Here is a 56603-nt window from a genome sequence, read left to right on the forward strand (position 1 = left end):
GCCAAGGCCGAGTTGGAAGAGGACGTAGGCGGCCCCGTCATGACCATGTCCGGCGTCGCGCATCTGGGCGTTACGGATGTCCTGCGGGCCCTGCGAGCGCAGATCGATGACAATCGTGTCCGCCACAAACCCGCTGAGGAGGCAGAGCCTTGGCAACCCTGACGTCTGCAAAGCGTCTTGTTGTTAAAATCGGGTCTGCCTTGCTGGTGGATCGGAACACAGGGTTGTTGCGGTCAGATTGGCTGCATTCGCTGGCGCAGGACGTTGCGTGGCTCAAGGGGCAGGGGACGGATGTAATTCTGGTGTCCTCCGGGTCGATTGCGCTGGGACGTGGGGTGCTGGGCCTTCCGATGCAGACCTTGCCGCTGGAACAATCACAAGCCGCTGCAGCTGTGGGTCAAATCCGGCTGGCCCGCGCTTATGAAGAGGTTTTGGCCCCCCACAATATCACCACCGCTCAGGTGCTGGTCACGCTGGAAGACAGCGCGGATCGACGGCGCTACCTGAATTCGCGCGCCACGCTTGAGACGTTGCTGAGCTTAGGTGTCGTTCCGATTGTCAACGAAAATGACACAGTAGCCACGGATGAGATCCGTTACGGCGACAATGACAGACTGGCTGCCCAAATCGCGGTGACCGTGGGGGCGGATCAGCTGATCCTGCTGTCAGATGTCGATGGGTTCTACACGGGCAACCCGTCCGAGGATGCCTCGGCCACGCGCTATGATGTGATCGAAGACATCACGCCCGAGATTGAGGCCATGGCCGGTGATGCGGGCTCGGGTCTGTCCAAGGGTGGGATGAAAACCAAACTGCTGGCCGCCAAGATGGCGACGGCTGCGGGCTGTGATATGGCGATTACCGAAGGATCGCCCATCAACCCGCTGAAAACGCTGGAAAACGGTGCGAACTGCACGTGGTTCACGGCAACGGTTGATCCGCATGCTGCCCGCAAACGCTGGATCTCGGCCATGAAGCCACGCGGTGAGATCGTGGTGGACGCTGGCGCCGCCACAGCGCTTGGCAATGGTAAGAGCCTGCTGCCTGCAGGTATTGTCGAAGTGACCGGCGATTTTCAGCGCGGCGATCCTGTGGCCATCATCGACCCGCAGGCGCGGCGTTTGGCGCAGGGTCTCAGCCGATATACCGCGCAAGAGGCGGACGCGATAAAAGGGCGTAAATCATCCGAGATCGAGGCAACGCTGGGCTATCCTGGTCGCGCCGTGTTGATCCACCGGGACGATCTGGCGCTATAAGACAACAGGAAAGGCACCCAAGATGAAGGATTTCGACAGCATTCCCGCCCTGATGGCCGATTTGGGCGCGCGCGCCAAGGCTGCTGCTGCTGAGTTGGCCTTTGCCAGTGCAGAACGCAAACACGCTGCTCTGATCGCTGCGGCCGAAGCCGTCTGGGCCCGCCGCGCTGAGATTATCGAAGCCAACAAGAAAGACATGGAATTTGGGCGCGACAAGGGCCTGAGTCCGGCGATGATGGACCGTCTGATGCTGGACGAATCCCGAATTCAGGGGATGGTCGATGGGCTGCGCACGGTGGCCGATCAGACCGACCCGGTGGGCGAGGTTCTGACCGAGTGGGACATGCCCTCGGGGCTGCATATCCAGCGCGTGCGCACGCCTCTGGGTGTGATCGGAGTTATCTATGAAAGCCGCCCAAATGTGACAGCGGATGCAGGTGCGCTGTGCCTGAAATCGGGCAATGCGGTGATCCTGCGAGGGGGCTCGGAAAGCTTCCATTCGTCTGGCGCGATCCATGCTTGTTTGGTCGAGGGTCTAAAGGCCGCTAACCTGCCTGAAGACTCAATCCAACTGGTGCCGACGCGCGACCGAGCAGCCGTTCAGGAATTGCTCACCATGACCGACTTTGTAGACGTGATCGTGCCTCGTGGTGGCAAGGGGCTGGTCGGATTGGTTCAGCGCGAAGCCCGCGTTCCTGTCTTTGCTCATCTCGAAGGCATTGTTCATATCTATATCGACAAGGCGGCAGACCCCGCGAAAACCCTTGAGGTCGTGCTGAACGCCAAGACCCGGCGGACGGGGATATGCGGTGCCGCCGAGTGCCTGCTGATCCATCAGGACATTGCTGAAACGCTGGGGCGGGATGTCATCACCGCGCTGCTGGCCGCCGGAGTTGAGGTTCACGCCGAGGGCTCCTTGGCTCTCGACGGTGCGTTGAAAGCGACGGATGAGGATTGGGGTAAAGAATTCCTCGACAGTATCATCGCCGCTAAGCCCATAGCAGATATCGATGAGGCCATCGCGCATATCCGTCAATTCGGCTCGAACCACACCGACTGTATCATGACCGAGGACCCGCAAGCTGCGGCCCGGTTCTTTGAACGGCTGGACAGCGCGATCCTGATGCACAACGCCTCAACCCAGTTCGCCGATGGCGGCGAGTTCGGAATGGGGGCCGAGATCGGGATTGCCACAGGCAAAATGCATGCCCGTGGGCCGGTTGGGGCCGCCCAACTGACCAGTTTTCAATACCTTGTGCGGGGCAACGGGACGGTCCGCGCCTAAAACCTGATCTCGACGCGGGTTGCGGTGGTTTCTGCCGTAATCCGCCGCCGCATCGCATGCGCCGTTTCCGGCAGAAGGGCGAATTGCACCTTGGCGGGGGTGACCTTATCGGCAAACCGGCCTTTGGGCAGGTTATTCCACAGATCGTTTTCTATGTTCAGCTTGTCTGCCACACCCGTCACAGTCCATTGATCGACATCGTTGCGGATCGTCACCGCACCCCCAAAGGGCATCGCGCTTTCGCAGCACATCAGCGCCAGAAACGCCAGTTTGACCTGATTGCGCGGCACCGCCTCGGTCAGGTTCCATCTCACGCGCACACGGCCTGCGGCTTCGACATCTTTCAGCAAGGCACTGACTTCGGCGCGGCCCAGGGGTTGATCGCTGGCCGATCCAAACGCCACCCGGAAAAAGCGGATACGCGCGCCTGCGCTGCCGACGCTACCCGAAATCAGCTCCATCTCGGGGCCATGGGTGCCGCCAACCATTTCCAGCAGCTCCAGCCCGTTGGTGATCGCGCCGATCGGGCTGATCAGATCATGACAGATCCGCGAGCCGATCAGCTCGGCCAGGTTGACGTCTGTTGCGCTCATGCGTACCTCCTGCTGTATCTGCCGCCGGACCCGGAGCCCAGTCATGTCAGACCTCAATGCCATTCTTGCACCGGGCATGTTTGTCCGCCACCCCGATTTCCCCGATTGGGGCATTGGACAGGTGCAGTCCAATATCGGCGGCAAAATCACCGTGAACTTCCGCGAGCAGGGAAAGGTGGTGATTGACGGATCGCGCATCGCCCTGATGCCCGTCTTTGATCCGTGAAACTGGTTTAGGAATAGTTAACATCCAACCGGTTCAGGCGATGTTGCCATTCCCCCGACACCTGCGGTATCAGCCCTGAAACCACAGGGACTTTCTGATGTCGGGTACAGGCCCATCCTTCACCGTCAAACTCGCCGAGACCGAGGCCGAACTGCGTGCCGCGCAGCGGCTGCGCTATGACGTCTTCGTGCGCGAACTGGGCGGTGGCGGAGAGATGGTGGACCACGACGCAGGGCTAGAGCAGGACCGGTTCGACCCGTATTTCGACCATATGCTGGCCATCGACGACCAGACCGGCGAAACTGTGGGCGTTTACAGGCTGTTACCGGGCGAACGTGCAGCAGATCTGGGTCAGTTTTATTCCGAAGACGAATATGATGTCAGCGTCCTGAAAGACAGCGGTCGCAAGCTGTTGGAATTGGGGCGATCCTGCCTGCACCCGGATTATCGCGGCGGCACGGCAATGTATCATCTGTGGAACGGTCTGGCCGCCTATGTGAATGCGCGCCAGATTGAAGTTCTGTTCGGCGTCGCCAGCTTTCATGGCACCGATGTTCAGGCGCTGGGGCAGCCTCTGTCGATGTTGCATCACAACCACCTCGCGCCGCCAGACCTGAGGGTCCGGGCGCAACCCGATGTGTTTCAGTCGATGGATTTGGTGGGCGTGGATGCGCTGGACCGCCGCGCTGCCATGGTTCAGGTTCCGGCGCTGATCAAGGCCTATCTTCGGCTGGGCGGGTTTGTGGGCGAGGGCGCTTTCATCGACCATGCCTTCAACACAACGGACGTGTGCCTGATCCTGGACACAGCGCGCATGAACGAGCGCCAACGGCGCATCTATAGCGGAGCGTAACCCTTGAGCGACGCATCTTGGCACAGCGAAGACGCGCCTGATCCCATTGAACTGGGCCTGGTCGGCTGGATTCTGGTCGTTTTGCGAGGTCTGCCTCTGGCGGTTTTAGTCTTCGGCGGGCTGATCGTCCTGCTGACCCTCCGCTTGATCGAGAGACCGATTTACGGCGTCCGCCGCCCAATCACGCCCTTCATCACACAGTTTGTCTGTCGCAACGCTTTTCGCATTCTAGGAATGGGATTCCGCAGTTCCGGAGAGTTGATGACCCAACGTGGAGCAGTGGTGGCCAATCACTCCTCGTGGTTGGATATTTTCGCGCTAAACGCCCGCAAAAGGGTCTATTTCGTCTCAAAAGCCGAAGTGGCGAAATGGCCCGGTATCGGCTGGCTTGCCCGGGCCACGGGTACGGTCTTCATCGAACGCAACCGAAAAAAGGCGCGCGAGCAAACCTTGTTGTTTCAGGAACGCTTGTCTGCAGGTCATAAGTTGGTGTTCTTCCCGGAAGGCACCTCGACCGATGGAATCAGGGTTTTGCCCTTTAAAACAACACTCTTTGCTGCATTCTTTACCGATGAACTGCGCGAATTCATGTATGTGCAGCCGGTTTCCGTTATTTACCATGCACCTGCCGGACAACCCAACAGGTTCTATGGGTGGTGGGGAGATATGGATTTCGGTCCGCATTTGCTGAAAACGCTGGGCGCCCGTCGGCAAGGCTGGGTCGAGTTGATCTACCACACACCCGCCAAGGTCAGCGATTTTGAAAACCGCAAAGCGTTGGCTGCTCATTGCGAGGAAGCCGTCCGTCATGCCCATAGCTTGGCGCGGCTTGAAAAATAGGGGCGAAAGCCTCTTGCGTTGCACCAAAACCTGCCGTATACGCGCGCCATTCAAACCCGCAGGCGGGGTTTGGGTCTTTTGCAGGGAGACATCCTCATCAGGCCCGCCGGTTGGAGCACCCGCTTCTTTCACCCCCGCCAAGGCGTAAACCGGAAAAGGAAAATAGCATGGCTCTTCCCGAGTTCACCATGCGTCAGCTGCTGGAAGCTGGCGTTCACTTTGGTCACCAGACACAGCGTTGGAATCCCCGCATGGGCCCGTTCATCTACGGCTCGCGCAATGGCATCCATATCATGGACCTGACCCAGACAGTTCCGATGCTGGATCAAGCTCTGCAGGCCGTTCGTGACACCGTTGCAAAAGGTGGCCGCGTTCTGTTCGTTGGTACCAAGCGTCAGGCCGCTGGCCCGATCGCCGAAGCAGCTGAAAAGTCAGCTCAGTACTACATGAACCACCGCTGGCTGGGCGGTACGCTGACCAACTGGAAAACCGTTTCTCAGTCGATCAACCGTCTGAACCAGATCGACGAAGCAATGGAAGCCGGCGCAGAAGGCCTGACCAAGAAAGAGCGTCTGGGCATGGAGCGTGACCAGCAGAAGCTGCAGGCTTCGCTGGGCGGTATCCGCGAGATGGGCGGCGTTCCTGATCTGCTGTTCGTCATCGACGTCAAAAAAGAAGCACTGGCCATCGCCGAAGCCAACAAGTTGGGTATCCCGGTTGTGGCTGTTGTCGACACCAACTGCTCACCCGACGGTGTTGACTACATCATCCCCGGCAACGACGACGCAGCCCGCGCCATCGGTCTGTATTGTGACCTAGCCGCTCGCGCCGCTCTGGACGGCATGACCGCTCAGATGGGTGCTGCTGGCGTAGACCTGGGTGCATTCGAAGAAGCACCGGTTGAAGAAGTCGTTGCAGAAGAAGCCGCTGAAGCTCCGGCTGAAGCGTAAGCTGCCCGTCACGTAATTGACACATGGGGCAGGGTATGACCTGCCCCAATTCCGTTTGAATTGAGGAGAGCCAAAAGATGGCAATCACAGCAGCAATGGTTAAAGAACTGCGCGACAGCACAGGCGCAGGCATGATGGACGCGAAAAAAGCCCTGACCGAAACCGGCGGCAACATGGACGAGGCCGTTGACTGGCTGCGCACCAAAGGCCTGGCGAAAGCGGCCAAGAAATCGGGCCGTACCGCAGCAGAAGGTCTGGTTGCTGTACACGTCAACGGTGGCAACGGTGTTGCTGTCGAAGTGAACTCGGAAACCGACTTCGTTGCGAAGAACGCTGAGTTCCAGGAAATGGTCGGCAAGATTGCGTTTGCAGCCGAAGGTGTTGCAGACGTTGACGCTCTGCTGGCGGCTGACTTGGGTGGCAAATCCGTTGCCGACACTCTGACCGACAAGATCGCCACCATTGGTGAGAACATGTCGGTACGCCGTATGGCGAAACTGTCGGGCGACACAGTTGTGTCTTATGTCCACAACGCAGCCACCAACGGCATGGGCAAAATCGGCGTTCTGGTTGCTCTGACCGGTGGTGACGAAGCGATCGGCAAGCAGGTTGCGATGCACATCGCAGCTGTGAACCCGGCAGCTCTGTCCGAGGCCGACATGGACCCGGCGGTCGTCGAGAAGGAAAAGCAGGTTCAGATGGACATCGCCCGCGAATCCGGCAAACCGGAGCAGGTGATCGAGAAGATGATCGAAGGCCGTATGAAGAAATTCGTGGCTGAATCGACTCTGCTGAACCAGTCGTTCGTTGTGAACCCTGACCTGACGGTTGAAGCAGCCGCCAAAGAAGCAGGCGCAACCATCACCGGCTTTATCCGTCTGGAAGTTGGCGAAGGCATCGTGGTGGAAAAAGAAGACTTCGCCGCCGAAGTTGCAAAAGCAGCCCAGGGTTAAGCGATTTTCCGGACCTCTTGGGGTCCGGGACACTTTAAGAACCGGTCGCGCAAGGCGTGGCCGGTTTTTTCTTGCGCGCACAAAAAAAGACGCCGAAGCGCCTGGCATTGAAGGATAGGGTTGGGGGGCCCCGCATGATGGGGATGGTCGAGGCCCCCCGGATTTCCGACATAGGTACGTGGACGAATAGACGCCCCTGTGTCAGAGCGGCCGGAGAGCCCTGAAATCACAAAGATCCGACCAAATGTTCCCAGGCTAAAGCCACCACTCACGGAACGCTCTCATTTTGCAACTACGGGTCAGAATCGAAAAGTAATGTTTTCCTTACCCTAGGTAAATTGACGCAAGTGAGCGTCAAAAAATTGGGGTTTAGGCCTCCATCACGAACATCTGATTTTGAAAAGATGCCTTCAGAACCGCCTGGGCTGTGGTTTCGACCGCCAGCGACTCACGCGCCAGACGCAAATGTTTCTCAACAGTGGCTGCTGTCAGTCCCATCAGCAACGCGATATCCTGCGTGGTTTTTCCATCTCCGACCCACTCCAGCGCCTCTCTTTGGCGCTTTGTCAGAGCTCTGTTTGGAGCGTTGTAAGGCAGGGTCAGGATCTTGAGATGCGCCATATTGTTCATCAGCAAAATATCTTCGCCGTGCTCTGCCCAGATTGCATCCACATCTTCCTGAGACCGTGCGCCACAGGCAGATAGAGAAATCGCACCTTTCGACCGCGCCGACACTGACGTAAAGCTAACCGTATACCCGGCAACAACACCCTTCGAGCGGTTGAACTCAAGCACTTCCAACTCCTGCGCAGTCAAAGCGCCGGACATCATCATATCCTGCGTCATCTGCCAACTGGCCGCACCTTCATTTTCCAGCGCCCATTTCAGCATCGGCGCATGAAAATACAGCCCACTGCGCAGGAACCCATCCAGATAGGGTTTGGTATGGTTGGTGAGAATGACAAAATCTTCCGGGTCGCCCAACGAGGTCGGGGTCTTGTAGCGCGTATACCCGTACAACAGCCGGTCGAAGCCGTATTCAGCCATTTGGCGGCAGTGGGCATCCCACAATTCCTCAAGCGTTTTGGTGTAGCTCAGGAAATAAAGATACTCACTCAGCCTCATTAAGCGCCCTCACGGTCAAGGAACCCAGCCAGCGCGTCCAACGCCAGGATGTAGCTTTGCGCACCAAAGCCACAAATCTGGCCGACGACGACTTTCGAGATATACGAGGTATGGCGAAAGCTCTCGCGTGCATGGATGTTTGACAGATGCACCTCGATGGTGGGAAGCTCGACCGAGGCGATAGCGTCCATCAGCGCAATAGACGTATGGGTATAGGCACCGGCGTTCAGGATGATGCCGTCCTGCGTCCCTTTGGCTGCGTGGATCGCGTCAAGCAAGGCACCTTCATGGTTCGACTGCATGTGCGCGACTTCGAAACCGATTGTTTCTCCGTGCGTTACGCACATTTCCTCAACCATTTTCAGGGTTGTTTTACCATATACCTCTGGCTGACGCGTGCCCAGCAGATTCAGGTTCGGGCCGTTTAAAATCAGAGCTTTACGCATTTTTTTCACTGTTCCCGTTTTTTTGGTTCTTAAACGCCAATGGGTCCCCTTGTCCACCGCCAGCGCTGCGTCACTTTCCTGGTTGCCCGAACGCAGTGCTGCAACGCAACACCGGCCCGCTCTTATTGTAGGGTTGTCAGAGCATCGTCACGACAATTTTGCCCAAGGCACCGCGCCCGGATAGTAAGGACAAAGCCTCAGCGGCTTTTTCCAGTGGAAACGTCGCGCTGATTTGCGGCTTGATCCTGGCAGCGTCGTAGAACTGGAACAGTTCCTGCACATTCTCCGCGTGTCCTGCAGGGTCTCTAAAGACCGAAGCGCCCCAAAACACTCCGACAATCTGACAGCCTTTCAACAGTGGCAGGTTCAGCGGAATTTTGGGAATCCCAGCCGGGAATCCCACCACCAGAAAACGACCACCCCACGCCATCGCACGCAATGCGGGTTCCGCATAGTCTCCGCCGACCGCGTCATAGACAACATCGACACCAACTGGCCCAGCCAACGCCTTGATATCGGATGAAAAAGCCTTTTGAGCGTCCCGATCCATTTCGGTCGCGTAAACGATTGTATCATCCGCCCCAACTTGTCGACAGAACGCGGCTTTTTCTTCCGATGACACGGCGGCGATGACACGCGCGCCCATTGCCTTGCCCAATTCGATGGCAGCGGTTCCTACTCCACCCGCAGCCCCCAGAATCAACAGGGTTTCGCCAGCCTTCAGCGCCGCGCGATCCTTCAGAGCGTGATAAGAGGTGCCGTAAGTAAAGATGAAACACGCGGCATCCTCAAAGGGCATGGAATCCGGGAACTTCACCGCAGTCGAAGCTTGAATCGTCAGATGTGTTGCGAAGCCGCCATGGCCGGTCAGCGCCAACACACGGTCGCCGACTTCGAACCCAGCGGCACCTTCACCTACCGCCAGCACCTGACCCGCAATCTCGCCACCCGGAGCATAAGGGCGCGGCGGTTTGATCTGGTAGAGGTCCCGGATCATCAGCGTATCAGGAAAATTCACCCCGGCGGCTTTGACGCCCACCAACAACTCGCCCTTGCCCGGCTGCGGATCGGGCAGGGTGGTCAGTTCCAAAGTTTCTGGTCCACCCGGAGCGACGCTGAGTAAAGCTTGCATGTTGACCCCGTTATCCCTGTTATTCCTACAGGAGGAAGTTTGGCGCAGCCCGATACGTTGTCAAGGATATGACGTTGCAGCGGTACGCGTATGCAGACACCATACCAGCGCCAAATGAACAAACACGAGGAGCACCCGATGACACCCGAATCCCTATTCTCGGTAGAGGGAAAGACAGCCCTGGTAACTGGCGGTGCCACGGGAATTGGCCGCATGGCCGCCGAAGCCCTGGTGCGAGCCGGTGCAAGGGTTCTCATCGCCTCGCGCAAGCAGGACGCGTGCGAGACCGTAGCAGCCGAACTCAATGCGCTGGACGCGCCCGGCAGCGCAGAGGGGTTTGCCGGTGACGTTGGTAGCAAAGAGGGTGTGGATGCGCTGGTGGACGAGGTTCACAACCGCACGGACAAGCTTGATATCCTTATGAATAACGCAGGCGTGTCTTGGGGTGCGCCAATGGGACAGTTCCCTTATGAGGCCTGGGATAAGGTCATGTCGGTGAATGTAACAGGTATATTCGAATTGACCCAGAAACTGTTGCCAACGCTTATGAAATCAGGTTCGGCCGATGATCCGGCCCGTGTTGTCAATGTGGGATCGGTCATGGGTGAGGTACCGATGGGCGACGGCGCCTACAGCTATTCAGCCTCTAAAGCAGCGGTTTTGCACCTGACCAAGATCATGGCCAAGGAATTCTCGCCCTACCACATCACAGTCAACGCCTTGGCACCGGGGCCGTTTGTGTCGCGTATGACCGCCTTTGCCACTGCCGATGAAACCACCCGCGACAAAGTCGGAAAGTCAGTTCCGCTGGGTCGGGTCGGCGCGGATGAGGATATTGCGGGCTGCATGCTGTTTCTGTGCGGTCGCGGCGGCAGCTATGTCACGGGAGCCGTCATCCCGGTTTCGGGTGGGATTAATGTGGTGACCGCGGGAAATATCTTCGCAGAGGCCCTGTGAGCGGTAAGGAGACTGATATGTCCACGGACACGCAATTGGACCTGAAGGCCGTTGATGCCTATCTCAGCGCGCATCTCGACGGCTATCGAGGCCCGTTGGAGGCCACTAAATTCGCCGTCGGTCAGTCCAACCCAACATATGAATTGAAGACACCGACGCAAGTCTATGTTTTGCGGCGTAAACCTCCTGGCATACTCCTAAAATCCGCTCATGCCGTGGACCGGGAATTTCGGGTTCAAAAAGCCCTGTCGAACAGTCGAGTGCCGGTGCCCGAAATGTTCCTTTTGTGCGAGGACGACACCGTCATTGGATCGGCCTTTTACGTAATGGAGCGCCTGGACGGTCGTAACTTCCTTGAGCCGACTATGACAGGCGAAACCAAGGAAACGCGCGCCGGTGTTTTTGAAGAGATGAACCGCGTATTGGCCGAGCTCCACATGGTCGATATCCAGGACGTGGGCCTCTCCGACTTTGGACCGCCGGGAAATTATTTCGAACGGCAGATCTCACGCTGGACCAAGCAATACCGCGCGTCCGAGACCAAAACCATTGCTCACATGGACCAACTGATTTCTTTACTCGACGCGTCAATGCCTGCTGATGACGGCCAGAGAACGCTGGTTCATGGGGACTATCGCATCGACAACATGCTATTCGAAAAGAACGGCACCCGATGTATTGGCGTTCTGGACTGGGAACTTTCTACGATCGGCCACCCCTATGCCGATCTGGCGGCGGTGATCATGCAGTGGCAAATGCCACCGGGAAAAGAGGGGCGGGGGCTGGCAGGCATCGACCGATCCAGCCTCGGCCTACCGTCGGACAACGAGTTCATTGCAGCCTATTGCAAGCGCCGTGGACTGCCGGGCATCGACAACTTCGGATTCTACCTTGCTTTCAATTTTTTCCGCATGGCTGGTATCCTGCAAGGTGTCTACAAACGCGCCTTGGACGGTAATGCCTCGGACCCGGAAAGGGCTAGAAAATTAGGTGGTTATGTTCCGATGTTTGCCCAGTATGGCTTGCAAGCGCTTGAGGGCGCAAACTCACACACTACGTGACAATTCTAGTTCCAGATTGGGCAAGCTGTTTTTGCCAAAAAACATCTCGGAGCTTGCAAAAAATGTAGGAACACCAAAAACACCGCGCTTGGCCGCATTTTTGGACTGATCCTTTAGTTGCTGCTTAATGTCCGGCTCCGTCATCGCTTCGCGCAGTTTTCGGACAGGCAGTTCGTTGTCTTGCAGAATATCCATCAGCACCGTAATCTCATCTGCTTTTTGACCATGCACCCAGATAGCATCAAAGATCGCGTCTATGTATTTGGCTTCCCATTGTTTTCCAGAGGCAAAGACCGCTCCGCGCATGGCGAATTTGGTGTTGATCGGAAAATGGGGGCTCATATGAAAACTTACGCCGCGCCGACGGGCATAGCGATGGAGATCATGGGTCAGATAAGCAGTTTTCTGACGGTTTTCCGAGAATGCCTGAAACGGGCTTTGGTTGTTGGTCGCTTTGAAAATTGTCGACAGAAGAACTGGCACATAGTTGATCTGCACGCCATGATCCGCCACCAGCTTTGGCATCACCTTATGAGCCAGAAATGCGTTCGGGCTGCAAAAATCATATATAAAATCCAGAGTTTGTGACATGATTTTGATCCTTCCATCCCGACTCGTCGATTCTTTAACCCGTTGAGTGTAACAGCCATATGGAAATAGCTGCATCCCCATTGCGTTAGGTGACCACGCCCGGCAAAATCCGGGGAATTGATAGGCTATGTCAGGACGTCCACATGTGCAGTCAGACCACGCTCGACCCTTCCCGCCTCGGGCGCATTCCGATGTGGATGCAACGCTATGTGGATGAGCGGAAGTATGCAGGAAGTTCCGTCCTGATCCACCATCAGGGTCAAGAGGCGTTCTTCCACGCCTGCGGGCTTCGGAATATGGAGCAGAGCTTGCCTTTCCAACGCGACTCAATTGCCCGAATTTATTCAATGACCAAGCCAGTGACGTCTGTGGCATTGATGATGCTTGCCGAACGCGGAAACTTTCACCTCGACGCGCAGGTATCTGACTTTATTCCAGTGTTTTCGAATATGCATGCCCTTGTGCCGGGCGCAAGCCGGATGGACCAAACCGAACCCTCGACAACCCCGACCTTGCATCAATTGCTTACCCATACAAGTGGTTTGAGCTATCCGTTTAACCCCGGGCTGCTGCCGAGTGCGATGGAAGATCAATCCATCGTCTTTGGCCCGCGTGAGGGTCTTTTGGCGAACCGGGTGACTGCGCTCGCTGACCTGCCGCTGGCATTCCACCCCGGCAGTCGTTGGGAATATTCGGTGGGCATCGACGTGATCGGCCGGGTCGTGGAAATCGTGTCTGGCAAAACGCTGGATCAGTTCTTTCAGGAAGAGATTTTTGACCCGCTGGGTATGTACGAGACCGGATTTACTGTTCCCAAAGATGCCGGGGACCGTTTTGCATCGCTCTACACGCCCTTAGCTGGCAATGCGATGGATCTGAATTCGGCTGAGACCGGTGGTGACAGCCTACGTTTGACAGATAGCTACGAAGATTCTGCCTTTCTCGACACCACCATGTGCTCTGGGGGGGGCGGTCTGGTCGGCACAATCGACGATTACGCCAAATTCGTCCAGATGCTGCGCAACAAAGGGCAGGGGAATGGCCAACGCTTGCTCAGCAGCAGGACCGTAGATTTCATGATGCGCAATCACTTAGAGGGCGACATTGCCTCGATGGGTCCAAGTAGTTTTGCGGAACAACCGATGGAAGGTACCGGCTTTGGCCTTGGCGGTTCGGTGGTGATTGATCCGGGCCGAACAGCCACACCGGGCTCTTTGGGAGATTTCAGTTGGGGCGGCATGGCCTCGACCTTTTTCTGGATCGACCGCAGCAATGACGTGACTGTCGTCTTCTTTACGCAGCTTTCGCCGTCTAGTTCCCATCCGTCACGGTCGGAACTCAAGGGGCTTGTCCTTGGGGCAATGATTGAATGACCTTCAGCAGCCTGTTACGCCATGTCATAGACAGATCGGAGAGCCCCACATGACCGAAGCCGAACATATTCTTCTGGATCTGTTGTCTTTGGAACGGCTTGAGGTTGATCTGTTTCGTGGCACAGGGTCGGGCGGTGAAACGCCGACGCGGATATTTGGTGGACAAGTCGTCGCCCAGGCCCTGTCTGCTGCATACCGTACCGTGGAAGACCGTCTGTGCCATTCTTTGCACGCCTATTTCATTCGCCCCGGCGATCCGTCAATTCCCGTTATTTATCAAGTGGATCGGGCCCGAGATGGAGGTTCTTTCACCACCCGCCGAGTCATTGCGATCCAACACGGGAAACAAATCCTTAACATGTCGGCCTCCTTCCATATTGCAGATGACGGCTGGGACCACCAGCATACAATGCCCGACATCTCCGGCCCCGAGGGATTGCCCGCGCGGTCCGAGGTCAGACGACAATATCTGGATCGCGTTCCCGAACGTCTGCGATCCGAGCTGATGCGCGACCGTCCGATCGATGTACGCGAAGTCCACCATCTGGACCTGTTCGCGCCTGACAAGTCCGACGATCGAAACGCCATTTGGTTTCGAATGAACGCCGCACAGGGCAGGGACCAAATCACCCAGCAATTGCTGTTGACCTATGCTTCGGACATGTACCTGCTCAGCTCGGGACTAAGACCCCACGGCCTGAGTTGGTTTACCGGTGAGGTCAACGGAGCCAGCCTGGATCACGCCCTGTGGTTCCACGCGCCAGTGCATTTCGACAAGTGGCATCTGTATTCAATGGATTCGCCTTGGGGCGGCCGCGGCCGCAGTTTCAATCGTGGCTCAATCTATACTCAGGACGGCACATTGGTGGCATCTGTCGCACAGGAAGGGTTGATGCGACGGGCGCGGTAGACTGATCAACTATCCTCGATAAACATTTGATTTAACTTCTGCATTCCGCCCAGCCACCGGTCATAGTCCGTCGCTTTATGGCGCATATAGTCCAGAACCTGCGGATGCGGCAGGATCAGAAACTGCTCTGCTTCAATGGCTTGAACACAGGCTTCCGCGACCTCGGACGGCTCCAACATACCGTCGATCGACGCGACAGACACTTCATGTCCCTTGGTCATGTCTGAACGCACCGCCTGTGGGCACAGAACCGAAACTTTCAAACCCTTGCGCCCATATGTCAGCGCCAGCCACTCGGCAAAACCAACGGCTGCGTGTTTTGTGACGCCATACGGCGCAGCACCGGGTTGATTCAACAGCCCGGCAGCCGATGCGGTCATCAAAAAATAACCGCCGCCGCGTGCCAGCATCTTTGGAACCAGATGTCGCGCGGCCCAGACATGGGACATGACATTGATCTTCCACGTCCGATCCCAATCCGCATCGGGTGTATCAAAACCGCCAAGCGTCAAAATCCCGGCATTCGCGCAAAACAGATCAATTGGCGCGATCTGATCTTCAACGGTATCGATCAAAGCCTTCACATGATCTTCGCTGGACACATCGCAGTGCAGAGAGTGACCACCGATAGAACGCGCAACGCGTTCCGCTGCGTCCAGGTCAACATCCGAGCAGACGACCGTTGCACCAAGCTGCGCAAACCGTTCGGCGAGACCTTTACCAATACCACCAGCGGCGCCGGTTATGACGATGGTTTTTCCGTTCAATTGCATTTTGCGCTCCTGAAGTGGTTATCAGGAGAGCATCGTAAGGCTTTGAGGAACTGTGCAAAGTTCAAATCACGCGCAGGCATTATTTTACCATAATACCAATTACACGAAACTCAATAGAAGGCTTGCAGGCCCGTTTGCGCACGCCCCAGGATCAACGCATGCACGTCATGCGTCCCCTCGTAGGTGTTCACGGTTTCCAGATTGACCATATGGCGGATCACCTGGAATTCCAGCGAGATACCGTTGCCCCCATGCATGTCCCGTGCCATCCGCGCGATGTCCAACGCTTTTCCGCAATTGTTGCGTTTTACGATCGAGATCATCTCGGGCGCAGCAGCAGCGTCATCCATCAAACGACCAACACGCAGGCTGGCTTGCAAACCAAGCGCGATTTCGGTCTGCATGTCCGCCAGTTTGCGTTGGAACAATTGTGTCTGCGCCAAGGGTTTGTCGAATTGCTTGCGATCCAGCCCGTATTGACGCGCCGCGTGCCAGCAGCATTCCGCGGCCCCCATGGCACCCCAACTGATACCATACCGGGCGCGATTGAGGCAGCCAAACGGTCCTTTCAACCCCTGTACGTGGGGCAGCAAAGCGCCCTCGTCAACCTCAACTCCGTCCAGCACGATTTCGCCGGTAATCGAGGCGCGCAGGCTCATCTTGTTCTGGATCTTCGGCGCGCTCAGGCCGTTCAGGCCTTTTTCAAGCACAAAGCCCCGGATCTTCCCGTCATGTGCGTCGGACTTGGCCCAAACGACAAAAACATCAGCGATCGGAGAGTTTGAAATCCACATCTTGCTACCGGTCAAACGGTAGCCGCCGTCGATCTTTTCCGCTCGGGTTTTCATACCCGCTGGGTCAGAGCCCGCATCGGGCTCTGTCAGGCCAAAGCAACCGATCCATTCACCACTGGCCAGTTTCGGCAGGTATTTGCGGCGCTGTTCTTCACTGCCATAGGCATAGATCGGGTACATCACCAATGAACTTTGCACCGACATCATCGAGCGATAGCCGGAATCCACACGCTCAACCTCGCGCGCGACAAGACCGTAGGCGACATACCCTGCCCCGATACCCCCATATTCTTCGGGAATCGTGGTGCCCAGCAGGCCCATTTCGCCCATCTCGCGGAAAATCCCGGGATCGGTTTCCTCGTTCTGAAACGCTTCCAGAACCCGCGTTTGCAGTTTCTCCTGCGCATAGGCCCGCGCGCTGTCGGCGATCATCCGTTCGTCTTCAGTCAACTGATCAGACAGGCGAAATGGGTCCTCCCACGCAAATCGCCCAAGGTCCGGCGCATCTTTGGCACGCAAGGTCGGTTTGGTATCTGGGGCGTTCATGGGGCTTCTCCGCTCTGTCAGCTTCGGCGCAACCTAACCCGGTGATGCGCCAAAGGACAGAAAGAGTTTTGCATTTCCTCATGAGTAAAACTCATAGGGTAGCGCGCACCCTACCCCAACGCGTATCCCGCGCCGCGAACGGTTCGAACAGGGTCGTCGCCGCCATGTTGCGTCAAAGCTTTACGCAAGCGACCGATATGGACGTCCACCGTTCGGGTGTCGACATAGATATCGCGACCCCAAACCCGATCGAGCAATTGCTCACGGCTCCAGACGCGGCCCGGTTTCTCCATAAACGTGCTCAGCAGCCGAAATTCAGTCGGGCCCAGTTTCAAAGGCTTGCTGCCGCGGCTGACCTTGTGAGTTTCAGAGTCCAGAATGATATCGTCGAATTCCAATCGGATACCAACCGTCGCCGGGCGCACGCGGCGCAGTTGCGTCCGCACCCGTGCCATTAGTTCAACCACCGAATAGGGTTTGACTACATAGTCATCAGCACCGGTTTCCAGACCGCGCACCTTATCGACCTCTTCAGTGCGGGCCGATAGCATGATGATCGGAATCGAGCGTGTGTCAGGGCGTGATTTGAGGCGGCGGCAGACTTCGATCCCGCTCAGGTTGGGCATCATCCAATCCAAGACAATGATGTCCGGGCTGTCTTCGTCCACCAGTAACATGGCTTCGTCGCCATTAGCCGCCTTGGATACGCGGAACCCTTCCGCTTCAAGATTGTAAGCCAGCACTTCACGCTGGGCCAGTTCATCCTCGACCACCAGCACTGTGGGTTGATCGGCAGACATCTCAGAAATCTCCTCAGACGGATTGCGAGGTTACATCGGCCTTTGGCCGCGCTTCGGCGGGGCGTTCGCCGGTCACCAGATACACGACCTGCTCGGCGATTGCGGTGACGTGATCGCCCATACGCTCGATATTCTTGGCGATGAAATGCAGATGCATACAGGACGAGATGTTGCGCGGATCTTCTGCCATGAAGGTCAGAAATTCGCGGAACAGACCATTATACATCTGGTCCACTTCTTCATCGCGGTTGATCACGTCGGTCGCCAATTCTGCGTCACGCTGGATGTACGCGTCCAGCGCGTCGCGCAGCATATGCTCGACTTCACGCGCCATGCGACGCAAGGCTGCGGCGCTACCGTTGATCTCACCCGCATTAACCAGAACCGTGGTACGTTTGGCGATGTTCTTGGAATAATCGCCAATGCGTTCAAGGTTGCCAGAGACTTTAAGAACCGACAGAACCAGACGCAGATCGCTGGCTGTTGGCGCACGCAGCGCGATCAGGCGGGCGGTTTCCTCGTCGATCAGTTCCTCAAGCGCGTCGATGGCCTTGTCGCCTGCGCGGACCTGTTGCGCCAGTTCCTCGTCGCGCGTTTCCAGCGACCGGGCCGCACCCATGATGGCGGCTTCGACCAGCCCGCCCATCTTCATGATGTGGGCCTGAATGGCTTCTAGATCGCGGTCGAAGGCGGATGCAATATGTTGTTCGGTCATGATCAGATACCTGTCCTCAGCCGATCCGGCCGGTGATATAGCTTTCGGTGCGGGGATCTTCGGGGTTGGTGAAGATCTGACCCGTCTCGCCGAACTCGACGAGGTTGCCCAGATGGAAGAATGCGGTTTTCTGGCTGACTCGCGCGGCCTGCTGCATCGAGTGGGTCACAATCACCACCGAATAACGCGAGCGCAACTCGTCAATCAGTTCTTCGACCTGCGCAGTTGCAATCGGGTCCAGGGCCGAGCAAGGCTCGTCCATCAGCAGAACCTCGGGCTCGGTCGCGACGGCGCGGGCGATGCACAGGCGCTGCTGCTGACCACCCGACAGGCCGGTGCCGGGGGCGTCAAGACGATCCTTGACCTCATCCCAGATCGCACCGCGACGCAGGGATTTCTCAACGATCTCATCCAGTTCCGCCTTGTTCTTGGCAAGGCCGTGGATGCGCGGGCCGTAGGCTACGTTGTCATAGATCGACTTAGGGAAAGGGTTCGGCTTCTGGAACACCATGCCCACTTTGGCGCGCAGCTGTACCGGATCGACGCGCTTGTCATAGATATCCTCGCCATCCAGCAGGATATCGCCCTGAACCCGGCAGATGTCGATCGTGTCATTCATCCGGTTCAAGCAGCGCAGGAAGGTAGACTTGCCGCAGCCCGACGGGCCGATAAAGGCGGTCACGGTCTTGTCTTCAATCTCGACGTTGACGTCTTTGATAGCGTGCGTCTCACCGTAGTAGACCTGCACATTATTCGCGGCGATCTTGATGGCTTTGGAGTCCACGGCTCTCTCCACTCGTGTCATGTCGTTCATAATAAGCCCCTTACCAGCGGCGTTCAAAGCGGCGGCGCAGGATGACCGCGATGGTGTTCATTGTCACAAGGAAGATCAACAGGATGATGATCCCTCCCCATGCGCGTTCGTAAAAGGCCGGGTCAGCGCGTTTGGACCATTCGTAGATCTGCGCCGGCATGGCCGAGTTCGGTGACAGGAAGCCCGCCACCAGCCCGTCGGGCGGGTTCGAGGCGATAAAGCCCACCATCCCGATCAGCAGCAGCGGCGCGGTTTCCCCCAGCGCCTGCGCCAGACCGATGATGGTGCCGGTCAGAATACCGGGCGCGGCCAGCGGCAAGACATGGTGGAACACCGCCTGCATTTTCGAGGCCCCTACCCCAAGTGCGGCATCGCGGATCGACGGCGGAACCGCCTTCAACGACGCACGCGTCGAGATGATGATCGTCGGCAGAGTCATCAGCGTCAGAACCAGACCACCCACCAGCGGTGCCGAGGTCGGCAGATGCATGTAGTTGATGAACACGGCCAAACCCAGAATACCGAACACGATCGACGGCACGGCGGCCAGGTTCGAGATATTCACCTCGATGATATCGGTCAGCCGGTTCTGCGGCGCAAACTCCTCAAGATAGATCGAGGCGGCCACCCCAATCGGCAGCGCCAAAGCCAGCACCACGAACATCATGAACAGCGAGCCCAGCATCGAAACACCGATCCCCGCAGCCTCGGGCCGTTGGTCGGACGCGTCCGAGCCGAAGATGAAATCGGGGTTGAACGCCTTATACAGCACGCCCGCATCCCGCAGTTGATCTACGAAATCCAGCTGGGCAACCGTGATGCTTTTGTCATTGGCGATGGATTCGCGGGTCACGCGACCCTTCATATAGCCATCGACACGGCTGTTGACCAAAAAGCGGAAGCTGACCGTCTTGCCGATCTCATCGGGGTTGGCGATCACATAGTTCCTCAGCTCGGCCTGTGCGGCTTTGGACAGGATTTTGCCCATCTCCTTGGGCGAAAGATCGGTCTGGATACCCAGCTCTTGCACTTCCGTCTCAATCGCCGAGGCGATCAGCGGCGCGTAGCCAAAGGTCGAGACCTTCTTGATATCCTCGATATTGCGGTTGCCCTTCTTGTCCAGTTTGTCTTCTTTCAGCTCAACATTCAGTTCAAGAAACGTCTGCTGGAACGCGCCGGTGCCTGCGGTCACAATGTTTGTGACCAGCACGATCAGCATCAGCAGGCCGATACCGATGGCAGCAATCCCATACATCTTAAACCGGGATTCGGCTGCATTGCGCTTTTTGGTCCGTGCGTCTTGCTCGAACAAGGACCCCTTTTTGGGTTTCGCAGCCGGAGCAGCAGCGGGCGTTTGGGAAATATCGGTCATTCGTACTGCTCCCGGTATTTGCGTACGATGTAGAGGGCAAAGATGTTCAGCCCCAACGTAATGATGAACAGGGTCAGACCCAGCGCGAACGCAACCAACGTTTCAGGGCTGGCAAAGTCGGTATCGCCGGTCAACTGGCTGACGATCCGAGTGGTGATCGTGGTCATTGCCTCGAACGGGTTGCCCGAGAATTTGGCGATTGCACCGGCAGCCATCACCACGATCATCGTCTCACCGATGGCGCGGCTGGCGGCCAGCAAGATCGCTCCGACGATCCCCGGCAGCGCGGCCGGCAGCACCACCTGACGGACAGTCTCGGAATGCGTCGCGCCCAGCCCCAGAGAGCCATCGCGCATAGACTGCGGCACCGCATTGATGATGTCATCGGACAGCGACGACACGAACGGGATCAGCATGATGCCCATAACCAAACCCGCAGTTAGCACCGCGTTCGAGCTGGCCATCCAGCCCACTCCCAGCGCCCCGCCTTCGCCGAACATCGACACCAGCGCAGGACCAACCGTCAGCAAGGCAAAAAGACCATAAACGATGGTCGGGATACCGGCGAGGATCTCTAGCAATGGCTTGGCAATGGAGCGGGTCGCGCCTGAGGCATATTCCGACAGGTAAATCGCGGCGAACAGGCCAATCGGCACCGCCACCAACAACGCGATCACCGAGATATAGAGCGTGCCCCACAGAAGCGGCAGGATCGACAGTTCCGAGCCGCCACGGAAGTTCGGGGCCCATGTGCTACCGAAGAAGAAGTCTTTCCACGAGTGCAGTTGGAAGAAGTTCAGCGTCTCGAAGAACATGGACAAAACGATGCCCACCGTTGTCAGGATCGCAATCGAAGCCGCCAGCAGCAACAGCGCCAGAACGCCTTGTTCCACTACGTTGCGGGCGCGGAATTCCTTGTGCGTTCGGATATAGGCAAAGGCTGCACCAAACAGCGCGACGATCACAACGATCACCTGCATGGCTATCGTTCCGGTCGACGTCATGCTGCGGTATTTCTGGGCCGCGACCAGAATAGGTTTGGTAATCTCCTGTGTCAGGACCTGACCTGAGTCTTTCAACGTCTGGGTCAGCTCCGCAATATCGGCATCGGCATTCCCAGCCTGCGCTTCGCTCAGCGCGCCGGTCGCAACGGCCCCGGCCAACCCGTTCGAAACGCGCCGAACCTCGCTCATGATCAGGCCGCGGTCAGCGCCTTCAGGGATCGCGTGGTCGGGGATCATGCCGGTGACTGTGCTGTTTACGATCATCGGCTGCGCCAGCAACCAGACGACCAAAATGCCAAGCGCCGGCACCAGCGCCGTCAGCGCAACATTATAGCCATAGTACGACGGCAGAGAGTGCAGATCGCGCGCGTCTCCTCCTGCGCTTGCAAGGGCGCGGGACCGCCCTGCGAAATATCCGATCACTGCGAATGCAAGCAGGATGAGCAACAGCCAGGATAGTGCCATGGGAACTCCGTCGGAATGGCTGGAGAAGAGTCAAAAAGAACCGGGGCGCGCATAAACCGCCCCGGTTCCATAAGCAAGGGTGATTAGGAGCCGCCGCCCAGAACGGTTTCGTTCGCAACAGCTTCCTGAACTTTGACCAGCTCGGGATCCGAAACCAGGCCGTATTCAGCCAACGGACCATCGGGGCCTGCGATCTCGTCGGCGACGAAGAACTCAGCATATTCTTTCAGGCCGGGGATCACGCCAATATGCGCTTTCTTCACGTAGAAGAACAGCGGACGCGAGACCGGGTATTCGCCGGTTGCGATCGACTCGGTGGTCGGAACAATGCCGGACATGGTTGCAACTTGCAGCTTGTCGGTGTTGTTTTCGTAGAAGGCCAGACCAAAGACGCCGATGCCGTCTTTGTTGCTGTCGATACGCGCCAGAGTTTCGGTATAGTCGCCGTCGATGTCGACCGAAACGCCGTCCGTACGCAGGGCGATACAGGCTTTCTCGGCGGCTTTCTTGTCGTCGCCGTTGGCTGCTTTGTAAACGTCAAAGTCGCCCAGGTGCTCACAACCGGCCAGGATCACCTTGTCTTCAAACACTTCACGGGTGCCGTGCTTGGTGCCCGGGATGAAAGCTGCGATCGGCTGCGCCGGGAAAGCAGGGTTTACGTCGGCCCAGGTTTTGTTCGGGTTGTCGACCAGCTGACCGTCAACAACGATCTGTGCGGACAGGGCTTTGTACCAGTCTTCCGGCGTGAACTCGAACGAGTTGCCATTGATGTCTGAGGCGAAAACGATGCCGTCATAACCGATCTGAACTTCGATGATGTCGGTCACGCCGTTTTCGGCACAGGCTTTTACTTCTTTTTCACGGATGGCGCGCGAAGCATTGGCAACGTCGATGGTGTTTTCGCCAACACCTTCGCAGAAACGCTTCAGGCCAGCCGAGGAACCGCCCGATTCAACAACAGGGGTCGGGAAGTCGAAGTTTTCACCGAAGGCTTCGGCAACGATCGAAGCGTAAGGCAGAACGGTCGAGGAACCGGCAACCTGAACCTGATCACGTGCAGCAGCGGTAGTGGCCGAAACGGCAGCAATCGCCAGAGCAGAAGCCGACAGTTTTACAAAGGACATCTCAGTCTCCTTGAGAATGGTTGTTTTTGATCACCCCCATGATGATCTTGCCGGCACCCCTAAGAGCCGTGCGTAAGCCTTTTGTGACAGGTTTGTAACGGTTTCATGACAAACTGGCAGATTCAGCTATGACTTTGTGACAATTCCGGTATGCCGGGCGTTAAGCCTGAGCTTCTTCCGGCTTTTGCTGCGGCAAAATCACTGTAAAAACAGAGCCTTTGCCCAACTCGCTTTCCACTCGCAAGCGCCCGCGATGCCGATTGACGATATGTTTTACGATCGCCAGCCCCAAACCGGTTCCACCCAATTGCCGGGACCTGTGATTGTCCGCCCGGTAGAATCGCTCGGTCAAACGCGGCAGGTGAGTCGGGTCGATACCCGGCCCCTTATCCGAAATCTGAACCCGCGCAGCCGGGCCGCGCATGGCAGTGTCCCGTTCGAAAGACTGAATTCGTACTTCAACCAAGCCGCCGCTACCGCCGTATTTGATTCCGTTCTCGATCAGGTTGGTAAAAACCTGCCGCAACTGATCGCTGTCACCGATCAAGGACACCGGTCCCTGGGGATCATCGGTAAGGCGAAGTTCTACTTCCGCATCCTCGGCCAGTGGCCGCAGGGAATTTATCGTGGATTGGAGCAAGCCCGACAGGTCCAGCTCCTCTCGTGGCCGCACCCGTTCTTCGCTTTCGACCCGGTTCAGCGACAGCAAATCCCCTACCAGCCGGTTCATGCGGTTGGCCTCATCCGTCATGATCTGAAGAAAGCGCGCGCGCGCGGCAGCATCTTCGCGGGCGGGGCCGCGCAGGGTTTCTATAAAGCCCATCAACGCGGTCAGCGGCGTGCGCAGTTCGTGACTGACATTGGCGACAAAATCGCGCCGCATCTGACTGGCCTGTTCAAGATGGGTCACATCCTGAAAAACAGCCAGAACAGCCCCGCCTGAGACAGCGCCAACACCGTTCATATAGCGGCACTCTACCTCGAACGTGGTGTCCTGAGCGCCGTCATTTGCAAGGTGGCGCGTCTTCGCCCGCCCCTTGTCACGCAGGCTTTGCTCCATCGCCTCAATCACCTGCGGCTGACGCAGGATGGTGGCAAAATGACGGGTGACGATGTTTTGCCCAAGCAACGTCCGTGCATCTGTATTGGCCGCTATGATCCGCTCGGTCTGGTCGACCATCAGGGCAGGTAGGGGAATGGCCGACACAATTTCGGCAAGCAGATCGTCTGACATCGTTGGTACTCGGTGATATTCGAGAGCGTTCTAGGACACGGGTGTCAAAGTTTCACGAAACTTGCGCATGTTTTCCTGATAATGCAGCGCGCTGAACGTGATCTTTCGCGCCGCAGCCGCATCCAATTCTCGCACCACCTTGCCCGGCGATCCCATCACCAGCGAATTATCCGGGATTTCTTTTCCTTCTGTGATCAAGGCCCCTGCCCCGATCAGGCAATTCTTGCCGATCTTCGCACCGTTCAGGACAATTGCGCCCATCCCGATCAGAGTATTTTCCCCGATCGTGCATCCATGCAGCATGACCTTATGCCCAATGGTGCAGTTCTTGCCGATCGTCAGCGGATAGCCCGCATCAATATGCATCACGCAGTTTTCCTGCACGTTGCTGCCTTCGCCCACCCGGATCTCTTCATGATCGGCGCGTATGGTGCAGCCAAACCAGACCGAGGCCCCCTGCTCCAGCACCACCTTCCCAATCAGGTTCGCATCGGGCGCGACCCATGTGTCCGCGTGGATTTGCGGCGTGTGCGGGCCGAGGGCGTAGACGGTCATGACAATTCCTCAAATTCGTTTTGCAGCGTGCGAACGTGGTTTTGCAGCACCGGTTGCTGAATACGCCGCATCCGTTCGGCGCTGACGATGGTTTTCAGCTTTTCCTCGGTCGCGTCCAGATCGTCATTCACCAGAACATAGTCGTAATAGCCCCAGTGGCTGATTTCATCCCAACTTTTCAGCATCCGCTTGGCGATCACGTCGGCGGCGTCCTGGCCTCGGCTTTCCAGCCGACGACGCAGTTCGGGGATCGAGGGCGGCAGTATGAAAATCGACAAAGCGTGCTTGCCAAGGTCCGAGTTGCGAATCTGCACCTCGCCCTGCCAGTCAACATCAAACAACACGTCTTTGCCGCTGTTGATCGACTCGCGCACCGGCCCCGCGGGTGAGCCATAGAAATTCCCGAATACATGCGCGTGCTCCAGCATCTGACCATCGGCGACCTGCTGTTTGAACGCATCCTCGCTGAGGAAGTAGTATTCACGGCCATGTTCCTCACCCGGACGTGGGGCGCGCGTTGTGGCCGAGACCGAGAATTCAAGGTCGCTGTCCCACTGCATCAGCCGCCGGGCCAAGGTGGATTTGCCCGCCCCCGAAGGAGAAGACAAAATGATAAGTAGGCCGCGTCGATCCGCCATAAGGGTGTTCCTGTCGTTATTCCACGTTCTGCACTTGCTCGCGCATCTGATCAATTACGGCTTTCAACTCAAGCCCTACCGAAGTCAGTTCGGCGCTTTGCGCCTTGGAGCATAAGGTATTTGTCTCGCGATTGAATTCCTGCATCAGAAAATCCAGCTTGCGCCCCACGGCCACATCCTGTGCCAGCAAGTCACGCGCGGCCGTGACATGGGTTCTGAGGCGGTCGATTTCCTCGGTCACATCCGCTTTGACCGCGATCAGCGCCAGTTCTTGCGCGACCCGGTCCGGATCTGCGCCTTGTGCGTTTTCCAACACGCGGGCCAGATTTTCGCGTAAGGCATCGGCCATCTTGTCCTTGCGCTGTTCGGCCAGCGCGGCGGCCTGATCGGTGAAAGCTGCAACCTGATCCAGTTGGCTGTCCAGAACCTTGGCCAGCGCCTGCCCCTCAGTCTCGCGCATGGCGATGAACTCGGCCAGAACGGTCGCAAATTCGGTGCTGAGCTGCTTTACCAGAGCGGTCGGATCATCCACATCGGCCCCTGCATCTAGCATGCCTTTCAGCGCCACCAAATCGGCAGCGCTTGGCGTTGCAAGTGCTACGCCAGCTTCCTCCGCCATCTGCTGGGTGCGCTTCACCGCCGCCAGGGCTGCGGCCATGGCCGTTTCGTTCAACACGATCTCAGGCGCGGATTCGTCCCGGTTCAAGCGCAGCGACAAGGTGACATTCCCCCGGCTCAGCGCCTTGGACATCTGCGCCCGCAGCGCCGCCTCCAGCCCGGTCAGCCAATCTGGAACGCGAATGCGCATGTCCAGCCCCTTGCCGTTGACGCTGCGCAGCTCCCACGTCCAGCTATGCGGCCCCAAAGCGCCTTTGCCCGAGGCGAAGCCCGTCATGGATCTGATCATAGCCGACCTTTCGTTATAGCCCATGGCCCTATTCCGGCAGCACCTAAAGCCAACCACCAGCGCAGGGCAAGAGTTTGCTGAGTTTGTCGCATCCAGTACGCAGTTAACCATTCATTAAAGAATTCCTCCAAAATTGTATTAACCCGTGTCAATCTGGTCGCTGTCGGGGGTGGTCAGTCGGTGATGTCCCCGATATGTGGCATTTTATGAAAATGACGGTCGATTGACGCTAGGGTGATGAAAATGAAGACGTTTTTCGGGAACGGTTCCGGGTCAAACTTTGGAAAGATCGTCGCAATGGATCGTTTTGACAGTGGGCGCAGCCTGTCCCCCATCCGGCAGGCTGAGGCATATTGGACAGCGTTGCTGACGGGCGACGGTGTGCCCATGCGGTCGCAGATTGATCCGCGCGGACTCGAGAATATTCTGGAATACACCTTCATCCTGGAACGCATCGCACCCGGTCTGGCAAGGTTTCGCCTTGCGGGCAGCCATCTGAACAACCTGGCAGGTATGGAGGTACGCGGAATGCCTCTGACAGCGTTTTTCGAACCCGGTGCGCGGACTCAAATCACCGACGTATTGGAAGAAGTCTTTGCCAAGCCCGCGATTGCCGAGCTTGGGTTGATCTCGCCCGGCGCACTGGGTCGCACCCGAATGCAGGCACGGATGATCCTTCTGCCCTTGAAAAGCGATCTGGGTGATGTCAGCCGCGTGTTGGGCGTGATGGTCAGCGACGGCGTGATCGGTGCAACCCCACGGCGCTTTGACGTCTCGGATCAGAAACTGCGCCCCGTCTCAGATGTTCAGGCCCCTCAAAAACCGGCACGGCCGTCTGTGGTTGGTTTTGCCGAAGATCAGACAGAATTCAAACGTCCGGGTTCGCACCTGCGGCTGGTCGTGTCGCGCGACGACTGAGTTCGGAACCCGATGTTATTTTAGAACCGGCAACCAGATCGTCTTGCCGGTTTTTTTGTCTCGCCCAACCTCGCCCTCGAACCGGCCATCGGCGCGCATACGGGTTCTTGGATTCTGGATCGGGTCGAGATTCTGCAAGTAAGGCGTCAGGCAGTAGAAACTCTGTGACGCCTTACGAGAATGCCGACGGCGCAAACGTGCCCAAAGGAAGCTCAGCCCAAACAACTTGGCCCCCTTTGGGTTCGCGTAAAGAAGCGCGCCGCCTTAGCCAACCGCACGTTTAGTGCGGTTACGGCGCAGGTTCGTCAGTTCTTCGGCCACAAGGAACGCCAGTTCCAGCGATTGCGACGCGTTCAAACGCGGGTCGCAAGCGGTGTGGTAGCGGTCCGAGAGGTCCTCTTCCGTCACTGCGCGCACGCCGCCAGTGCATTCGGTGACGTCCAGACCGGTCATCTCGAAATGCACGCCGCCGGGGACGGTGCCCTCGGCCTGATGGACGCCAAAGAAGTCGCGGACTTCGCGCAGGACCGAATCGAATGGGCGGGTCTTGTAACCCGTGGCCGACTTGATCGTGTTGCCGTGCATCGGGTCGCAGACCCAGGTCACATTGGCACCCTCTTCCTTCACGGCCTTGACCAAGCGCGGCAGATGCTCACCCGCTTTGCCTGCACCAAACCGCGCAATTAGGGTCAGGCGACCCTCTTCGTTTTCGGGGTTCAGCTTGGACATCAGAACCTTGAGGTCTTCGGCGGTCGTGGTCGGACCGCATTTCAGACCGATCGGGTTCTGTACGCCCCGGCAGAATTCCACATGCGCACCGTCGGGCTGACGGGTACGGTCGCCGATCCAGATCATGTGACCCGAGCCAGCCAGCCAGTTGCCAGAGGTCGAATCCAGACGAGTCAGCGCCTCTTCATATTCCAGCAATAGCCCTTCATGGCTGGTGTAGAACTCGACGGTCGAGAACTCATGCGTGGTATCGGCGTTGATCCCGGCGGCATCCATGAAGTCGATGGAGTCTTGAATGCGGTCGGCGATCTCCGAATATTTCTGCACGTCTTGATCGTCGGTGAAGCCCAACGTCCAGGAATGCACGCGGGTCATATCCGCAAAACCACCGGTCGAGAACGCACGCAGCAGGTTCAGCGTGGCCGCCGCCTGCGTGTAGGCTTGCAGCATCTTGGACGGATTCGGAATGCGGGCCTCGGGAGTGAAGGCCAACTCGTTGATGATATCACCACGGTAGCTGGGCAGTTCCACACCATCCACCACTTCGGTCGGGGCACTGCGCGGTTTGGCGAACTGACCAGCCATACGGCCAACTTTGACCACCGGCACCTTGGCACCATAAGTCAGAACCATCGCCATCTGCAGCATTACCTTGAACGTGTCACGGATCGCATCCGCGCTGAATTGTTCAAAGCTTTCAGCACAGTCGCCGCCTTGAAGCAGGAACGCCTCACCCCGTCCAGCCGCAGCCAGGTGCTGTTTCAACCGCCGTGCCTCGCCCGCAAAAACCAGCGGGGGATACTGGGCAAGCTGGGCCTCGACCTTGGCCAGCGCGGCCGCGTCGGTATAATCTGGCATCTGAACTCGGGGCTTGTTGCGCCAGTTCGTTTTTTGCCACTCGGTCATAGCTTTGATCTCCGCTGAAGTATTCAGGTCGTCTCTATACAAAATGCGTGACAGAGTGACCATATCCCAATTGCGCCCCCTTGACGTCGTAAACAAGCTTTGATCATGGTGGTTTTAATACGTGCCGCCGGACCTATCGTCCCCTGGCGGCGAATCAAGGACACCTCGCCATGCAAGAGCAACGCCAAGTTGTCACGGTGCAAGACACTGCGGCCAACCCTAAGAATTTCGTGTTTGTCCTTTTGGACAAGTTCTCTTTGCTGTCTTTTGCGTCGGCACTGGACAGCCTGCGCATCGCCAATCGTATGGCCGATAAAGAGCTGTACACCTGGACCTTTGCCGGTGAAGGCGGTGACACCGTTACATGTTCGGCTGGGGCCAACTTCAAACTTGATTCCGATCTCGTTGAACTTCAGCGCGATGCCGTGATCCTGATTTGCGGCGGCGTAGATGTTCAGAACGCCACCACCAAGAAGGTGCTGAATTGGGTACGACGCGAGGCGCGGCGGGGATTGAAAATTGGCGGGTTGTGTACAGCAGCCTTCACTCTGGCCAAGGCTGGTTTGATGGATGGCAAACGCGCGACAATCCACTGGGAGAATTCGGACAGCTTCATCGAGGAATTCGATGAGGTCGAACTGACGAAATCCGTGTTTCAGATCGACGGTAACCGGATGACGACGGCGGGCGGGACTTCGTCCATCGACCTTATGTTGAAGATCATCGCGGATGATTATGGTGAAGATCTGGCGAATGCAGTAGCGGATCAGATGATCTATTCGTCGATCCGCACGGATCAGGACACGCAGCGCCTGTCGACCCCCACCCGGATCGGGGTTCGGCATCCAAAGCTCAGCCAGGTCATCCTGATGATGGAAAAAAACATCGAAGAGCCGATCTCGCCCTCGATTCTGGCCAAAGACGTCGGAATGTCCACGCGTCAGCTGGAACGGCTGTTCCGGCGCTACCTGAGCCGCTCACCCAAGCGGTATTACATGGAGCTACGGCTGCACAAGGCGCGAAACCTGCTGATGCAGACCGATATGAGCGTGATCAACGTGGCGCTGGCCTGTGGCTTTGCCAGCCCGTCGCATTTCTCGAAATGCTACCGCGCCCATTACAACACCACGCCATATCGCGAGCGAGGCGCTCAAGGCGGGAAACTGTCTGTTTAACCCGGTGTCATCCGGTAAACCGCGCCCTGCCCGACAGAGATAAACCAGATCGCCCCGTCCGGCGCTTCCACAATATCGCGGACTCGTTCGGTCGCTGAACCCTCGATCTTTTCGACCTCGGTCAGGGGCGATCCTGCGAGACGGGCAATAAAGTCAAACTTCAGGGAGCCAACGAGTATATCGCCGGCCCATTGCGGCCATAGCTTGCCGGAATAAACCAACAGACCCGAGGGTGCGATGGACGGGTCCCAATAGAATTTCGGTTGTTCAAGCCCATCTTTGAAAGTGCCCTCGCCAATCTTCTTACCCGAATAGTGACGACCGTACGAAATGATCGGCCAGCCGTAATTCCGTCCGGGTTGGATCAGGTTCACCTCATCCCCGCCGCGCGCGCCGTGTTCTGCGGTCCACAAGCGGCCCTGGGCGTCTAAACCGGCCCCCTGTGGGTTGCGATGGCCATAGGACCAGATTTCGGGCCGAACATCCGGCTTCCCTACAAACGGGTTATTCGCAGGAACTGTTCCGTCACGGTTCACGCGGATCACTGAACCTATAGGGTTGGACGTTTCCTGCGCTTGGGGACGGTCGCCGCGATCCCCAATAGTGACAAATAAAGTGCCGTCGTTGGCCTCGACCACACGCGAACCGAAATGTCGACCACCGGACCCTCCGGGAACGGCTTCGAAGAGGACCCGCAGATTGGTCAGCCGATCCCCGCTTTCAGACAGCCGCGCCACGGCTAGGGCGGTACCGGCCCCACCCCGTTGAGGCTTTGAGAATGTCAGAAAAATCTCCCGGCTTTGCGTGAAATCACGGGCGATTGTCACATCCAGCAACCCACCCTGTCCGTTTGCCGCAACCTTTGGGGCACCGCGCACCTTCTTTGCCTTGCCATCCGAGACATACAGCAACTCTCCATCCCGTTCTGTCACCAGAAACGATCCGTCAGGCATAATTCCGACGGCCCACGGCGTATCCAGCCCCTGAACCATCGGCTCAACCTGCACTGAGCCCGAAGGGGTGCTTAAGACCTCAGCACGCAGCGGGACGCTTAGCAGCGTCAAAAGAAGAAGCGCAAATGCTCGGACCATCATTTTTCCCTTCAAAATCACTGCGTCAGCCCTATGAGACCAAATAGCTTTCCTTTGCGCAAAAACACGTTTGCGTTAGGACTTTTCTTTTCCGAGCAGCTTGCCTAGGGTCGTGACCAGAACGAATACGTTCACAATAGGGAGTAACCATATGAAAAAGCTGCTTACTGCAACTGCGGCATCCGCTCTGCTGGCTGGTCCGGCTCTGGCCGAAGATATCACGCTGGGCGTCCTGTTCGGCTTCACCGGCCCGATTGAATCTCTGGCCCCGGCGATGGGTTCAGGTGCGGAACTGGCAATGGCCGAAGTCACCGAATCCGGCAAGCTGCTGGACGGCACCAAGGTCAGCGCGTCCCGCGCGGATACTGGTTGTATTGACAATGGCCTGGCGACCTCGAACGGAGAGCGTATGATCGCAGATGGCGTTGCTGGCATCATTGGCGGCGACTGCTCGGGTGTGACCGGCGCGATCCTGCAGAACGTCGCTATTCCAAACGGCATGGTGATGATTTCGCCATCGGCGACTTCGCCCGGCCTGTCGACCATGGAAGACAACGGCCTGTTCTTCCGCACCGCGCCCTCGGATGCGCGTGAAGGTCAGGTGATGGCGGACATCCTGAATGACCGTGGCATCAGCTCGATTGCACTGACCTACACCAACAACGATTACGGCAAGGGTTTGGCAGACGCGATCCAGTCCTCGTTTGAGGCGTCAGGTGGCGAAGTGACCATCGTTGCCGCACACGAAGACGGCAAGGCCGACTACTCGGCCGAAGTGGGCGCGCTGGCCTCGGCCGGTGGCGACATTCTGGTTGTCGCGGGTTATCTCGACCAAGGTGGTTTGGGTATCATCCAGTCGGCACTGGACAGCGGTGCGTTTGACACGTTCGGTCTGCCCGGCGGCATGATCGGTGACTCGCTTCCCAACAATGTTGGCCCCGACCTGAACGGCTCGTTCGGTCAGATCGCCGGTTCGGGTGGCGAGGGCGCCGAGAAGTACTTTGCAATGGCTGAAGCCGCCGGTTTCGACGGTTCGTCGCCTTATTCGCCGGAAGCCTATGACGCAGCTGCGCTGTTCATGCTGGCCATGCAGGCCGCAGGCTCGACCAGCCCCGCCGATTACGGCAGCAAGATCATGGACGTCGCCAACGCACCGGGTGAAAAGATCTACCCAGGTGAGCTGGCCAAGGGTCTGGAACTGCTGGCCGCAGGTCAGGACATCGACTATGTCGGCGCGTCCGGCGTTGAGCTGATCGGCCCCGGCGAAAGCGCGGGTTCGTACCGCGAGATCGAAGTGACCGACGGCGAGAACAAAACCGTCAACTTCCGTTGATCCAAGGTTAACAGTCATAAAAACAAGCAGCCCGGGCCTTGTGTCCGGGCTGTTTCAATGACAAAAGCCCGCACCATTCGTACAGGGATGTGGCAACAACGCCGGAAAACGGCGGCTAGGGGAAAAGATGATCGTCGTCGAAGACGTGCACAAGCATTTCGGCGGGTTTCATGCGGTGGACGGGGCATCGCTGGAAATCCAAAAGGGCTCGATCACCGGTCTGATCGGGCCGAACGGGGCCGGAAAAACCACTCTGTTCAATGTGATCGCGGGCGTTCTGCCGCCGACCAGCGGGAAGGTCCATATGGATGGTGAGGATATCACCGGCCTGCCCCCGCATGAGCTGTTTCACAAGGGCCTGCTGCGCACCTTCCAGATTGCGCATGAATTTTCTTCGATGTCCTGCCGCGAGAATCTGATGATGGTGCCGGGTGCGCAATCAGGTGAATCGCTTTGGAACACGTGGTTCGGGCGCAAACGCATTGCCGATGAAGAACGCGCATTGAAGGCCAAGGCCGATGAGGTACTGGAGTTCCTGACCATCGAACATCTGGCCGATCACAAGGCCGGTCAGGTCTCGGGCGGGCAGAAAAAACTGCTGGAACTGGGTCGCACCATGATGGTCGACGCCAAGATCGTGTTTCTGGACGAAGTTGGTGCAGGGGTGAACCGTACCCTACTGATGACCATCGCCGACACAATCCTGCGCCTAAACAAGGAACGCGGCTATACCTTTGTGGTCATCGAACATGACATGGATTTCATCGGCAAAATCTGCGACCCGGTCATCTGTATGGCCGAAGGCAAGGTGCTGGCCGAAGGTACTCTGGACGAGATCAAGGCCAATGAGCACGTGATCGAGGCCTATCTGGGCACGGGCCTGAAAAACAAAGACAAGCTGGAGGCCCAAACATGACCGCTGGCGTGAGCGACAATCCTTATCACGACGACAAGGGCAACAAGGACGCCTCAATCACCAACACACATGGCGTCGGCACCATGACCCCCGCCCATCGCAAAAGCGGTGAGACGCATAAGGTCGAGGGCGGCCCCTTCCTGATCGGCGACACTATGACCGGCGGTTACGGCAAAGGGCCCGACATTCTGCATGACTGCACCATCGCGGTCGATAAAGGCGAAATCGCCGTGATCGTCGGCCCCAACGGCGCAGGAAAATCGACCGCGATGAAGGCGGTCTTCGGAATGCTGGACGTCCGCGCCGGAGCTGTTCGACTGGACGGCGAAGACATCACCAAACTGTCGCCGCAAGATCGGGTGATTAAGGGCATGGGGTTTGTGCCACAGACGTCGAACATCTTCACCTCGATGACGGTGGAAGAGAACCTTGAGATGGGTGCCTTCATCCGCCGCGACGATATTTCGGGAACGATGGAGCAGGTCTATGACCTCTTCCCGATCCTGCGCGACAAACGCAATCAGGCGGCCGGAGAGCTATCGGGCGGTCAACGCCAACAGGTCGCCGTGGGCCGCGCGCTGATGACCCAACCTAAGGTGCTGATGCTGGACGAACCCACCGCTGGCGTCTCGCCCATCGTGATGGATGAATTGTTCGATCGGATCATCGAGGTGTCGCGCACCGGGCTGCCGATCCTGATGGTCGAACAGAACGCCCGCCAGGCGCTGGAAATCGCGGACAAGGGATATGTGCTGGTTCAGGGACGCAACGCCTATACCGGCACGGGCAAGGAACTGCTGGCCGATCCCGAAGTGCGCAAGAGTTTCTTGGGAGGGTGAGCGTGAAGATAACTGCAGCATTCATCATCGCCTCACTAACCAGCGCTGCTGACGCCGAAGCGTGCCTTCTAAATGAAGTCTGTGAACACGAAGAAGAGTGCGTCGGTTCAACATTCGATGTCGAGTTCGTTGGCAATCCGCGCAATCAAGTTCGAAGTAATTTCGGGGAATTCAGAATTGATGGCACGTCCGCGACCGATGAAACGACTTCCACGTTACGCCTTTCGACTGGAACAGAGTATGTGGTCACATCTCAAAACTCATTGATGATTGCTTCTCAAAAGAAAGAAAATAGCAACGCGGTCGTGTACTTTGTACGAACACCACCATCAACGTTGACGGCTACGCTCGATATCGTTGCGCAGAAATATGTCGATTACTCAAATACCTTTAATGCGCGTCGCGTATTTGAAGGCGATTGCGAGCAGGAGTTTTAATGGACTTCCTCAACGCCCTTGTGGCGCTCTCCAACTTCGTTCTTGTTCCCGCAATCGCCTATGGCAGCCAGTTGGCGCTGGGTGCATTGGGAGTGACGCTGATCTATGGCATCCTGCGGTTCTCGAACTTTGCCCATGGCGATACGATGGCCTTTGGCGCAATGATCGCGGTTCTGGTCACGTGGGGCCTGCAAGCCGCTGGGGTCAGTTTCGGGCCGCTTCCGACCGCTCTGCTCGCCCTGCCCTTTGCCATTCTGGGCTGTATCGTTCTGGTGCTGATCACCGACCGGCTGGTTTACAGGTTCTACCGCGAACAAAAGGCCAAGCCGGTTATTCTGGTGATCGTGTCGATGGGCGTGATGTTCATCATGAACGGGATCGTGCGGTTCATCATCGGCCCGGATGACCAGCGCTTTTCGGACGGAGAGCGTTTCATCGTCTCGGCGCGTGACTTCAAAGCGATGACCGGCCTGCGTGAGGGGCTGGCGATCAAGACCTCTCAGGGCATCACCGTAGTTGTGGCCGTTGTCGCCGTTGCGCTGCTGTTCTGGTTTCTAAACAAAACACGCACCGGCAAATCGATGCGGGCTTATTCGGATAATGAGGATCTGGCCCTACTCTCCGGCATCAACCCGGAACGCGTGGTGATGATCACATGGATCATCGTTGCCGCGCTGGCGACCACTGCAGGTGTGCTCTATGGCCTCGACAAAAGCTTTAAGCCCTTCGTCTATTTCCAGCTTCTGCTGCCGATCTTTGCCTCGGCCATCGTGGGTGGCTTGGGCAATCCATTGGGCGCCATCGCGGGTGGCTTCATCATCGCGTTTTCCGAGGTGACCATCACCTATGCGTGGAAAAAGGTACTGACCTATCTGGCCCCTGAAAGCCTTGAGCCCTCGGGCCTGGTCCAGTTTCTGTCCACCGACTACAAATTCGCCGTCAGCTTCGTGATCCTGCTGATTGTGCTGCTGTTTAAGCCCACGGGCCTGTTCAAGGGGAAAGCGGTATGACCGAGACTGTCAAGAATACGCTGCTTTTCGTCGTGGTGGGCAGCCTGATCCTGCTGACCGGGTTCACGCAAAGCTGGAACTCGGCCATCCTGATCCTGAACATGGGGCTGATTTCGGCCATCATGTCCATCGGGGTGAACCTGCAATGGGGCTTTGCGGGTCTGTTCAATGTCGGCGTCATGGGCTTTGTCGCGCTGGGCGGGCTAGCGGTTGTGCTGGTTTCCACCCCACCGACGCCGGGCGCATGGACCGGCGGGGGCTTTGGCGTCATCCTCGCGCTGCTGCTGGGGGCCGCGACGGTTGTGGCCGCTGTGATCACCGCGCAGAAGATGCCCAAAGGGCGGGTGCAAACCTTGGCGATCATCGGCATCCTGATCGTCGGCTTCTTTGTCTACCGCGCCATTTTCGACCCCAACGTCGCCTCAATTGAGGCCATCGACCCCGCCGTCGCGGGTAATATCGGAGGTCTGAACCTGCCCGTTCTGCTTGCTTGGCCCGCCGGAGGTCTGCTGGCTGCAGGTGCCGCCTGGTTGATCGGGAAAACCGCGTTGGGTCTGCGCTCGGATTATCTGGCGATTGCGACGCTGGGTATTGCCGAGATCATTATCGCCATCATGAAGAACGAGGACTGGCTGGCCCGCGGCGTCAAGAATGTCTACGGCATCCCGCGCCCTGCGCCTGTGGTCGGCTATGAGGTCGAGTTGCAAGCAGATCCCGGATTCATCGCCCGCGCCGAATGGCTGGGTCTTGATCCAGTCACGGCCTCGACGCTTTCGGTCAAGCTGGGCTATTCGCTGCTGTTCACCATAGTGCTGCTGGTCCTGCTTTGGATGGCACAGATGGCATTGAAAAGCCCATGGGGACGGATGATGCGCGCCATTCGCGACAATGAAGTTGCAGCCGAGGCGATGGGCAAGGACGTCACCCGCCGCCATTTGCAGATCTTCGTTTTGGGCTCCGCGATCTGCGGTATTGCGGGCGCGATGATGACCACACTGGACGGGCAGCTGACGCCGGGCACCTACAATCCGCTGCGCTTTACCTTCCTCGTCTGGGTGATGGTGATCGTCGGCGGCTCGGGCAACAATTTCGGCGCTGTTCTGGGCGCGTTCCTGATCTGGTTCCTGTGGGTCCAGGTCGAGCCGATGGGCCTTTGGCTGATGAACCTGATTACTTCAACCATGCCCGAAGGCAGCGCATTGAAGGCGCATCTGATCGACAGCGCTGCCCATATGCGCCTGTTCACCATGGGTTTGATACTGTTGATCGTCCTCAGGTTCAGCCCACGCGGATTGATACCAGAAAAGTAACAGTTATCTCAAAAGCGACGAAACCGTGCCTCTTTTCAGGCGCGGTTTCTTGATCTAAGCGCACTGTCCGTCTAGACGGGGTACAACCAGTTTGGCATTGGCCGAAATCCCACGCGTTTACGGGAATTTAGAAAATCCGTAGAATGATGCGACCACCCTGTTGAGTATAAAAGAGTTCACATGACTTCGACGCTGACCAAATCACTGCTGCTGCTTCCTCTGATCGCCGGATTGGCAGCTTGCGTTCCAAGCCCGGAAGATTTTGAAACCACACCGGTCAAAGTCCAAACTCCGAAGGGTGAAGTTACGTGCCAACTGTACCGCCCTGATCGCGTCATTTGGGACCGCGCGATTGATTTCCCGGCCACCAAAATGACGGTCCCCGAGGCGGACGCCTATTGCAAGCAAGAAGGCCAGCGCCGCCTTAAGGGATAAGCCCGTCGCCGGAGCGGTCCGCGACTGTCCCCGGCCCTACCTGCTTTTGAACAACCCGCCCAGAATGCCGCGCACGATGCGGCGGCCTGTTGTTCCTTTGAGTTCTTTGATGACCGCCTCGCTCATGGCGGAGGCAAAGCTGTCCTTCTTGCGCATCACGCGTGAGGATGACCGCCCAACCCGGCTGCCGGAGTATCTGCGTGCCGTTGCGAATTCCCGCTCGGCCACGGATTGGGTTTCGATTTCTTCCTCGGCCTTTTCTGCCGCCTGAGCGGCCGCATCTGCGCGGGTCTGAAGGATTTCAAAGGCCGATTTTCTGTCCTTCAGCTCTCGGTACTTCGCCTCCATCGACGAAGCGGCAACAATGGCTTGACGCTCAGCCTTCGTGATTGGCCCCAACTGAGACCCCGGCGGACGAATCAAAGTCCGCTCGACCACGCCAGGTACGCCCTTTTTCTCCAGCATCGAAGTGACCGCCTCGCCTACGCCGACCTCGCGGATCGCGGCTTCGGTATCGAAAGCGGGGTTCTCTCGGTAGGTCTCCGCCGCCAGACGCAAGTTCTTGCGGTCGCGCGCGGTGAAGGCCCGCAGCGCATGTTGAACCCGGTTGCCCAATTGGCCCAGAATATCTTCGGGTATGTCGGCGGGGTTCTGGGAAATGAAATACACCCCCACGCCCTTGGACCGGATCAGGCGTGCGACTTGTTCCACCTTGTCCACCAAAACCTTGGGTGCATCTTCGAACAGAAGATGCGCTTCGTCGAAAAAGAATACCAGTTTAGGCTTGTCGGGGTCGCCCACCTCGGGCAGTTCTTCGAACAATTCGCTGAGCAGCCACAGCAGGAACGTCGCATAAAGCCGGGGCGACCCCATCAGCTTGTCCGAGGCGAGGATGTTCACGACTCCCTGCCCTTGCGCGTCGGTGTGCATAAGATCAGCCAGTTCCAGTGCGGGTTCACCAAACAGGTTCGCGCCGCCCTGATTTTCTAGCACCAGCAGCCGCCGTTGGATCGCACCAATCGAAGATGTCGAGACATTGCCAAACCGTAATGAAAGCTGGCCTCGGTTCTCTCCCACCCAAACCAGCAGCGATTGCAGGTCCTTGAGGTCAAGCAGTGGCATCCCTTCGTCATCAGCCACACGGAAGGCAATGTTCAGGATACCTTCCTGCGCCTCGCTGAGGTCCATCAAGCGCGATAACAGCAGCGGACCCATCTCGGTTACAGTGGTGCGGACGGGATGACCCTGCTCTCCGAACAAATCCCAGAACGTGACCGGACAAGCGCCATAGCTATAGTCCGAAAACCCGATTGTCTGGGCGCGATCCTGAAACGCCTGATGAAGTTTGTGCGCTGCGCTGCCCGCCTTGGCCAACCCCGAAAGATCGCCCTTAACATCCGACAAAAATACGGGCACCCCGGCCTGCGAGAAACCCTCTGCCAGAATTTGCAGAGTCACTGTTTTTCCGGTCCCGGTCGCACCTGCGATCAGCCCGTGGCGGTTGGCGTATTTCAGCGTCAGGTTTTCCGGTTCGCTGTAGCCATCCCCGGCTCCGCCCAAAAAGATATTGTTTTGCATATGAAATTTGCCCCAATTTCCACCGGTCTGAGGGCAGCATACAAATTTAACAAATAACTGCGATAGTCTATTCGCCGCCTGTAACCAAACCGGAAGCAGGCGGCAGACTTCCTCCCTGTCGACTGGCCGCGCCTTTGGGCGCGGCTTTTTTCACGAAAACCGCCGAAGTGATCAATTTTTCAGGTTAGCAGTTGACCGCCGCGATTCCCTTTCGTAACGTCTGCGCATAACTAAGTCGGCCAGTCCGACGGGGAGAAAATTATAGAAAAGGGAGCCGCTCCACCGGCTCCCTTTTTTTGTTGCTCCAACGATAGTTTTCATCTGTGGACAGGCAAAAATCCGATCACATCAACGCATTTTCTTGGCATAGTGCCTGACACCCTGCCGGAACAATGTTAGACCGTGCAAAAAGCGTATCCACAGAACCGAGGCGTTCATGATCAAGAAACTTCTCACTCTCAATGTTGTTGCCGCCATGCTTTGGGCCGGGGCGGTCGCGGCGCAGGAAAATCAAGCCGACACTACAACTGCTCCCCAGACTCAGGCTGGTGCGGATTTGGATCTTGGCGAGGAAGGACCACGCGTAGGTAGCCGCTACATCAAAGAAGAGCACGGTGATTGGATGATCTCGTGTGTGAAGACTGAAGCAGGTGAAGATCCCTGTTTCCTCCGCCAAATTCTGGCCGGTGACCAGGGGCAACCCATTGCTGACATCACTATTCAGAATCTGCCCGAGGGCTCTCCCGCTGCCGCCCGAGCAACGGTCGTAGTTCCGCTTGAAATCCTGTTGCAGGCACAGCTTGCTCTGTCCATCGACGGCGCACCTGGCAAGCGGTACAACTATCACCATTGCAACCCGGTCGGATGCCTCGCACAGCTTGGGTTCACTCAAGGTGACATTGACGCAATGAAAGCAGGAACAACGGCAACGCTGTCGTTGGTGTCTTTGTTGGCACCGACTCAGTTGTTGGAAATGGAAGTGTCGCTGGCCGGATTCACCGCTGGTTTTGATACGCTTGAGCCAGCGCAAAACTAACCGAACCGCCGGAGCGCGCTGTCAGAAGACAGCGCGTTCCTTTTAGACTTGCCTTAGAGCAAGAACAGCATTCAGGCCACCAAAGGCGAACGCATTGCTCAGCGCAACTTCTACCTTGGCTTTGCGGGCTTCGTTCGGAACCACATCCAAAGCGCATTCCGGGTCAGGTTCCTCATAGCCGATCGTAGGCGCAATCACGCCGTCACGCAGTGCCATAATGCAGGCCAACAGTTCTACCGCGCCGGTACCGCCGATCAGGTGTCCATGCATGGATTTGGTGGACGATATCATCAGATCATCCGCATGCGGACCAAAGACATCCGCCACTGCCGCGCATTCGGTCTTGTCATTGGCCGCCGTGCCGGTTCCGTGCGCGTTGATATAGCCCACCTGATCGGCATTGATCCCACCATCCGCCAAAGCGCCCGAAATTGCGCGAGCCGCGCCTTGTTTGCTGGGCATCACGATATCTGCGGCGTCCGAAGTCATGGCAAACCCCACCACTTCACACAGGATCTCGGCCCCACGCGCGCGGGCGTGTTCGTACTCCTCAAAAACAAAGACACCTGCGCCTTCGCCCTGAACCATACCGTTGCGGTTTGCGCTGAACGGACGGCAGGCGTCTTTGGACATGACCCGCAGCCCTTCCCACGCCTTGACGCCGCCAAAGCACAGCATGGATTCCGCTCCACCCGTCAGCATCGCCGGGGCCGCGCCGCTGCGCACCATCTGGAACGCCAGAGCCATCGCGTGATTTGACGAGGCACAGGCGGTCGAGACCGTAAAGCTGGGCCCTTTGAGGTTATGTTCCATAGATACGTGGCTGGCCGCCGCGTTGTTCATCAGCTTGGGCACGACAAAGGGGTGAACCCGGTTCTTACCGTCCTCATAGACTGAGCGGTAATTGTCATCCCAGGTCGACACGCCGCCACCGGCTGTTCCCAAAACAACGCCTGAGCGCGCCGCTAGATCGCCATGAAATTCGATCCCAGACTGTTCGATTGCTTCTTTTGCCGCCGTCAGGGTGAACTGCGTAAACCGATCATACAGGGTCATCTGTTGGCGGTTGAACCGGCCCTCGGCCTCGAACCCGCGCACCTGACCGCCAATCTTGATGGCAAGGCGCTCGACATCGCGGAACTCAAGTTCGGAAATTCCGCAGCGCCCTTCGCGCATCGCCTCAAGCGTCGCCGGAACGGAGTGGCCCAACGAGTTGATCGTGCCCGCACCGGTAATAACAACGCGTTTCATGATCCTGCGTCAGACCTTTTCCGACACGAGCTTTTCGATACCGGCGATGATCGCAGCGACATTCGAGATGTCAAAATCGCTGGCTGTCGGCTCGTTGGCATTGAACGGGACTGAGATGTCGAACTCTTCCTCAATGGCGAAGATGCTTTCGACCAGCCCAAGGCTGTCGATCCCCAGATCTTCGAGCGTACTTTCGGGCGTCACATCCGAAGGGTCCAGCACGGCCTGTTCGGCGATGATGGCGATGACGCGATCGGTGATGCTCATGTCGATCCTCTGATTATCCCGTTGAGGGTGATTTAATCACTCGGCGACTGTTTGAAAACAGCCTTTTTCAACGCCTCTACGTCACGGGCCATGCGCGGCAGGCGGCGTTGCGCTTTGTAAATGTCCGTATGAGATTCCATTTTTATTCCCGGATAACCCATGATGACACGGCCCGCTGGTACGTTGGACAGGATCTTTGTGCCACCGCCTGAGATCACGCCATCGCCAATAAAAATATTGTCGACCACACCGGTCTGACCGCCCAAAACGACGTTGTTTCCAATCTCGACCGAGCCTGACACACCGGTTTGCCCGCACAGCAAGCAATCGCGCCCCACGCGGGTATTGTGGCCCACATGGACCAGGTTATCCAGTTTCGAGCCGTCGCCGATCCGGGTATTGCGGATCGTACCATTGTCGACAGTGCAGTTGGCGCCAACTTCGACATCATCACCGATCTCGACCGCGCCAAGTGAGTGAATGCGCAACCAGCTTTGGGCCCGTGCGTCGCCCTTGTCGCCCATGGTCTTGCGCACGTTTTCAACGTCCGACACCTCGGGCGTGACAAAGCTGAACCCGTCGCCGCCGATACGCGCGCCGGGTTGCGCGGTAAAGCGGTCTCCGATCTGTGCGCGGGCACCGATGCTGACCATTTCGCGCAGCATGGCATTCTGACCCAGAACTGCATCCATCCCGACCACACAATGCGCCCCGATAACCGACCTCGCGCCGATTTTCGCCCGAGCGCCGATCACCGCCAATGGGCCAATCGAGACGTCTTCGCCGATCTCTGCCGTTGGGTCGACAACGGCAGACGGGTGAATGCCGGGCGCAATCCCCTGCCCCCGGTCCAGCATCGCGGTGATCCCCGCCATTGCCATCCGTGGACGCGGAACAAAGATGGCGGCCTGCAACCCCATGGCCTGCCAATCCGCACCTTCCCACAACACGGCCGCGCGGGCCGCGCCGTTGCCCAAAGCCTCGGCATATTTGGGGGACATTGCCATCGCCAGATCATCAGGACCTGCATCCGCCGGTTCCGCTGCGCGCGCGATGATCAGGCTGACATCGCCCTGACATTCCGCTCCAAGGGCATCGGCAATCTGCTGAATGGTATAGTGCATGTCGGGTTCCCCGGATTAAGGCCTAATCCGGTGATTACCCCTGAACGTCCGGCAGGGCCACCCCCGCTTTCTGCAAAGCGTCCCAGATTTTCTGATCTCGGCTGTAGACGTCACGGCGATACTGAACCTCGCCTTTGGGGCCGATATAGGCCGTGCGATAGATCAAATGCACCGGGACGTGCTGTTTCAGAGGCACCGTGGTTTCCTTGCCGGTTGCCAGAACCCGCTGGAAAAACGCCCTTGGGTTTTCCTCCTGCTTGGCCAGCAACGCGTAGGCAAACTCAAAGGGTTGCGCCAGCCGGATACAGCCATGCGAAAACGCCCGCGACTCGCGCGCGAACAGAGATTTCTGGGGCGTATCATGCAGATAGATATTGTACTGGTTGGGGAACATGAACTTCACCAACCCCAACGCATTGCTTTTGCTGGGCGGCTGACGCATCGCAAACGGGAAGTTGCGCGCGGTGAATTGGGTAAAGTCCACTGCGCCCCGGTCAATCTGCCGCCCACTGCGATCAGTGATATGTATATGGTTCACCGCATTCGGGTTCGATTGCAGCTGCGGCAGGTATTCTTTTGTGATGATCGAGCGTGGTACATACCAACTTGGGTTGATGACCATATGCTCCATCTCATCCGAGAATTCCGGGCTGCGGCGATCGTGAACGTTCTTTCCAATGACCGCACGCGTTTCAAACGTCACCAAGCCATCATCAACGATCTTGGCCGAGAAATCCGCCTGATTGACCAGAATATGCCGCTCGCCCCGCTCGCGCGGCAACCAGCGTTCCCGCTCCAGCGCCACGTAGACCGCCCGCAGCCTGTCTGAGGCTGAGCGGTTCAGTTCAGTAATCGTCCCCTGCCCCGCGACCCCGTCCGAGGCTAATCCGTGCGCAGTTTGGAAGTCCTTCACAGCGGCAAGCATCGCGTCATCAAAGCGCGGGCTGGCGGTGGGTTTCAGATAACCCATGGCAACCAACCGGTTGCGCAGCTTGATCACATTGGGACCGGTATCACCAAGTTCCAGCTTGTCCTGAGGCACAGTCGCACCCCATCCGCCCTGATCGATCAAAGCTTTCAAGGCCACTTTCTGCTTCATCAATGCCCGATACTGGGCGGTCTGCGGCGCAAGTTGATCAAAATAGGCCGCGTTCTCGGACACGACCCCTTGCAAATGATCCACGGTCGAGCGGCGCTGTACCTTGCGCACCAACCCCTCATCGATATCCGCAGGCCGGAGCGCTCCGGAATAAAGGTCATTTGCATATGCGATAAAGGCCCGGCTCAGCGCCATTTCGACACCGCCCAGATCCCGGACCGAACGGGCCTCTTGCATCTTGGTCAACAGCGCCTCGACGTTATAGGCATCGGGCAGGCCGTGCATATGGGCAGTGGCCAACGCCTGAATCAGGCTCGCACGACGCGTCGCATGTTCTGGCGTCTCACCCACCCAAATCGGTGTAAACCCGTTCGCGCGGTAAAAATCAGCAATCTCCGACCCGGACGGAGCAGATTCGGCCACGGCCATCTGAAAGGCAGTGGCCGGTTTGTCGGGAGTGTTGGCCACGCCGGTCGTGGCCGCCAAGCAAGCAGCAAGAGCGAGAACACTGGATGCACGAAAAAATGCTCGCATGGGATAACCTTTATTCTTCAACACTCTACGCGCGCCTGTATCCACGCCGAACAAATATGCTGGCCGGTCGACGGGCTTGTCCATTCACAAATACATCACATCGATGCTTCTTTACCCGCCTGATGCGCGTTTGCATCGACCACAGTCCCGCTCACCCTTGGCGCCTGAAAATTATACGCATTTGTGTCATCTGCGCAAAAAACTGCCGAAAATTCCCCCTTGAAAAGATGAATATGAAAGACTTCTTGGCTGGATTTTGCGTCTGTGCCATAAAACCCGTACTTGGGATGGGAAAAAATTAAGAACGCGCACGTAACATCGTGTGCAGGCAGGAACAGTACGGGACGAACATAAAATGACGACGAGCAGTTCCTCGGGTATGACCCGGCGGGCCCTATTGGGCGCATTTGCGGCAACGGCAGTGGTTGCAGCACCGACATATTCCAACGCAGCAGGTTTCCTCCGCGGTGGCGGCGATATTCGTCGTATCCGTATGTATTCCGGTCGCACCGGCGAGCGTATCGATATGATATATTGGGTCGATGGGAAATACATCAAGGATGCTGTCAAAGAAGTGAACCACTTCATGCGGGACTGGCGGACGGATCAGGTCAAGGACATGGACCTGCGCACCATCGACATCATGGCGGCCTCACATAACCTGCTGGACGTTGACGAACCCTATACGCTGCTGTCCGGCTACCGCTCACCTCAGACCAACGCGATGCTTCGATCCCGGTCGCGCCGTGTGGCCAAGAACTCACTTCATATGAAGGGTCAGGCCGCTGACCTGCGCTTGTCGTCGCGGTCAGTCTCGCAGATGGCCAAGGCCGCTATGTCGTGCCGTGCGGGGGGTGTGGGCAAATACTATCGTTCGAATTTCGTACACATGGATTGTGGCGATATCCGTAGTTGGGGCGGGTAAGCACCAACATAGAAAACCAACCCGTATTCTCGACCGCCGGCCCCCAAGACCCGGCGGTTTTTTCTATGTGTGCGCATCCCCTGTTCGGACTCAATCGACCGGACGAGCGAATAGGAAAATTCAAAGGAGAATGGCGCACCTGAGAGGATTCGAACCTCTGGCCTCTGCCTTCGGAGGATTTAATAGTACCTATCCGAAACATGCGATAGAGCACGTCTTTATACGATAAAGCGTTGAAAGACATTGCTTTTCTAAAGCGCTCCGCCGAAGTCTCTATCCAAATACAGGTCGCGATTTCCGCCCTACTGCTTACGCAGTGCTTACGCGGGACCGACCGGAAAGGTGCGACTTCCCATGCCAAAACTCACCAAGCGCGTCGTGGATGCGGCCGAAGCTCGAGAAAAAGACTACGTCATCTGGGATGACGAACTGCCCGGTTTCGGGCTGCGCGTCTTCAAGTCAGGAAAGCGCAGTTACGTTCTTCAGTACCGGGCTGCTGGTCGATCGCGCCGCTACAGTATAGGGCTTCATGGTATCTGGACGCCGGACACGGCGCGGAAGGAAGCTAGAGTCCAACTCGGCAAGATCGCACAAGGCGAGAACCCAGCCGAAGCCAGGCAGGCTGACCGCAACGCGATGACGGTGAGTGAGCTTGCTGAACGCTACATCGAAGCGATGGACGCTGGCCTGATCATGGGCAAAGGCGGTCGCCCCAAGCGACCATCAACGATCTATGTGAACAAGGGCCAACTGCGTGGGCACATCATACCCCTGATTGGACAGCGCCGCGTTCAGGATCTGACCAAGGCCGATGTGACGAAAATGATGAACGACGTCATCGCCGGGAAAACGAAGGCGGTGAGGAAAACGAAGAAGCGCGGCAAGTCCATCTTGCGGGGCGGCCGAGGCACGGCCAGCAAATGTGTAGGTCTGACCGGCTCGATGCTCACCTATGCCATCAGCATGGGGATCATCGAACACAATGTAGCTCACGGTATAAGAAAGCCTAAAGATCAAGTGCGAGACCGCAGGTTGAGCGAGGACGAATTTCGCGCACTTGGACGCATGCTGAACGAAGCGGAAAAAGACGCCGACCTGGCATGGACCGTCGGCATCACCCGCCTCTTGGCTCTAACAGGCTGTCGCCGTGGTGAGATCATCTCGCTGAAATGGAGCGAGGTGGACTTCGAGAATAGCTGCCTGCGCCTGGAAGATTCTAAAGAAGGCGCTTCCGTCCGACCAATTGGCCTGCCGGCCATCGAATTGCTGGAAACACTCCGCGAGACAGCAACAACCGACTTCGTCTTTCCAGGCAAGCGCGGGGCGGACACCTATGGCGGACTGCCAAGGCAATGGCGGAAGATGTTTGGCGATTCTGAATTGTCAGACCTCACAGCTCACGTATTGAGACACAGCTTTGCCAGCATCGCGAATGATCTTGGATTTACCGAGAGTACGGTCGCCACGCTCCTCGGTCATGCCACCCACTCGATCACGAGCAAGTATATCCACTCACTCGATAGCGTGCTCGTCATGGCGGCCGATACGGTGGCCGGATACATACATGGGCTGCTTGACGGTGCCCAATATGAACGAACTGTCTATGCGCTTGATCGGACTGCGCGGCGCGAAGCTCTTTCCAGATTCATTGCTCAATCGAGCGCATAGCCCGACAAAATATCCTTCACATGAAGCACCGGAAATCAAACACTTGGTCCACGAGCTCCGGATTTTGCTGAATGATCTCGGCAAAGCGGCCCGAGTAAACCATTGTTACCGGAAGCTTCTTATAGAGTGTATTGTTGTTCCAATCCATTTTGGTCAACGCAAGGATACCGCTGACAGTTTCATGCCAGCCTCCATCTCCAGAGAAACGTCGCAGCAATAGCGGCGACGGCGTTGGTTTAAGGGCACCCTCTTTGTAGACATTGTAGCGTGGATTTTGCAGCTGAACGCCTAGGACACTGCCTTGCGACCAAGCGAGTGCCTCAGATGATGACACTGGCACGTATGTCCCGCGTTCGACTGGGTAATTATAGGGTTTGGGCTTCTCAGCCGGATTGCCGTACTGCGCCGACTTTCCAGAGGTATATCGCAGACCTGTCCAATCAGTGGATTGGACAATCTGTACAAGTTCGACCTCCGTACCGTCATTGAAGCTATCGAGCGCCGCTTCAATCTCCTCCTCTTTGAATTCGGTGTTCTTGTGGATCGTAATTTTCTTCGGCGTCCTCCCGACATGGCCCGATTGATAGACATGCAGGCTCTTCGCCAGAACCGACTGCATCTCGAAATAGGAAAGATACGGATTGTGACGGCGATCCTCAGTGAACTCCTTGGCATCGTAGGCCACAAACTGAAATCCCGTTCCGTCAGGATCAAACACTTGGCTGCAACAGGTCGTGTATTCCTGACCGCTACCGTCATTTTTTCGTCGTGTCGCGTAGCTGATGCCAATAAAGGCTTCCTGAGGATCAAGCCCTGTCAGTTTCCAAGGCTCGCCACGGGCTTTGGCAAATAGCGCAACAGACAAACCCCACATCACATTAGCCCTGCACGATCGATCAAAGCTTTCCTGGTTCAGTATCTGAATAGGAATGCCGGTCGGCGCGCAGTAGGCCTTGATAAAGTGGTGCAGATTGAAGCTTTCGCCTTCAAAGCAATCACTCCAGGCGCGCGGCAGGTACACCAAGGCGACATCGAACCTATGACGCTCTGCACGAAGCTTTATCACCTCGTTCAGCAAGGCGCGCGCCAAGCCCATCTTATCGCGCGCCGCCGCAAGCCGGTTCAACTCATCGGGCAGCGCAAAACGCATCGCGTCATCAACATCAGCAATCGGCGTGCGCATGAGAGTTTCGAAGCCTGGATACTCAGGATAATAGGCTGGCGCCTCTTTCGGCTTTGCCGGTGAGCCCAATTCACGGACTAGCCCGTCGATCCGGGCAAGGTCGGCTTGAGGAGCAACAACTGCGAATCGGACCACCGATGGAGCGCCGAATCTGAGACTGAATGGGCCGTGATTGATGAGACCGCGTAGAGGATGCCGGTCCGTCCTTCCACCATGAAAAACTAGCTCCGGTTCAGGAGCGATTGAATATGCTGGGAGCGCATCAGTCATGTCCTGCCTCTCTTCATCGCAAAACCTGTCTGCGTCGAGAAGCTGAACACTGGGTTCGAAAATCCCGTATCACCATCAAACGGCGAGAAGGTCACTTCGACATCTCTCCCCGCATGGTCCGACAGGATTCCGATCCAAGCCGAAAGTAGTCGATCATGTTTATCATTCCGTCGGTCAGCCTTGCGTTTATCCAAAAAGTTCGTTGCATGCTGGCGCGCAAACCTTGGCCATATCCAGACATCAGGTTTCAGAAGTAGCCAAAGCCGATTGTCCGCATAGCCAAGCGACATATGCACCGCCTCAGCGAAGTGAACTTGGTGAACTGCCTCATGCTCCTCAGTAGCCGGTAGGGACAAACCCGGAACGGATCCGGTCACCTTGCCGGTCTCGCGGTGCAAGTCCTCCAGGATGCCAACATCCAGCGCTTTATGATCAACGATCAAAGAGACTCCCGACCCCTGCCGCCGCTGGAGGAGCGGCCGCACCCGGCAGATCGCACGCGCCAGTCCCTCTTCGAGAAAGTTCTTAATGTGAAGCCGTGAGCCCGCTCGCCAGCCGGGATCGAACGTCATTTCACTCTTACCAAGAAACTCTGCACCAAAAGTATCTTCGATATCTTGTCGCCCACCCCAAGCCAGGACCTTGCCGTCAAAGGTGAGAATCGCACTGGTTTCCGGCTGTCGCTTGAGGTCGGCAATCGCTTCCCAGCTTGAGGTGGTCTTCAACTTTACCTCGGCACATGTCGTGGGGACTTTGGTCACTGGTAGGCCGTTGAACCGCAGAAGCGGCTTGGTTCCCTTCGGTTCCGGCACCGAGATTTGGACAGTCCCCGCTCGACCTTTGCGTACCTTCGCATCCAACCCTTCTGGCTGATTGGGAAGATTGCGCCACAGTCGAAGCATAACTGTGTCGTAAGTCTCAATGTCCACGAATTCGGCGCGAACCCCGACGGCCTTTGCGCCCTCCATAAGCGACGCGACGCCGTCAATCGGCGTCGAGCCCCGCATCTTCATCCAATAGAGTCCGTGCGGAAACGGGTTGGGCGCTTTCAATATGGCGTCGAACAGAGCCATCACGCTCTCGTCTCGGCCCGAGTATCCGGCGACCACAAAGCCGAATCGCGCCCCTGCCATTGTCATACATTGGGAGAGTTGCGCGTTCTGAGATGCCAGATCGGAAGACAAGTTCTTGATGCTGTCGTACTGAAAATCTCCATGCAGTTTGCAGTAGATAGGGAACTGCTCGTTGTTCAGCGCCGATACAACGTTGTGAGCGCCCTCAAGGTGGTAGGCTGACAACGGCTTCCCAGATATCTCCGCAACGGCCTTTTCGACAACCGGATCAAAATTGGTCGTGAACGCCATGCGGCACAAACCGCCAGCCAGCAGAGCGCCAAATACGCGGTTGCCTACGGCCAACCTAACCCGATCTTCCGCCAAAATACTCGAGATATAGTTCCGTTGACGCTCGCGATCTTCACCGAAAATCGTCTCAAAATACGTCGTGTATTCCTCAGAAGACCAGCGCTCTGGAAATCCGCGTGAACGCAAGTAGCCTTCAATTTGCGCCCTTACCGCGTCGTTCTGTAGATCTTTTGTCGAGAAGTTTTGGTTCTCCTCACTGCAATAATACCGTCGTTTCAAGTCTGTGATGATATCTTCTGCAGTCGGAAGATTGGCATTACGCGATGCGCCTGCCCCAAGGAACCATGAGAAGCTTTCGGGGCGCTCGCAAAATATTCGCGCAAACTCTGCTTGGTTCATAATATCTTGCCCAATACAATATCGAAGTAAACATAGACACGCACGGACATCAGTTCACCCCAGTGATTTCAGGCAAACCCAAGGTCTCAGCCAGTTCATCAGTACGCGCCCACCTATCCCCGGGGATTAGAGCAATCATATTTGTGAATACCCTGAGGAACACCGCTCGACCGGCAGCGGCATCAAGCGAATCTGCACGGTCAGGGGTCAGCAATGCGCGAATATCACCCAGCAGGTCAGGTCGAGCGAACTTCGCCAGCATCCGCTGCTCAGCCTCTGCCCGCGAGATAGCCTGACCCTGTTGGTCAAGATATCGGACAAACAACTCAATAACCCGATCGAGATTTAGTTCGGGAAGCGCATCTAACGCATGGTCGAGATCAAAAAGATCGCGCCCCTTATCACGCTGTAGCAATGCGCGAAGCTTTGTCGCCAATAGCTCCTCGGAAGAGAAGGACGCTATGGTCGTCTTACCCGTGAACCATGGATTTTCGACAGTGTACGGAATTGATACCGGCGGATCGAACGCTTCGATCTCTGCGATATTGATCTCGACCTTCAGCCGGAGCTGCGCGTCGGGATCATCCTCAGCTGGCACACGAAAGCGCAGCTTCGGCGCGACCGGACTTGCGGCATAATTGGCTTGTCCCAGCCACGGCTCCAATACCTCTCGCATTGCATCGAGAAGCGGGCCGATCGGGCCTGCTGTCGTCCGCACCAGATCGATGTCTTCTGAGTACCGCATAGGTTCCGGGAAGATGACCTTGTTGAGCGCTGTGCCGCCGCGGAATCTCAGCTCGGTACTTAGAAGGTCGTGATTGAAGATCTCGACCAACGCGCGCGAGATGATCAGGTCCTGTTCGATCTGCCTCGGTTCAGCCCATGGAGCTTTAATGCTCCAAGCCGTGATGTTCGTCTCGGGGATCATTGGTCATCGACCTCGATTGGACGGCGGACGACGATGTGCCAGCGTGAGCTGCGTTGCCGCTCTTCGCTGGCAGCAATGACGCTACCCTCGCGCGGCTCAAGCTCCACCCATGGCACATTGCCATTATGGAGGTGTCTCTCCAAACAGGCTGCAAGCTCTTCTTGGCCCAACAAGTCGAGCAGGTAACCAAGGCGCTGGACAACCGACCGTTCGAATTTCGGCACCAGCGCGTCGAGACGCGTCGGATCAATCTCGGCGCCAAGCTCGTTTAGCACGCTCGCGGCATGGCTGATGCCGCCGCTCGCATGTGGATAGCGCACCAAATCCAGTGCCGTTAGCGCTGGCGACGACATTCGCATTGAACCGGTATCGGTCTTTCTTCGCTCCACCCCCCGTTCGATGCTTTCCATGTCTTTGCGGAAGTAAAAGGCGAGCTTGGAACGCCCGGCACGAATAGGCTTCCACTGCCGGTCCGTTACTACCTGAAATTCCATGACTGCCTGGTGTGCCGCCCCTTGGATTTCTGCGGCCTTCAGGAGCGCGACATAGTACGGCCGCCCCGCATCCTTCATCATCGCATCAATGTACCAGCTTGGCGGAGGCGCTCCCCACTTTAAATAACGTGTGGGCGTGATGACGTAGAAACCGCGGCGCGGTGCGAAGACATGACCCCGCTTCTTCAGGCGCGCGGCTGCGTCTAGGAAGGCTCCGTGGCTAACCCCCAAAGCCGCCATCGCATCCTCGCGCGTGAAGGTGGTACGCCCGCTCGACGCCAACTCTTCAACATAGCCCGCCAAACTGGTGATGCGCTCGGGTATCATATTGCAAAATCCGCTCTACCAGCCGACTTTCTAATATGATATTGCAGTGCGAGCAAGTTCAATATGGCTAAGTCCGCGAAGAACGCGGAGCTTGGCATACGATTCCAAAGGCGGCGTATGATACAGAATGACAGTGATCAAAAGATCAAGGCGGTGGTTTTGAAGCTTGAGTATCATGGAACGCTCATGACGCTCGCGTAATAGATCAAACGCCGAAACCTAACCCGACAAGAAGTTTCAGTGCTCCAAAGGACTACTCAAATCATGCAGCTAGACACACTGATCGTCAAAAATTTCCAGTGCTTCGGTCCGGACGGAATTGAACTAGACATGACCGATCCAGTGACGGCGATGATTGGTGCGAATGGCTCAGGAAAAACGGCTGTCTTCCAAGCGCTCGACCGGCTGTTTGGGCTCGGCGGCTCAGCACGAAAGATCGAAAAATCTGATTTTCACCTCCCCGTCGACGCGGACGATGTTGAGAACGAGTGTGGACTTCATCTGGAGGCGGCCTTCTCTTTCCCGGAACTTGACGACGATGCGGCCGGCGCTGCTGTTGCTGAGTTCTGGACGCAGATGTCAGCCAGCGGACCCGATGATCCGCTGAAGGCAAGGATTGTTCTGAAAGCTGTTTGGGTCGACGATGGGACGCCCGACGGTGTCGTGGAATCCAGCATTCGATGGATCACGCGCACGGACGACGACTACGAGTGGGACGCATGCAAGCCGCTGACCGCCGCTCAGCGATCGGCCATCCAAGTCGTCTATGTCCCGGCCAATCGCGGCTCGCTCTCTCAGGTGAAGGCCCTGCTCCGGGGACGTCTCTGGCGCGCCGCCCGTTGGTCCGAGGCGTTGCAAGAGAAAACCGAAGAAAATGCGGAACAGCTTCAGGATGCGTTTCAGAAAGAACCGCCGGTGACGTTCATCAGCAAACGGTTGTCCCAACGATGGCAACAGGTCAACGAAGCTGGAACGCACGCCCAGCCAATCCTGAAACTCACCGAGGACCGCTTCGAAGCGATTATTCGGCATGCTGATGTGAAATTCTCGCCGGACGCATCTGGCGCAGATCGTCCGCTTGAGCGGCTAAGCGATGGGCAGAAATCCTTGTTCCAGATCGCTCTTACAGCGGCTCTGCTTGAGATCGAACAGGACGCACTCGCTCTGTCCGATGACAAGTCGCCCTTTGAGCCCACGCAGCTAAAACACGTTCCTCTAACTATGCTCCTGATCGAAGAACCGGAAAACTCGCTCTCGCCGTTTTTCCTGTCCCGCATCATGGACCTTTGCGAGGACATCGCTGAGATGGATACGGCGCAGGTCATGCTGTCCAGCCATAGCGCGTCGATCCTTTCCCGAGTAAAGCCTGAAACGCTTCGCTATTGCCGCCTCGACGCGAAGACCGGACAAAGCTCGATCAGAGCACTCACCCTGCCGCCTGCGACCGAAGAAGCCGGCAAGTATGTGCGGCAAGCCGTGCGGGCCTATCCGGAGCTTTACTTCGCGAAGCTCGTCGTGCTTGGCGAAGGAGACTCCGAGCAGATCGTGTTGCCGAAGCTTGCTGCAGCGCGCGGCCTTCATCTCGACAAGGCCTTCTGTCCGATCGTTCCTTTGGGTGGGCGCCATGTCGAACATTTCTGGCGTTTGCTCAAAGACCTTTCCATCCCACACATCACTTTGCTCGATCTTGATTACGGGCGACAGCATGGCGGGGCTGCCGCGATCCGCAGCATTGTCGAAAAACTGCTCGGGTTCGGGGTCGAGTTCGGTGACTGCGAGCATGTTGCAAGCGGCGAAATCGATCCGGACGACATTGATGAATTAACTGATGACGATATCGACATCGAATACGACGACAAGGCCGGCAAAACTAAAGGTAGGTATTGGCTGGAAACGCTTAGGGCACGCAACGTCTTCTTCTCAGAGCCGATCGACATCGATTTTTCGATGCTTTGGGAATTTCATGATGCCTATTCGCGGCCCACACCTGGGGGCCACGGACCGGGAAAATCCGAAGATGTTGCCGTAAAGCGAAAAAAAACCACGCTCAAAAAAACTGGCCATCCCGACTACTATGACGAGTCTTGGAACGATCTTTTTCGTTGGTATCCCTATCTCTTTCTATCAAAGAGCAAACCTGTCGCGCATCTGACCGCATTGAAACGCATCAAGAGGAAAGATCTGAAATCACCACCGGAAGAGCTTAACGCCTTGCTTGACCAAATCGAGCAGCATCTCGGCTAAAGTATGGCGATCATCAAATCAGAACAATGGAAGCCGAAGGGCGTCGCCTCCCTTGAACCCGCAGCGCTCCACGCCATCCGCGAAAACGACCACAACCTATGTGTCGTAGCCAGCGCAGGCGCAGGGAAAACCGAGTTTCTCGCACAGAAGGCAGACTACCTGCTTTCCACGGGCATTTGCCGCGCACCGCACAGAATTCTGGCTATCAGTTTCAAGAGCGACGCGGCCAAGAACCTCAAAGATCGCGTGCGGCAGCGCTGTGGACCAGAACTTTCAGGCCGGTTCGATTCTTTGACTTTCGACGCCTTCTCAAAAGGCCTTGTTGATCGCTTCGGCGCTCTTGTCCCGGCTCCGTACACGCCGTCCCCTGACTACGAGATTGCCTTTCCCGGTTTTCGAGATTGGAACGATTTCCTGACGCGCCACGGGTATCAGCATCTGTCCGGCAAAACGCTCGAACAAGCCGTTGCACGCTGCAAGCTTCCGATCGCAACCCTGAACCCCAAGAACCCAGAATGGAAGGACGTCCTCACGCGATTTTGGACTGAGTATTACCGAGACGAGAACCTGACACAGCTGACCTTCCCGATGATCAACCGGCTCGTCGACTTCGTTCTGTCGCATGACCCGCGCCTGGTTGCTGGACTGCAAGCGACCTACCCGTTCGTCTTTCTTGACGAGTTTCAAGACACCACGTTTGGTCAATATGACTTACTCAAACTTCTGTTCTTGAACAGCGACGCTCGACTCACAGCCGTTGGCGACAACAAGCAGCGGATCATGGTTTGGGCAGGCGCAATGCCGAATGCGTTCACGACATTTGCGGCCGATTTCGGCGCCAAGCAGGAAACGCTCATCTCCAATTGGCGCTCTCATCCAGAACTAGTCGAGATTCAGCACGCAATCGCCGTATCGCTCGAAGCCGCCTCTGCGAAACCCGAGGCCAAGCGCGTCAAGGATGTCGACGGCGACGTCTGCGCAATCTGGGCGTATGATGATCGAGCGTCAGAGTGTGACGGTGTCGCGAACTGGATCGCCACCGCTATTGATTCCGGTGAGATGGCCCCTGAAGACTGCGCCGTCCTGGTCCGTTTCAAACCCTATGAACTTGAGGACGAACTCGGACCATCACTCGCGTCACGTGGAGTGCGTCTTCGAAACATTGCCCGCAATCCCGAGGGCGCCAGTATCGCAATTCAGGATGTTCTCACCGAGGACGTCACACAGTGCGTAATGGCGCTGATCCGACTTGGCGCGTTCCACAAAGCCCCCGAGGACTGGCACGCGAGCGCCGAGCGACTGTCCATCATTTGGGGTTTGGACCCAGACAGCGAGGCCGACCAGGAGGCTTTACAAGACCAACTCGGAGCCAAGCTCGCTGAGTTGCGGGACTATATGGCGGCAAATGCGCCATCCGACGCATCATGCACAACCCTCGTCCAATCGATCCTGGAATTTGTCGGCGAGACTGAACTGCGAGCCACTGTCCCGTCCTATCGTCGTGACAAGGACTATCGTCGTGCTCGTGACGGACTGACATGCCTATTGAAAGAATCTGCTGAAGGCGAAACTGATTGGGCGGCCGTCGCCAACAACTGCGGCGGCGTTGGTCAGGTTCCGCTTATGAGCATTCACAAAAGCAAAGGGTTGGAATTTCACACCGTCATCTTTTTCGGGCTCGACAGCAAGACTTGGTGGGCGTTCGAGCCGGAGGACAGCGAAGAGATGCGGGCGTTTTTCGTTGCGTTCACGCGCGCTATGCAACGCGTCTTTTTCACCTCCTGCAGAAGTCGAGGGACACGTCTCTCTTATGTCGATGATCTGATCGGCAAGGTTGGTGTTGAGAGGATTGCTGGTCCGAAATCAATGTGACAGGCGGTTCTACGACTTCGACGGATGAGGATAATCCACGAGGGGAAAGCCTTCCCCTGCGGCCGAGCCTGTAGTCTCGACCGACCCCTTCTGCGGGGAGACCCCGCAACGCCCCCTTTAGAGTGAGAGGCCTGCGGCTGTCGCCGTGACGGGTTTGGAGGTCGAGAGAGAGGCTCTCGGACCGCCCGTCCTGGAGATCAGCTATGACTGCAATCGAGATCATGAACGGCCGCCCCGAGAGCGGCGGCTACAAGGTGGATGTGTCCCGCGGCGGGCATAACGAGCGGGTGTCGTCCGAATGGTTTTCCCGGCCCGACGACGAGAAATATCTCTCTCTTTCGGAGCTCTACGCCTCGGTGAAAGGCCGCGCCGAGTGCAGCCGGACGCGGACGGTCGAAAGCGCAGCGATCCGCGTCGAAGCCCATCGCGACGAACCCGAGAAGCTCGCGCTTGTCCTGCCGGACGCCGAGGCGCCGGTCGCGCCGACCCATTGGAGCTTCGGCCAGCTTGCGAGCCTTGTCGGCGCGCCGGCGGCCTATCTGCGCCAACTTCCGGCACCGCTCGCGGGCATCAACCTGCAATACGGCCTCACCAATCATCGCGTCGAGCAGGTCAAGACGATGGAAGTCGCCGATGGCCGCACAGAACT

Annotated in this window: 55 protein-coding genes (2 of these 55 only partly in view); 27 read left to right on the forward strand and 28 right to left on the reverse strand. The window is 57.3% G+C overall.

Annotation, left to right across the window (positions count from 1 at the left end; genetic code table 11):
- The 3 genes in view from obgE to AC2FJ6_RS00590 are tightly spaced (at most 22 nt apart) and all read left to right on the forward strand, a layout consistent with a single transcriptional unit that may run on beyond the window.
- Positions 1–162, forward strand: the 3' end of a protein-coding gene (gene obgE, locus AC2FJ6_RS00580; RefSeq protein WP_496668108.1) for a GTPase ObgE. It extends 873 nt beyond the left edge of the window; the window shows 162 of its 1035 coding nt (coding positions 874–1035); its start codon lies off the left edge, out of view; it ends in the stop codon at positions 160–162.
- Positions 150–1256, forward strand: coding sequence for a glutamate 5-kinase (proB, locus tag AC2FJ6_RS00585; protein ID WP_170769737.1), 1107 nt, complete (start codon positions 150–152; stop codon positions 1254–1256). Before obgE ends, proB begins: the two co-directional genes overlap by 13 nt.
- Positions 1257–1278: 22 nt before the next feature.
- The gene (locus tag AC2FJ6_RS00590) at positions 1279–2541 is read left to right on the forward strand and encodes a glutamate-5-semialdehyde dehydrogenase (RefSeq protein ID WP_170769738.1); all 1263 of its coding nucleotides are present in this window, start codon (positions 1279–1281) and stop codon (positions 2539–2541) included.
- Here the strand turns inward: AC2FJ6_RS00590 and AC2FJ6_RS00595 are convergent.
- The gene (locus AC2FJ6_RS00595) at positions 2538–3134 is read right to left on the reverse strand and encodes a histidine phosphotransferase family protein (RefSeq protein WP_170769739.1); all 597 of its coding nucleotides are present in this window, start codon (positions 3132–3134) and stop codon (positions 2538–2540) included. The two genes, AC2FJ6_RS00590 and AC2FJ6_RS00595, sit on opposite strands and share 4 nt — an antisense overlap.
- A gap of 43 nt (positions 3135–3177) precedes the next feature.
- Between AC2FJ6_RS00595 and AC2FJ6_RS00600 the strand changes: the two genes are divergently transcribed.
- The 5 genes from AC2FJ6_RS00600 to tsf all read left to right on the forward strand — a co-directional run bounded on the left by AC2FJ6_RS00600 (position 3178) and on the right by tsf (position 6956).
- Positions 3178–3360: a DUF3553 domain-containing protein gene (locus AC2FJ6_RS00600; protein ID WP_170769740.1), complete on the forward strand. Its 183-nt coding sequence runs from the start codon at positions 3178–3180 to the stop codon at positions 3358–3360.
- A 97-nt stretch (positions 3361–3457) separates the two neighbouring features.
- Positions 3458–4213: an L-ornithine N(alpha)-acyltransferase gene (gene olsB, locus AC2FJ6_RS00605; protein WP_496668110.1), complete on the forward strand. Its 756-nt coding sequence runs from the start codon at positions 3458–3460 to the stop codon at positions 4211–4213.
- Between the two features lie 3 nt (positions 4214–4216).
- Positions 4217–5053, forward strand: coding sequence for a lyso-ornithine lipid O-acyltransferase (olsA, locus tag AC2FJ6_RS00610; protein WP_170769742.1), 837 nt, complete (start codon positions 4217–4219; stop codon positions 5051–5053).
- Positions 5054–5220: 167 nt separating this feature from the next.
- Positions 5221–6003 (forward strand): 30S ribosomal protein S2, encoded by a 783-nt coding sequence (rpsB, locus tag AC2FJ6_RS00615; RefSeq protein ID WP_170769743.1) that lies wholly within the window; start codon positions 5221–5223, stop codon positions 6001–6003.
- A 77-nt stretch (positions 6004–6080) separates the two neighbouring features.
- A complete protein-coding gene (gene tsf / locus AC2FJ6_RS00620) occupies positions 6081–6956 on the forward strand; it encodes a translation elongation factor Ts (RefSeq protein ID WP_170354186.1) in 876 nt (291 codons plus the stop codon).
- A gap of 369 nt (positions 6957–7325) precedes the next feature.
- Here tsf and AC2FJ6_RS00625 read toward each other — a convergent pair whose 3' ends face one another.
- The 3 genes from AC2FJ6_RS00625 to AC2FJ6_RS00635 all read right to left on the reverse strand — a co-directional run bounded on the left by AC2FJ6_RS00625 (position 7326) and on the right by AC2FJ6_RS00635 (position 9659).
- Positions 7326–8081, reverse strand: coding sequence for a helix-turn-helix transcriptional regulator (locus tag AC2FJ6_RS00625; protein ID WP_170769744.1), 756 nt, complete (start codon positions 8079–8081; stop codon positions 7326–7328).
- Positions 8081–8527, reverse strand: a complete 447-nt coding sequence (gene aroQ / locus AC2FJ6_RS00630) for a type II 3-dehydroquinate dehydratase (RefSeq protein ID WP_170769745.1) — start codon at positions 8525–8527, stop codon at positions 8081–8083. The genes AC2FJ6_RS00625 and aroQ overlap by 1 nt, the downstream gene beginning before the upstream one ends.
- A 136-nt stretch (positions 8528–8663) precedes the next feature.
- The gene (locus AC2FJ6_RS00635) at positions 8664–9659 is read right to left on the reverse strand and encodes an NADPH:quinone oxidoreductase family protein (protein ID WP_170769746.1); all 996 of its coding nucleotides are present in this window, start codon (positions 9657–9659) and stop codon (positions 8664–8666) included.
- Between the two features lie 138 nt (positions 9660–9797).
- On the opposite strand from AC2FJ6_RS00635, the gene AC2FJ6_RS00640 reads away from it, so the two are divergent.
- Positions 9798–10616 (forward strand): SDR family oxidoreductase, encoded by an 819-nt coding sequence (locus AC2FJ6_RS00640; protein WP_170769747.1) that lies wholly within the window; start codon positions 9798–9800, stop codon positions 10614–10616.
- Between the two features lie 17 nt (positions 10617–10633).
- The gene (locus tag AC2FJ6_RS00645) at positions 10634–11677 is read left to right on the forward strand and encodes a phosphotransferase family protein (protein WP_170769748.1); all 1044 of its coding nucleotides are present in this window, start codon (positions 10634–10636) and stop codon (positions 11675–11677) included.
- Here AC2FJ6_RS00645 and AC2FJ6_RS00650 read toward each other — a convergent pair.
- A complete protein-coding gene (locus tag AC2FJ6_RS00650; protein WP_170769749.1) occupies positions 11663–12268 on the reverse strand; it encodes a 2-hydroxychromene-2-carboxylate isomerase in 606 nt (201 codons plus the stop codon). The two genes, AC2FJ6_RS00645 and AC2FJ6_RS00650, sit on opposite strands and share 15 nt — an antisense overlap.
- Positions 12269–12411: 143 nt before the next feature.
- On the opposite strand from AC2FJ6_RS00650, the gene AC2FJ6_RS00655 reads away from it, so the two are divergent.
- Complete coding sequence (locus AC2FJ6_RS00655; protein ID WP_170769750.1) at positions 12412–13641, forward strand: serine hydrolase domain-containing protein; 1230 nt, start codon at positions 12412–12414, stop codon at positions 13639–13641.
- Positions 13642–13690: 49 nt separating this feature from the next.
- Positions 13691–14551 (forward strand): acyl-CoA thioesterase, encoded by an 861-nt coding sequence (locus AC2FJ6_RS00660; RefSeq protein WP_170769751.1) that lies wholly within the window; start codon positions 13691–13693, stop codon positions 14549–14551.
- A 5-nt stretch (positions 14552–14556) separates the two neighbouring features.
- On the opposite strand, the gene AC2FJ6_RS00665 is transcribed toward AC2FJ6_RS00660, so the two are convergent.
- From AC2FJ6_RS00665 to AC2FJ6_RS00720, 12 genes are all read right to left on the reverse strand, one after another.
- The gene (locus AC2FJ6_RS00665) at positions 14557–15324 is read right to left on the reverse strand and encodes an SDR family oxidoreductase (RefSeq protein ID WP_170769752.1); all 768 of its coding nucleotides are present in this window, start codon (positions 15322–15324) and stop codon (positions 14557–14559) included.
- Positions 15325–15434: 110 nt separating this feature from the next.
- The gene (locus tag AC2FJ6_RS00670) at positions 15435–16664 is read right to left on the reverse strand and encodes an acyl-CoA dehydrogenase (protein ID WP_496668112.1); all 1230 of its coding nucleotides are present in this window, start codon (positions 16662–16664) and stop codon (positions 15435–15437) included.
- Positions 16665–16774: 110 nt separating this feature from the next.
- On the reverse strand, positions 16775–17464 hold the full coding sequence (gene phoB, locus AC2FJ6_RS00675) for a phosphate regulon transcriptional regulator PhoB (protein ID WP_170769754.1): 690 nt from the start codon (positions 17462–17464) through the stop codon (positions 16775–16777).
- 13 nt (positions 17465–17477) lie between these two features.
- Positions 17478–18179 (reverse strand): phosphate signaling complex protein PhoU, encoded by a 702-nt coding sequence (gene phoU, locus AC2FJ6_RS00680; RefSeq protein WP_170769755.1) that lies wholly within the window; start codon positions 18177–18179, stop codon positions 17478–17480.
- Positions 18180–18195: 16 nt separating this feature from the next.
- Entirely contained in the window at positions 18196–18993 is a 798-nt protein-coding gene (pstB, locus tag AC2FJ6_RS00685) for a phosphate ABC transporter ATP-binding protein PstB (RefSeq protein ID WP_170769756.1), read from the reverse strand.
- A gap of 10 nt (positions 18994–19003) precedes the next feature.
- Positions 19004–20365, reverse strand: a complete 1362-nt coding sequence (pstA, locus tag AC2FJ6_RS00690) for a phosphate ABC transporter permease PstA (RefSeq protein WP_170769757.1) — start codon at positions 20363–20365, stop codon at positions 19004–19006.
- A complete protein-coding gene (gene pstC / locus AC2FJ6_RS00695; protein WP_480552133.1) occupies positions 20362–21834 on the reverse strand; it encodes a phosphate ABC transporter permease subunit PstC in 1473 nt (490 codons plus the stop codon). The genes pstA and pstC overlap by 4 nt, the downstream gene beginning before the upstream one ends.
- An 83-nt stretch (positions 21835–21917) precedes the next feature.
- Positions 21918–22958: a substrate-binding domain-containing protein gene (locus AC2FJ6_RS00700; protein ID WP_170769759.1), complete on the reverse strand. Its 1041-nt coding sequence runs from the start codon at positions 22956–22958 to the stop codon at positions 21918–21920.
- Between the two features lie 160 nt (positions 22959–23118).
- The gene (locus tag AC2FJ6_RS00705) at positions 23119–24192 is read right to left on the reverse strand and encodes a sensor histidine kinase (protein ID WP_170769760.1); all 1074 of its coding nucleotides are present in this window, start codon (positions 24190–24192) and stop codon (positions 23119–23121) included.
- Between the two features lie 30 nt (positions 24193–24222).
- On the reverse strand, positions 24223–24747 hold the full coding sequence (locus AC2FJ6_RS00710) for a gamma carbonic anhydrase family protein (protein WP_496668114.1): 525 nt from the start codon (positions 24745–24747) through the stop codon (positions 24223–24225).
- A complete protein-coding gene (gene gmk / locus AC2FJ6_RS00715; protein ID WP_170769762.1) occupies positions 24744–25385 on the reverse strand; it encodes a guanylate kinase in 642 nt (213 codons plus the stop codon). Before gmk ends, AC2FJ6_RS00710 begins: the two co-directional genes overlap by 4 nt.
- 16 nt (positions 25386–25401) lie before the next feature.
- Positions 25402–26280, reverse strand: a complete 879-nt coding sequence (locus AC2FJ6_RS00720) for a YicC/YloC family endoribonuclease (RefSeq protein WP_496668116.1) — start codon at positions 26278–26280, stop codon at positions 25402–25404.
- 255 nt (positions 26281–26535) lie between these two features.
- Between AC2FJ6_RS00720 and AC2FJ6_RS00725 the strand changes: the two genes are divergently transcribed.
- Positions 26536–27210, forward strand: coding sequence for a PAS domain-containing protein (locus tag AC2FJ6_RS00725; RefSeq protein WP_480873855.1), 675 nt, complete (start codon positions 26536–26538; stop codon positions 27208–27210).
- A gap of 264 nt (positions 27211–27474) precedes the next feature.
- Here the strand turns inward: AC2FJ6_RS00725 and AC2FJ6_RS00730 are convergent, their stop codons facing one another.
- Complete coding sequence (locus tag AC2FJ6_RS00730; protein WP_170769765.1) at positions 27475–28845, reverse strand: class II 3-deoxy-7-phosphoheptulonate synthase; 1371 nt, start codon at positions 28843–28845, stop codon at positions 27475–27477.
- Between the two features lie 170 nt (positions 28846–29015).
- Between AC2FJ6_RS00730 and AC2FJ6_RS00735 the strand changes: the two genes are divergently transcribed.
- Positions 29016–30020 (forward strand): GlxA family transcriptional regulator, encoded by a 1005-nt coding sequence (locus tag AC2FJ6_RS00735; protein ID WP_170786786.1) that lies wholly within the window; start codon positions 29016–29018, stop codon positions 30018–30020.
- Here AC2FJ6_RS00735 and AC2FJ6_RS00740 read toward each other — a convergent pair.
- Positions 30017–31111 (reverse strand): PQQ-dependent sugar dehydrogenase, encoded by a 1095-nt coding sequence (locus tag AC2FJ6_RS00740; protein ID WP_496668118.1) that lies wholly within the window; start codon positions 31109–31111, stop codon positions 30017–30019. The two genes, AC2FJ6_RS00735 and AC2FJ6_RS00740, sit on opposite strands and share 4 nt — an antisense overlap.
- A 151-nt stretch (positions 31112–31262) precedes the next feature.
- On the opposite strand from AC2FJ6_RS00740, the gene AC2FJ6_RS00745 reads away from it, so the two are divergent.
- The 7 genes from AC2FJ6_RS00745 (at position 31263) to AC2FJ6_RS00775 (ending at position 37391) form a co-directional block, all read left to right on the forward strand.
- Positions 31263–32444 (forward strand): ABC transporter substrate-binding protein, encoded by a 1182-nt coding sequence (locus tag AC2FJ6_RS00745; protein ID WP_170769768.1) that lies wholly within the window; start codon positions 31263–31265, stop codon positions 32442–32444.
- A gap of 127 nt (positions 32445–32571) precedes the next feature.
- On the forward strand, positions 32572–33360 hold the full coding sequence (locus tag AC2FJ6_RS00750) for an ABC transporter ATP-binding protein (RefSeq protein WP_170769769.1): 789 nt from the start codon (positions 32572–32574) through the stop codon (positions 33358–33360).
- Between the two features lie 8 nt (positions 33361–33368).
- Complete coding sequence (locus tag AC2FJ6_RS00755) at positions 33369–34199, forward strand: ABC transporter ATP-binding protein (protein WP_170769848.1); 831 nt, start codon at positions 33369–33371, stop codon at positions 34197–34199.
- Between the two features lie 2 nt (positions 34200–34201).
- A complete protein-coding gene (locus tag AC2FJ6_RS00760) occupies positions 34202–34636 on the forward strand; it encodes a hypothetical protein (RefSeq protein WP_170769770.1) in 435 nt (144 codons plus the stop codon).
- The gene (locus AC2FJ6_RS00765) at positions 34636–35646 is read left to right on the forward strand and encodes a branched-chain amino acid ABC transporter permease (protein WP_170769771.1); all 1011 of its coding nucleotides are present in this window, start codon (positions 34636–34638) and stop codon (positions 35644–35646) included. Before AC2FJ6_RS00760 ends, AC2FJ6_RS00765 begins: the two co-directional genes overlap by 1 nt.
- On the forward strand, positions 35643–36956 hold the full coding sequence (locus AC2FJ6_RS00770; protein WP_496668120.1) for a branched-chain amino acid ABC transporter permease: 1314 nt from the start codon (positions 35643–35645) through the stop codon (positions 36954–36956). Before AC2FJ6_RS00765 ends, AC2FJ6_RS00770 begins: the two co-directional genes overlap by 4 nt.
- A gap of 180 nt (positions 36957–37136) precedes the next feature.
- Positions 37137–37391, forward strand: a complete 255-nt coding sequence (locus AC2FJ6_RS00775) for a hypothetical protein (RefSeq protein ID WP_170769773.1) — start codon at positions 37137–37139, stop codon at positions 37389–37391.
- A gap of 36 nt (positions 37392–37427) precedes the next feature.
- Here AC2FJ6_RS00775 and AC2FJ6_RS00780 read toward each other — a convergent pair whose 3' ends face one another.
- Positions 37428–38969, reverse strand: a complete 1542-nt coding sequence (locus tag AC2FJ6_RS00780; RefSeq protein ID WP_170769774.1) for a helicase HerA-like domain-containing protein — start codon at positions 38967–38969, stop codon at positions 37428–37430.
- A gap of 436 nt (positions 38970–39405) precedes the next feature.
- On the opposite strand from AC2FJ6_RS00780, the gene AC2FJ6_RS00785 reads away from it, so the two are divergent.
- Positions 39406–40005 (forward strand): invasion associated locus B family protein, encoded by a 600-nt coding sequence (locus tag AC2FJ6_RS00785; RefSeq protein WP_170769775.1) that lies wholly within the window; start codon positions 39406–39408, stop codon positions 40003–40005.
- A gap of 42 nt (positions 40006–40047) precedes the next feature.
- On the opposite strand, the gene AC2FJ6_RS00790 is transcribed toward AC2FJ6_RS00785, so the two are convergent.
- From AC2FJ6_RS00790 to AC2FJ6_RS00805, 4 genes are read right to left on the reverse strand one after another with little or no spacing between them, the layout of a single operon-like run.
- Positions 40048–41256 (reverse strand): beta-ketoacyl-[acyl-carrier-protein] synthase family protein, encoded by a 1209-nt coding sequence (locus AC2FJ6_RS00790; RefSeq protein WP_170769776.1) that lies wholly within the window; start codon positions 41254–41256, stop codon positions 40048–40050.
- Positions 41257–41265: 9 nt separating this feature from the next.
- Positions 41266–41523, reverse strand: a complete 258-nt coding sequence (locus AC2FJ6_RS00795; RefSeq protein WP_170786803.1) for an acyl carrier protein — start codon at positions 41521–41523, stop codon at positions 41266–41268.
- A gap of 32 nt (positions 41524–41555) precedes the next feature.
- Positions 41556–42647: a UDP-3-O-(3-hydroxymyristoyl)glucosamine N-acyltransferase gene (gene lpxD / locus AC2FJ6_RS00800; protein WP_170769778.1), complete on the reverse strand. Its 1092-nt coding sequence runs from the start codon at positions 42645–42647 to the stop codon at positions 41556–41558.
- Positions 42648–42681: 34 nt separating this feature from the next.
- Positions 42682–44280: a L,D-transpeptidase family protein gene (locus AC2FJ6_RS00805; protein ID WP_170769779.1), complete on the reverse strand. Its 1599-nt coding sequence runs from the start codon at positions 44278–44280 to the stop codon at positions 42682–42684.
- Positions 44281–44635: 355 nt separating this feature from the next.
- Here AC2FJ6_RS00805 and mepK point away from each other — a divergent pair, with 355 nt between their 5' ends.
- Entirely contained in the window at positions 44636–45205 is a 570-nt protein-coding gene (gene mepK / locus AC2FJ6_RS00810) for a peptidoglycan L,D-endopeptidase MepK (protein ID WP_170769780.1), read from the forward strand.
- A 354-nt stretch (positions 45206–45559) separates the two neighbouring features.
- The gene (locus AC2FJ6_RS00815) at positions 45560–46873 is read left to right on the forward strand and encodes a tyrosine-type recombinase/integrase (protein ID WP_496668122.1); all 1314 of its coding nucleotides are present in this window, start codon (positions 45560–45562) and stop codon (positions 46871–46873) included.
- Positions 46874–46889: 16 nt separating this feature from the next.
- Here the strand turns inward: AC2FJ6_RS00815 and AC2FJ6_RS00820 are convergent, their stop codons facing one another.
- From AC2FJ6_RS00820 to AC2FJ6_RS00835, 4 genes are read right to left on the reverse strand one after another with little or no spacing between them, the layout of a single operon-like run.
- On the reverse strand, positions 46890–48326 hold the full coding sequence (locus AC2FJ6_RS00820; protein WP_496668124.1) for an argonaute/piwi family protein: 1437 nt from the start codon (positions 48324–48326) through the stop codon (positions 46890–46892).
- The gene (locus AC2FJ6_RS00825) at positions 48323–50089 is read right to left on the reverse strand and encodes an SIR2 family protein (RefSeq protein ID WP_496668126.1); all 1767 of its coding nucleotides are present in this window, start codon (positions 50087–50089) and stop codon (positions 48323–48325) included. Before AC2FJ6_RS00825 ends, AC2FJ6_RS00820 begins: the two co-directional genes overlap by 4 nt.
- Before the next feature lie 49 nt (positions 50090–50138).
- Positions 50139–51017, reverse strand: a complete 879-nt coding sequence (locus AC2FJ6_RS00830) for a nucleotidyl transferase AbiEii/AbiGii toxin family protein (RefSeq protein ID WP_496668128.1) — start codon at positions 51015–51017, stop codon at positions 50139–50141.
- A complete protein-coding gene (locus AC2FJ6_RS00835; RefSeq protein WP_496668130.1) occupies positions 51014–51838 on the reverse strand; it encodes a type IV toxin-antitoxin system AbiEi family antitoxin domain-containing protein in 825 nt (274 codons plus the stop codon). The genes AC2FJ6_RS00830 and AC2FJ6_RS00835 overlap by 4 nt, the downstream gene beginning before the upstream one ends.
- Positions 51839–52102: 264 nt before the next feature.
- Between AC2FJ6_RS00835 and AC2FJ6_RS00840 the strand changes: the two genes are divergently transcribed.
- The 3 genes from AC2FJ6_RS00840 to AC2FJ6_RS00850 form a co-directional block, all read left to right on the forward strand.
- The gene (locus tag AC2FJ6_RS00840; RefSeq protein WP_496668132.1) at positions 52103–54082 is read left to right on the forward strand and encodes an ATP-dependent nuclease; all 1980 of its coding nucleotides are present in this window, start codon (positions 52103–52105) and stop codon (positions 54080–54082) included.
- Positions 54083–54085: 3 nt separating this feature from the next.
- Positions 54086–55954 (forward strand): UvrD-helicase domain-containing protein, encoded by a 1869-nt coding sequence (locus AC2FJ6_RS00845; protein WP_496668134.1) that lies wholly within the window; start codon positions 54086–54088, stop codon positions 55952–55954.
- Between the two features lie 203 nt (positions 55955–56157).
- Positions 56158–56603, forward strand: the 5' end (the start) of a protein-coding gene (locus AC2FJ6_RS00850) for a DUF932 domain-containing protein (protein ID WP_496668136.1). 748 nt of this gene lie beyond the right edge of the window; the window shows 446 of its 1194 coding nt (coding positions 1–446); the start codon lies at positions 56158–56160; its stop codon lies off the right edge, out of view.

This window comes from Ruegeria sp. CDSA089 (assembly GCF_059612205.1).

Bases quoted from the DNA above. Each gene is read 5' to 3' on its own strand.
- AC2FJ6_RS00590 (WP_170769738.1), top strand. From the start codon at position 1,279: ATGAAGGATTTCGACAGCATTCCCGCCCTGATGGCCGATTTGGGCGCG.
- AC2FJ6_RS00595 (WP_170769739.1), bottom strand. From the start codon at position 3,134: ATGAGCGCAACAGACGTCAACCTGGCCGAGCTGATCGGCTCGCGGATC.
- AC2FJ6_RS00600 (WP_170769740.1), top strand. From the start codon at position 3,178: ATGTCAGACCTCAATGCCATTCTTGCACCGGGCATGTTTGTCCGCCAC.
- olsB (WP_496668110.1), top strand. From the start codon at position 3,458: ATGTCGGGTACAGGCCCATCCTTCACCGTCAAACTCGCCGAGACCGAG.
- rpsB (WP_170769743.1), top strand. From the start codon at position 5,221: ATGGCTCTTCCCGAGTTCACCATGCGTCAGCTGCTGGAAGCTGGCGTT.
- tsf (WP_170354186.1), top strand. From the start codon at position 6,081: ATGGCAATCACAGCAGCAATGGTTAAAGAACTGCGCGACAGCACAGGC.
- AC2FJ6_RS00625 (WP_170769744.1), bottom strand. From the start codon at position 8,081: ATGAGGCTGAGTGAGTATCTTTATTTCCTGAGCTACACCAAAACGCTT.
- aroQ (WP_170769745.1), bottom strand. From the start codon at position 8,527: ATGCGTAAAGCTCTGATTTTAAACGGCCCGAACCTGAATCTGCTGGGC.
- AC2FJ6_RS00635 (WP_170769746.1), bottom strand. From the start codon at position 9,659: ATGCAAGCTTTACTCAGCGTCGCTCCGGGTGGACCAGAAACTTTGGAA.
- AC2FJ6_RS00640 (WP_170769747.1), top strand. From the start codon at position 9,798: ATGACACCCGAATCCCTATTCTCGGTAGAGGGAAAGACAGCCCTGGTA.
- AC2FJ6_RS00645 (WP_170769748.1), top strand. From the start codon at position 10,634: ATGTCCACGGACACGCAATTGGACCTGAAGGCCGTTGATGCCTATCTC.
- AC2FJ6_RS00650 (WP_170769749.1), bottom strand. From the start codon at position 12,268: ATGTCACAAACTCTGGATTTTATATATGATTTTTGCAGCCCGAACGCA.
- AC2FJ6_RS00655 (WP_170769750.1), top strand. From the start codon at position 12,412: ATGTGCAGTCAGACCACGCTCGACCCTTCCCGCCTCGGGCGCATTCCG.
- AC2FJ6_RS00660 (WP_170769751.1), top strand. From the start codon at position 13,691: ATGACCGAAGCCGAACATATTCTTCTGGATCTGTTGTCTTTGGAACGG.
- AC2FJ6_RS00665 (WP_170769752.1), bottom strand. From the start codon at position 15,324: ATGCAATTGAACGGAAAAACCATCGTCATAACCGGCGCCGCTGGTGGT.
- AC2FJ6_RS00670 (WP_496668112.1), bottom strand. From the start codon at position 16,664: ATGAACGCCCCAGATACCAAACCGACCTTGCGTGCCAAAGATGCGCCG.
- phoB (WP_170769754.1), bottom strand. From the start codon at position 17,464: ATGTCTGCCGATCAACCCACAGTGCTGGTGGTCGAGGATGAACTGGCC.
- phoU (WP_170769755.1), bottom strand. From the start codon at position 18,179: ATGACCGAACAACATATTGCATCCGCCTTCGACCGCGATCTAGAAGCC.
- pstB (WP_170769756.1), bottom strand. From the start codon at position 18,993: ATGAACGACATGACACGAGTGGAGAGAGCCGTGGACTCCAAAGCCATC.
- pstA (WP_170769757.1), bottom strand. From the start codon at position 20,365: ATGACCGATATTTCCCAAACGCCCGCTGCTGCTCCGGCTGCGAAACCC.
- pstC (WP_480552133.1), bottom strand. From the start codon at position 21,834: ATGGCACTATCCTGGCTGTTGCTCATCCTGCTTGCATTCGCAGTGATC.
- AC2FJ6_RS00700 (WP_170769759.1), bottom strand. From the start codon at position 22,958: ATGTCCTTTGTAAAACTGTCGGCTTCTGCTCTGGCGATTGCTGCCGTT.
- AC2FJ6_RS00705 (WP_170769760.1), bottom strand. From the start codon at position 24,192: ATGTCAGACGATCTGCTTGCCGAAATTGTGTCGGCCATTCCCCTACCT.
- AC2FJ6_RS00710 (WP_496668114.1), bottom strand. From the start codon at position 24,747: ATGACCGTCTACGCCCTCGGCCCGCACACGCCGCAAATCCACGCGGAC.
- gmk (WP_170769762.1), bottom strand. From the start codon at position 25,385: ATGGCGGATCGACGCGGCCTACTTATCATTTTGTCTTCTCCTTCGGGG.
- AC2FJ6_RS00720 (WP_496668116.1), bottom strand. From the start codon at position 26,280: ATGACGGGCTTCGCCTCGGGCAAAGGCGCTTTGGGGCCGCATAGCTGG.
- AC2FJ6_RS00725 (WP_480873855.1), top strand. From the start codon at position 26,536: ATGAAGACGTTTTTCGGGAACGGTTCCGGGTCAAACTTTGGAAAGATC.
- AC2FJ6_RS00730 (WP_170769765.1), bottom strand. From the start codon at position 28,845: ATGACCGAGTGGCAAAAAACGAACTGGCGCAACAAGCCCCGAGTTCAG.
- AC2FJ6_RS00735 (WP_170786786.1), top strand. From the start codon at position 29,016: ATGCAAGAGCAACGCCAAGTTGTCACGGTGCAAGACACTGCGGCCAAC.
- AC2FJ6_RS00740 (WP_496668118.1), bottom strand. From the start codon at position 31,111: ATGGTCCGAGCATTTGCGCTTCTTCTTTTGACGCTGCTAAGCGTCCCG.
- AC2FJ6_RS00745 (WP_170769768.1), top strand. From the start codon at position 31,263: ATGAAAAAGCTGCTTACTGCAACTGCGGCATCCGCTCTGCTGGCTGGT.
- AC2FJ6_RS00750 (WP_170769769.1), top strand. From the start codon at position 32,572: ATGATCGTCGTCGAAGACGTGCACAAGCATTTCGGCGGGTTTCATGCG.
- AC2FJ6_RS00765 (WP_170769771.1), top strand. From the start codon at position 34,636: ATGGACTTCCTCAACGCCCTTGTGGCGCTCTCCAACTTCGTTCTTGTT.
- AC2FJ6_RS00770 (WP_496668120.1), top strand. From the start codon at position 35,643: ATGACCGAGACTGTCAAGAATACGCTGCTTTTCGTCGTGGTGGGCAGC.
- AC2FJ6_RS00775 (WP_170769773.1), top strand. From the start codon at position 37,137: ATGACTTCGACGCTGACCAAATCACTGCTGCTGCTTCCTCTGATCGCC.
- AC2FJ6_RS00780 (WP_170769774.1), bottom strand. From the start codon at position 38,969: ATGCAAAACAATATCTTTTTGGGCGGAGCCGGGGATGGCTACAGCGAA.
- AC2FJ6_RS00785 (WP_170769775.1), top strand. From the start codon at position 39,406: ATGATCAAGAAACTTCTCACTCTCAATGTTGTTGCCGCCATGCTTTGG.
- AC2FJ6_RS00790 (WP_170769776.1), bottom strand. From the start codon at position 41,256: ATGAAACGCGTTGTTATTACCGGTGCGGGCACGATCAACTCGTTGGGC.
- AC2FJ6_RS00795 (WP_170786803.1), bottom strand. From the start codon at position 41,523: ATGAGCATCACCGATCGCGTCATCGCCATCATCGCCGAACAGGCCGTG.
- lpxD (WP_170769778.1), bottom strand. From the start codon at position 42,647: ATGCACTATACCATTCAGCAGATTGCCGATGCCCTTGGAGCGGAATGT.
- AC2FJ6_RS00805 (WP_170769779.1), bottom strand. From the start codon at position 44,280: ATGCGAGCATTTTTTCGTGCATCCAGTGTTCTCGCTCTTGCTGCTTGC.
- mepK (WP_170769780.1), top strand. From the start codon at position 44,636: ATGACGACGAGCAGTTCCTCGGGTATGACCCGGCGGGCCCTATTGGGC.
- AC2FJ6_RS00815 (WP_496668122.1), top strand. From the start codon at position 45,560: ATGCCAAAACTCACCAAGCGCGTCGTGGATGCGGCCGAAGCTCGAGAA.
- AC2FJ6_RS00820 (WP_496668124.1), bottom strand. From the start codon at position 48,326: ATGACTGATGCGCTCCCAGCATATTCAATCGCTCCTGAACCGGAGCTA.
- AC2FJ6_RS00825 (WP_496668126.1), bottom strand. From the start codon at position 50,089: ATGAACCAAGCAGAGTTTGCGCGAATATTTTGCGAGCGCCCCGAAAGC.
- AC2FJ6_RS00830 (WP_496668128.1), bottom strand. From the start codon at position 51,017: ATGATCCCCGAGACGAACATCACGGCTTGGAGCATTAAAGCTCCATGG.
- AC2FJ6_RS00835 (WP_496668130.1), bottom strand. From the start codon at position 51,838: ATGATACCCGAGCGCATCACCAGTTTGGCGGGCTATGTTGAAGAGTTG.
- AC2FJ6_RS00840 (WP_496668132.1), top strand. From the start codon at position 52,103: ATGCAGCTAGACACACTGATCGTCAAAAATTTCCAGTGCTTCGGTCCG.
- AC2FJ6_RS00845 (WP_496668134.1), top strand. From the start codon at position 54,086: ATGGCGATCATCAAATCAGAACAATGGAAGCCGAAGGGCGTCGCCTCC.